This window comes from Sphingobium lactosutens, from assembly GCF_013393185.1.
Taxonomy (GTDB): Bacteria; Pseudomonadota; Alphaproteobacteria; order Sphingomonadales; family Sphingomonadaceae; genus Sphingobium; species Sphingobium lactosutens_A.
In genome coordinates this window covers 1-56,885 of the sequence record NZ_QJQX01000013.1, presented here as the reverse complement: position 1 = coordinate 56,885, position 56,885 = coordinate 1, and the positions used below count along the sequence as shown (strand labels likewise).

The following is a 56,885-nucleotide window of genomic DNA, read 5'->3' as shown; positions in this document are numbered from 1 at the left end:
CGCTGTTGCAGAGCAGGGACACGGCCAGCTTCTGCTTGGGATAGCGGGCCATCCAGGCGCGATAGCCGCCCGTCGAACCGCTATGGCTCACTTCCTGCTGGCCATGATGGTCGAGGTTCACCAGCGCCAGCGCATAGGCGATGGGGGTACCGTCGTTGAGCCTGGTCGGTGTCTGCATCTGCTCGGTGAAACCGGCACCAAAAGTACCGGCGTCCAGCGCCGCCTGCCACTTCACCAGATCGCCCACTGTGGTCAGCAGGCCGCCATTGCCATAGGCATCTTCGATCACCTGATCGTTGCGATAGATGCCTTCCTGCCAGTCATAGGCGCCGGTCCGGCCAGGGACCACATCGCCATGGTCGTCGCGCCAGCTGGTGTGCGTCATGCCCAGCGGCGTGAAGATGCGGTCGCGGGTGAAATCGGCGAGCGACTGGCCGCTGACGCGGGCAACGATGATCGCCGCCAGATTGTAGTTGCTGTTGCTGTAGAGATAATGGGTGCCGGGCGCGAAGTTCAGTTCGCTCTGGCGCGCGGCGATCTCCAGCACATCGTCATTGCTGGCGGTGCGGCTGTTGCGGGGCCAGCCTTCGACCGCAGCGACCGAGCCCCAGTCGCGCAGGCCGCTGGTGTGGTGGAGCATGTGGCGGATGGTGACGGGTGCGCTGTAGGCGGGGATTTCCGGCAGATATTTGCGGATATCGTCGTCCAGCGAAAGCTTGCCCTCGCGCGCCAGCATCAGGATGGCGGCGGCGGTGAACTGCTTGGAATCCGATCCAGCCTCATAGATGCTGTCGGGGGTGGCGGGGACGCGCTTTTCCAGATCGGCCATGCCATAGGCGCGAGTCGCGATCGCCTGGCCGTTGCGGGATACGGCCACGGCACAGCCCGGTGCGTCCTTTCGGTCCCATCGCGCGAACAGCGCGTCCAGTCGCGCGATGGAGCCGGCGTCAGCTGGTGCGGCGTTCTGGGCGATGGCGGCGCCGGACAGCGAAACGCCCATGCACAGCAATGCTCCCACAAACGAGGAACGACCCATCGTCATATTCCAGATTCCCCTTGGAAAATTGCGAAGCGCTTATTTGCGCGTCACTTTTTTGCGACCCGAAGGCTGTGGATCGTGATCCCGCCATTCGTCTTTCCGATTGTCCTAACCGGAGTCGCTGTCATGAACCTGACATACTGGGGCAGGCACGGTCGGGTGTGTAATCAAAGGCAAGATCGGTGCCGGATCGCTTCGCATTTGCAATCCCACGCATGATGCGTATCGCAATTTAATGTCGATCGCCGGGGTGAACCCCGGAAGACGGAAGGTTTGGGTTCATGCGCTTGTTGCTGGTGGAAGATGATGAGCGGCTCGCCCGCGGCATGGTCGCATCGCTGGAGGCGGCGGGCTTTGCCGTCGATATATTGACCACGGGTGAGGACGCGCTGAAGCTGGCCGACCAGGAACCCTATTGCGCGATCATCCTGGACCTGGGCCTGCCCGACATGGACGGGCTGGACGTGCTGAGCCGGCTGCGGGCCCGCGGTGCCGCCACGCCGATCATCATCCTGACCGCGCGGGACATGATGGACGACCGTATCAACGGGCTGGATCGCGGCGCCGACGATTATATGGCCAAGCCCTTCCATCCCCGTGAACTAGAATCGCGCATCCGCGCGCTGGTGCGGCGCAGTCAGGGGCAACTGGACCCGATGCTGCGGATCGGCACGTTGATGTTCGACCGGTCGAGCCGCACCGTCTATCTCGACGACAAGATGCTGGACCTGCGCCGCCGCGAACTGGCGGTGCTGGAAACGCTGATGGGCCGGCCGGGCAAGGTCATCGCCAAGGAAAGGCTGTCGGCCGAAATCTTCAATTTCGACGACGCCGTCACGCCCAATGCGCTGGAAGTCTATGTCGGCCGCCTGCGCCGCAAGCTCCAGCCGTCCGGGCCAGCCATCCGCACCGTGCGCGGGCTTGGCTATATGATAGAGGCTGCCTGACCCGTATAATCTGCTAACAGCGCGCTGATGCGGAACCTGCCCCCCTCGCTGCGCCTGCGCCTGACCGGCGCCGTGATGATGCCGCTGGCTGCGCTCGTCCTGCTGTTCGGGATCATCACCGCCTGGGTGACGCATGATACGGAGGCCGACACGGTCGATCGCGTGCTGGTCGGGTCCGTCCGTACGCTGAGCCTGGTCTACAACAGCCGCTCGCCAGAGCGCGAAAGTCTGCTGCCGCTCGCCGTCCATCTGCTCCAGCGTCGGGCGCGGCCGGTCGTCCATTACAGCGTCTATCGTGGAAACGAATTGCTGGCGGGCGATCCCGCCTTGCCGCCACCGATCGACTATCGCGAACAATGGGACGGAATGGTCGATCCCCATCCGCCAGCCATCTTCGTCAACGCCTATCGCGCCAATCAGTTGGTACGCGGCTATCTGAATGCGGCCGATGCGAAACAGGTGACGCAGGCCGCCTATCTGCGCGACGGCAAGCTGCACGGCAAACCGGCGCGCATCGCGACGGAAATACGCCGCCCTGCCGGCGAAACTGCCCTGATCGTCATCCAGATCGCCGACTATATCGACGATCGCCGGGCCTATGAGCATCAGTTCATGATCCGGGTGCTGCTGGTCGGGCTGGCGGTGCTGGCGGTGACAGGCTTTCTCTTCTGGTGGGCGATCCGCTGGGGGCTGCGTCCGCTGTCCGACCTCACCCGCCAGGTGGAGATGGCACAGCAGGATGCTTCACCCGCCTTCCGCCTGGAAGGGCGCGGCGCCGATCCGGCCGAGATCCGGCCTTTCGTCGCCGCGTTCAACGGCCTGATGACCCGGCTGGAGCGAGCGAGCAATTCGCTGCGGCAATTCACCTCCAACGCCTCGCACCAGATGCGCACACCGCTCGCCGTCGCCCGCGTCCATCTCGATGTGCTCGACCGCTATGGCCCGACCTCGCCGCAGGGGAGGGCCGCGCTGACGGACATTCCCCATGCGATCGACTCGCTCGAATTGCTGCTGCGGCAGATGATCGCGCTGGCGCGCAGCGAGGATCAGGGTGATATGCAGATGCGGCCCTTCGACCTCGCTGATCTGGCCGCCACCGTGACCGCCGATCGCGCGGCCCAGGCCCCCGCCAGCCTCGACATCGGTTATGACAATCGCATGGACGGCCCGGCCATGGCGTTGGGCCAGCCGGCGCTGGCGGCCGAACTGCTGGGCAACCTGCTCGACAATGCCATTCGCTACAACCGCCCCGACGGCATGGTCGCGGTCAGCGTCTGGCTGGAAAAGCAGGGCGCCGTGGTGGAGATCGACGATAACGGCCCGGGGATTCCCGTCGACCAGCGGGACAAGGTGTGGGAGCGTTTCTACCGTATCAATAGTCGGACCTCAGCGCCCGGCACCGGCCTCGGCCTGCCGATCGCCCGCGCGCTGGCGGACCGGCTGGGGGCGCGGATCGAACTGCGAGACGGCCGGACAGGGCAGGGGCTGTGCGTCCTCATCCGCTTCCGCCTCGCCCCGGCCTGATCCGCCACGATATTATGTGACAGGTTCATGTCAGCCGTCTTGGCTAAGCCTCCCGACGTCTGCCGTCGATCGGCATCGCCCAAGGGGACCGCCTTCATGCCTGCCATTCTCCATCGCCGCGCGCTGCGCACTCTGCTGTGCGCAGGCGTCGCCGCCATCTTGTCGACCACCCTTCCGGCTCGTGCCGAGGAAGAGGAAAGCGGGGGCAAGCTGGCGCCCACGTCGGTCCCCAGCACGCCGATAGCCGGCGATTTCAGCTTCGCGGCCGTAGGCGACCTCATCTATCTGCGCCCGATGCTGGCGACGATCGAGAAACAATCGCCCGACATGCTGCGCATCCTTCGCGGCGCGGACATCACATTCGGCAATTTCGAAACCACCGCGCTCGATCTCAAGACCTTCAAGGGATCGCCCCAGGCCGAATCGGGCGGTACTTGGATGCTGGCCGATCCTGCCGTGCCCGGCGACGTGGCGAAGATGGGCATCGACATTGTCGGCCATGCCAACAACCACACCACCGACTGGGGCGTGGAGGGCATGATCGACACGCTCGACCTGTTGGATGCGGCGCATCTGGTCCATGCCGGCACCGGCCGCAGCATGACCGCCGCGCGCGCGCCCGCCTATCATGACGGTCCGGCGGGACGTGTCGGCCTGATTTCGGCGACGACCACCTTCACGCCGATGACGCCCGCTGCCGATCCGCTGGGCAAGGTGCCCGGCCGCGGTGGCGCCAACACCATCCGCAGCACCGAGATCGGTCTGGTGTCGGAGGCGGACCTCGCCACCATCGCCCGCCTTTCCGGCACCAAGCCGGGCGCGCCGGTCAAGATGAAGGGCCGGGAGTTCCGCGCCACGGCCGATCCGGTCGCGCCGATGAAGATCGAATATGATCTCAATGCCAGGGATGTGAACGCCAACCTGCTCGCTGTTCGTCAGGCCAAGCAGAATGGCAATTTCGTCATCTTCTCGCTGCATAATCACGAACCGGGCAATGCCAGCCAGATCACCGCCAATTTCGCGCAGCCGCTCGCGCATCAGGCGATCGACGCGGGCGCGGACGTCTATGTCGGCCACGGCCCGCACCAGTTGCGCGGCATCGAGATCTACAAGGGCAAGCCGATCTTCTATTCGCTCGGCAACTTCGCGATGATGAACAATTCGCTCGATGACGTGCCGCCCGACATGTACGACCAGTTCGGCGTCGAACCGGGCAGCGTCACCACGCCGGAACTGCTCCAGGCCCGCAATGCCAAGGAGTTTTCCGATCCCAACCTGTATGAAACGGTAATTGCCGTCAGCCATTTTCGCGACGGCGTGCTAAGCGAAATCCGCCTCTATCCTGTCGATCTGGGCGTGACCGCGACCGGTGCCGCGCGGGGTGTTCCGCACATGGCCGACATGGCCACCGGCACTCGAATATTGGAACGGCTGCAACTGCTGTCTCAGCCTTATGGCACCCGGATCGTGATCGATCGTGGTACGGGATATATCAAAATCGGCTCAGTCAGGTAACAGTCCTTCCTGATTGAGCGGTGCGGGCGGCCGGACGACGATTTTTCGCTCCAGGCCGCCCCGACCCTATATCATTTGAAAAGGCCAATCTGCGCGCGCAAGAGCGGATGGAAGTGAGCAATGGCACTAATCGCTGACGCCATGGAGTGACTGATTGCAGATCACGCCTATTTATGGTCAGGATTCGCCAGTCCCCGTTCTCCACGATATCCGACTCAACCAATCTTCTTCGAGATGCGCTTTATGCAGAGTGCCTGGAATGGCTGAATGGCAGGATTATGCTCCATCATCGGTATCGCCGGCCCCGCCTTCGCAGGCGCCGCGGCCGGACATGCTGACGGTCAGCTTCGACCATTGGGAAGGCCCGCTTGACCTTTTGCTGACGCTCGCGCGCAACCAGAAGGTCGATCTGCGCGAGATTTCCATCCTGGCGCTGACCGAGCAATATCTCGCCTTCATCGACAGCGCGCGACAGTTGAAGCTGGAACTGGCCGCCGATTATCTGGTGATGGCGGCCTGGCTCGCCTATCTCAAATCCTCGCTCCTGCTGCCCAGGCAGGAACAGCCCGATCCCAGTCCTGAGGAGCTGGCGCTGCGCCTGCAATTGCGGCTGCAAAGGCTGCATGCGATGCGCGATGCCGCCGCGCGGCTGATGGCGCGCGACCGGATCGGCCGCGACGTCTTTCCGCGCCGCAAGCCCGAAGGGTTGCGGCTGGTCAGGAAGGCGCAGTGGAAGGCGAGCCTCTACGGCCTGATCCAGGCCTATGGCCAGATCCGCGCCCGTACCCAGCCAGTGGTGCACACCATCGCCGTGCGGCCGGTGATGACGCTGGACGAGGCGATCCAGCGCGTGGCATCGCTGGTCGGCGCGGCGATCGACTGGACGCGGCTGGAGGCGTTCCTGCCCGCCGACCTCGACCAGCCCAAGGCCAGGTCGGCGCTGGCGAGCAGCTTCGTCGCGGCGCTGGAACTGGCGCGGCAGGGCCGGCTCGATATTCAGCAGGACGGCATTTTCGAACCCATTTACCTACGCGCCGCGGCGCCCGGCGGAACCCAAGGATGATACAGGAACCCGACGATTTCCTCCGCGCGGTCGAGGCAGCGTTGTTCGTGGCCGAAGCGCCGATGACGCCTGTTGCACTGAAACTGCATGTTGGCGATGCGGGCGATCTCGACGCGACGCTGCGCGTGCTGGCCGATCATTATGCCGGGCGCGGCGTCAATCTGGTGGAGCGGGGCGGGCGCTGGCATTTCCAGACCGCGCCGGACCTGGCCCATATCCTGCGCCGCGAAAAGGACGAGCAGCGCAAATTGTCGCGCGCCGCGATGGAGACGCTGGCGATCATCGCCTATCATGAGCCGGTCAGTCGGGCCGAAATAGAAGCGATCCGCGGCGTTCAGGTGGCCAAGGGGACGCTCGACGTGCTGATTGAGGCAGGCTGGGTTCGCCCGGCCGGACGGCGCGAAGTGCCGGGGCGCCCGCTCATTTATGCGACCAGCGTAGAATTCCTGTCACATTTCGGGCTTAGCAGCCGCCGCGACCTGCCGGGATTGGAGGATTTGCGCGCTGCGGGCCTGCTCGATCCGGTCGATCTTGCGCTGGAGGGTCTTACCGGCCAATCCGTTGTGGAAAATGACGAGGAAGAGGCCTAGATAGGCCTTCTACTAGGAGTATTGAAAAATGGGTTCCTTCTCGCTGATGCACTGGGTGATCGTGCTCCTGGTCGTCATGCTGCTGTTCGGTGGCGGCCGGATTTCCGGCCTGATGGGTGACGTGGCCAAGGGCATCAAGAGCTTCAAGAAGGGCATGGCCGAGGACGATGACGATGTCGCGCCGACCAAGCCCGCGACCCGGATCGAGGGCCATCGCGTTCCCGAGCAGGACGGGCCGAGCGCGACCCCGAGCGCGACCGAAGAAAAGACCAAGGCCTGATTCTCTAGCACAGGCTGACAGTCCCGCATGTTTGGTATCGATTCGTCCGAACTTCTGGTGATCGTGATCATTGCGGTGATCGTGATCGGGCCGAAGGATTTGCCGCGCGCGCTCTACAAGGTGGGGCAGATCGTGGGCAAGGCGCAGGGCATGGCCCGCCATTTCCGTACCGGCATCGACGCCATGGTGCGGGAAGTGGAACTGGAAGAGCTGGAAAAGAAATGGGCCGCGCAGAACAAGCGGATCATGGACGAGCATCCGGCCGATCCTGCGCCCGTCGCCGATGCGCTGCCCGCCCCGGCTGCGGAGGACAAGCCGGTCTTCGTCGCCGAATCGGCGCCGGTAGACGACAAGCCGCCCTATGTCGCCGAGGAACCAGTGGAAACGCCGCCCTTCGTGGCCGAATCGGCGCCCGTGCCCGCTCCCTCGTCCACGTCTGCCGTCGATGGCCCGCCCTATGTCGCGGACGCATCCGCCGCGCCGCGCAAGGGTGACGCCGCAGCATGATCAACGATATCGACGACAGCAAGGCGCCCTTGCTCGACCATCTGATCGAGTTGCGCAGCCGCCTGCTCAAATGCGTCTATGCGCTCTTCATCACCGGCGCGATCTGCTTCTATTTTTCCGAGCAGCTCTTCGCGATCCTGGTCCATCCGCTCAAGGAAGCCTTCGGCGACGGCGGCGGCAAGCTGGTCTACACCAAGCTCTACGAGGCTTTTTTCGTGCAGGTGAAGATCGCCGTGTTCGGGGCCTTCTGCCTGTCCTTCCCGATCATCGCGAACCAGCTTTGGGCCTTTGTCGCGCCGGGCCTCTATGCCAAGGAAAAGAAGGCGTTGCTGCCCTTCATCCTGGCGACGCCCTTCCTCTTCGCCATGGGGGCGAGCCTCGCCTATTTCGTGGTGATGCCGACCGCTTTCCATTTCTTCCTAGAGTTTCAGGGGAATAGCAGCGGCTTGTCGGTCGAGGCGCTGCCCAGCGCGGATTCCTATCTCGGCCTCGTCATGCAGTTCATCCTCGCCTTCGGCATCAGTTTCCTGATGCCGGTGCTGCTGATGCTGCTCAACCGGGCTGGCTTCGTGAGCCGTGCGCAACTCATTTCGCTGCGCCGCTACATGATCGTCGCTGCCTTTATCCTGGCCGCGGTGCTGACCCCGCCGGATGTGGTGTCGCAGCTGATGCTCGCGATTCCGTTGCTGCTGCTCTACGAGATCACCATCATCGCCATCTGGTTTACCGATCGCAAGCAGGCGAAGCAGGAAGCGGAAGAAGCGTCAGCCTGATCCGGACCCCGCCTGAAAAAAAAGGCCCGCATATAGAAGCGGGCCATGTCAGGGAGGGGAACTTTGAAACTGCGGTCAGGTCGCGCGATATGCGATTAGTTCGCTGATTTTTCCACCGCTTTGCCGGCGCTCTGCACGTCTTTGCCGGCGCCTTCCACGGTGTTGCACGCAACGACCATCAGCGAACCGGTAAGCAGCAGGGCGGTCAGAATTTTTTTCGCCATCGGACATCTCCTTGAACTTCGTACCGCACGGCCAACGCTATGACGGTTACACCAGATAAAACCCGCGCTGCGAATTTTCGTTCCGTTGGCGAAAACAATAATGATTTCAGGTGGATATGCCCCGTAAAAGTCTGAGCCCGGAACGCGTCGGGGGGAGAAACGTTCCGGGCTCATATTTTGTGGATAGCAAGAGCGGGGGGCAAAAGATTTGCTATCCGATATGCAGAACCCCCGACGACCGGATTGGGTTCCGCGTCGAAGCGAAAAAATGCGATTTTTATTCGGCGGACTTTCCAAGGACTTCCTTGGTCAACACGCTGTTAACCTGAAAAAACTTCGCGATGCCGGAAAAAATCGGTGTCAGGTCAGCGGTCGGCCGCTGTTCCGATATTCGGGGCGGATCGTGGACTCCGGCAGGCCGTCATCGGCCGGGGCGATGCGAGGGGCGGGAGGCGTCCAGCCGAGCGCGGGTGCGGCTGCGGGAACAGAGGGGCCGGCGGGGCTGGGCATGGCCGGAAAATCGGGCGGTGTGGCCGGCTTGTCGGGCCAGACGCGGCGCGCCGGGCCGGAAATCAGTTCCTGTCCGCGATAGAGGGTGGTGAAGGCTGCGGCCGTGCCGTTGAAGCCGGGATTGCGGTAGAAGATGTGCGCGCCGACCACCGCGACCGGCTGGAGCGTGGAGGACCATTCCGGCCGCACCGCCAGCGTATGATAATGGGTGGCGAGGCCAACCGGAGCATAGACCTGTCCGGCCAGCGCATCCTGCGCGATGCGCCGCGACCGCGCCCAGGCGGCGGCGTTGGGCATGCGGGCCATCGATCCGTCGCAACTGAAGGTGAACTGGCATTTATAGTCCAGCCGTTCCGATCCTTCATAGACGACGCCGCACACCGTGTCCGGCCAGAGCCGGCTGCGCACCCGGTTGAGCACAACCTGGGCGACGGCGCGCTGCCCATCCTCCGGCTCGCTGCCGGCTTCATAATAGACGGCGTTGGTCAGGCAATTGAGCGCGCGATAGCTGTCGAGCGCCGTGATGCCGCGGAAGATCGCAGCGGGCGCGGCCGTCACTGCATCCAGCCCCAGCACATGCCGGCTCTGGACCGTTTCTGCGCCGGGCACCGGATCGAAGGCGCCTTCGGCATAGAAGAAAGCGGAACCGGGGAAATTGTCGCCCGCCTGTTCGGACGGATCGATCTGCACCGGTGCGCCGTCCAGCAGGTCGAGCGGCGCGGCGGTGATCAGGCGCGGCGCGATGAGCGCCGCCAGCGCCAGAAAAGCGATGCCGCCCTTGGCCTTCCACCCATCCATCCGCAGCCCTAGCCGCATGTCAACGCCCTGAAAAACTGCGACACCCTGCCGCCTCGCATCGCCCTTACGCGAAAATCCTTTCCACTTCGCTGCTCTTTTGCCGGTTGTGCCGGGGTGGGACGCTGGTCGAGTCAGGTGTTAACGTGTCCGGAAACCCGCCCTTGACCGTCTGCATCAATCCCTTGCTTGGCAAATCCGCGCAGGCTCCGCTATGCGTGACGCCATGCTGCTCCAATCCAACAGTCTTGCGCTGATCGGCAACACGCCGCTCGTGCGCCTCGCCGGTCCGTCCGAAGAAACGGGCTGCGACATTTACGCCAAGTGCGAATTCGCCAATCCCGGCGCGTCCGTGAAGGATCGCGCCGCCCTGTTCATCGTCAACGATGCCGAAGAGAAGGGGCTGCTGAAGCCCGGCGGCACTATCGTGGAAGGGACGGCGGGCAATACCGGCATCGGCCTGGCGCTGGTCGCCAATGCGAAGGGCTACAAGTCGATCATTGTCATGCCCGAAACGCAGAGCCGGGAAAAGATGGACACGCTGCGCGCGCTCGGCGCGGAACTGGTGACGGTGCCGGCGGCGCCCTATTCCAACCCCGGCCATTTCGTCCACACCTCGCGCCGAATCGCGGAAGAGACGGAAAATGCGGTCTGGGCCAACCAGTTCGACAATATCGCCAATCGCAAGGCGCATATCGTCGGCACGGCAGAGGAAATCTGGACGCAGATGGACGGGCGGATCGACGGCTTCACCTGCGCGGCGGGCACCGGCGGCACGATCGCGGGCGTGGGGCTGGGCCTCAAGGCCAAGGACGAGAATATCACTATTGCGCTCAGCGATCCGCATGGCGCGGCGCTGTTCAACTATTATGCCCATGGCGAATTGAAGGCCGAAGGCAATTCGGTCGCCGAAGGCATCGGTCAGGGGCGGATTACCGCCAATCTGGAGGGCGCGCCGATCGACACCCAGTTCCGAATTTCCGATGAAGAAGGGCTGCATTGGGTGCGCCGCCTGCTGGCCGAAGAGGGTCTGTGCCTTGGCCTGTCGTCGGGCATCAATGTCGCGGGCGCGGTGGCGCTGGCGAAGCATCTGGGGCCGGGCAAGCGGATCGCGACGATCCTGTGCGACACCGGATTTCGCTATCTCTCGACCCTCTACAATCGCCAATGGCTCGAATCGAAGGGCTTGACGGTGTTCCCCTGGCTCGCGCAGACTGCATGAACGCCGACACGGGTCGCGGCGAAGAGCATAAGAGCACGAATATGGCCGAGACACCCCGACGTCAGGAAGGGTTGCAGCGCGTCCAGATCGGTCTGACCGGGCTGGCCGGCGTCGTGCTGCTCGTGGGACTTGCCAATATCGTCATCGAAAAAGCGCGGATCGACGATGCCGCACTGCCGCCGCCGACCGTTCCCACGCTTACGACCAACGCCGTCTCGCCCAAGGAGCCGCTGGCGGAACTCGGCGTCCAGCCTGCGCCCGAACAGGCGCCGATCGTCCCCGATCTTCAACCCGATCCCAATCTCAACAAGCCCATGGATCGCGACCCCGCGCAGCAGCAGCCCCGCTGATCCGTGACACAGGGCAGGGGATGGACGCCATGATGGCGGCGCTGAAGCGATTCCTCTGGCTCTGGCTACCGATGCTGGCCGTGTTGCTGGCTGGGTTGGCACGTGCGTGGCGAACCGGGCAGGCCGATCCGTGGGACTGGGGAAGCGCTGCGTTCATGGTGGCGGTGGTGGTCGGCCTGTTGCTCGCGCGGCGTGGCTGGGCCGTGTTCGTCTGGGTGGCGCTGGGAGCGGCCGGGCCGGCGCTGATTTTCTGCGCACTGGTGGCGGGACGGATGCCGGATATGGCGGCGGCGGGATTGCTGGCACTTGCCTTGTCAGGGATTTTCGGGAGCGCATGGCTTCGCTCTCCTCCAATGGCCGTTGGTGTGCGAGGGCGTGTCGCCGGGATTTTCCTGCTCGCAATCGCTGCGTTGCTCTTCTGGTTCGGCCCTGCGCACCCCGTCGCACCCGTCCCCGATCGCCCGAAGCTCGCCATCCTCACCGCTTTACCGCTTTTCTGGGCGGGGCCGGGACAGGCTGGGACCGGTCCGCGCGACGCCCCGATCGTCACGCTGTTGCGCACCCGTTTTACTGTGGAACCGCTGGACGATCCTCGGCGCCTCGCCCGTTCGGGCGTGCGCAGGCTGCTCATCGCGCAGCCGCGCGCAATGGCGCCGGAGCAGTTCGTTGCGCTCGACGACTGGATTAGGGCGGGCGGCACGGCGCTGGTCCTGGCCGATCCGTTGCTACGCTGGCCCTCTGATCTGCCGCTGGGCGATCGTCGCCGCGCGCCATCAGCGAGCCTGCTCGCGCCGTTGCTCGATCATTGGGGCTTTGTTCCCGGCACGTTGGCGCATGGTGAAATCCGCCACGTCCTGCCCAATGGCCGCCTTGTCACCCTGTCGGGGGCGGCGATGGGCAGTGCCGTGCCGGAACGCAGACGGATTGGCCGAGGCGAAGCGATTCTGTTGGGGGATGCCGACCTGATCGACGACCGCCTTTGGCTTGCCGATCCCGCCCGGCCGCTCGACCCGCGCGCATGGGTTGCGGACACGCCCGCCCTTATCGCGCAATGGCTGGGCGCTCCGATCTCCGGCGAGCGTCGCTGGATGCGCGCGCCTGCCGACGTGATTCTGGGTCTGCGCTGGGCGATTCTAGCTGGGACAGGCTGGGCGATGTTGGGAGCGGTGCTCCTCATCAGGCAATTCACCGCAAAAAGGGCGGGAACAAAAAGCGAAAATCAGGACGAAAGGAGCCAGTAAACCGGCCTAACCCATTTTTGACCGGCTTTTCCCATCCTCTCCCGACATTTCCCCTTTCCACGCGGTCCCATGCTTGGTAGAAAAACCAGCATTGGGGTTCGTCAGGCTTTGTGCAGTCCTGTGCGTCGGATGGTCTCTTCGCGATTCCGGCGAAGGGCGGCCTGCGTCCCGGACAAAAGGGGCCTGTTTCCAGCGTGTCGGACGTCATTCTCTATTCGGGCAACGCGTTCAGCGTCGCGGACGGCAAGGGCCGTTTCGTGCTGCCCCTGGAGATGCGCAAGCTGGTCAAGCAGGCCAGCGGCGGCGAAAATCGCCTGTGCCTGTCCGTCCATTTCGACAATGGTTGCGCCACCGGTTTCGGCCTGTCCCACAAACAGTTTCTGTTCGAGGAAGTCGAGAAGCTGGAGCGCCAGGCCTATGAGTCCGGGCGCGACTTCAACGCCGATCTGGAGCGCGAGAATCGCCTCGGCACGATCGAGGACGTGAATTTCGATGATGGCGGCCGTTTCTTCCTGCACCCCGATATCAAGGAAGAAGCCGGCATCACCGATACGGTCTTCTTCTACGGCGTCGGCCGTTACTTCCAGTTGTGGAAGCCCGAAGCGCTGGTCGAAAGCCCTGATCGTCCGGCCCTGATCCGCAACAAGGTCAAGCGCTGGCTCGACGCCCGCGCGGCGGAAGGGGCGACGAAGTGAGCGACGCAGCCACCGCGCCCCACATCCCCGTCCTGATCGACGAAGTGCTCGACGCCCTCGCCATCGACCCCGGCGAGATCCATGTCGACGGCACCTTCGGCGCGGGCGGCTATTCCAGCGCCATGGCCCGCGCCGGCGCGCGCGTCTTCGCCTTCGATCGCGACCCCGATGCGATCCGCGAAGGGCAGGCGGTTGCCGACGCGCATGGCATCACACTCATCCCCGGCGAATTCTCCCGCATGGCGGAGCTGCTGGCGGAGCGCGGCATCGAAAAGGTGTCGGGCATCACGCTCGACATCGGCGTGTCGTCGATGCAGCTCGACCGGGCGGAGCGCGGCTTTTCCTTCCAGTCGGACGGTCCGCTCACCATGACGATGAGCCAGGACGGCATGAGTGCCGCCGATTTCCTCAACTCCGCCCCGGAAGAGGATATCGCCAACGTCATCTATCGCTATGGCGACGAACCCAAGTCGCGCCGTGTCGCCCGCGCCATCGTGGAGGCGCGCCCGCTGGAGCGCACCGGCCAGCTCGCCGCCGTGGTCCGCAAGGCGCTGGGCCACAAGCCGCACGACAAGAAAGACCCCGCGACCCGCACCTTCCAAGCGATCCGCATCCATGTGAACCGCGAGCTGGAAGAGCTGGAGCTGGCGCTCGACGCGGCCGAGGCGCTGCTGGAGGACGGCGGTCGCCTGGCGATCGTGACCTTCCACAGCCTCGAGGACCGCATCGTCAAACAGTTCCTCCGCAAGCGCAGCGGCGGCGAAGGGGCGGGGTCGCGGCATCTGCCCGAGCGCGCCGCCGGCGCTGCGCCGACCTTCGCCAAGCCCGCCAAGGCGATGCGCCCCGGCGAGGCGGAACTGGCGCGCAACCCCCGCGCCCGGTCCGCCACGCTGCGCAGTGCTGTCCGCACATCTGCCCCCGCCCATTCGCCATCTCCCGATTTTTCTGGCCGGAGTGCCCGCTCATGATCGCCGTCAAGAGGTTGCAGAGCCTGATCTGGGTGATCCTCGTCGCGCTGGGCGCGCTCGGCGCCTATATGGTGTCGCTCAAGGTCGCGACCGAGCGCAACGACCTGATGCGCGTGCGCGCGCAGATCGCGGCGGCGAAGGCGGACATTCGCTATCTGGAGACGGAATTCAGCGCGCGCGCGTCGATGCGCCAGCTGGAAAGCTGGAACCAGCATGACTTTCTGTATGCCACGCCCACCGCGCAGCAATATCTGGCGGGCGAACGGGCGCTGGCGCAACTGGACGGCGTACAACCCAATGGTCCCGACTATGTCGCGCCGCCGGTGATGGTGGCGATGGTCGAAAGCCCGGCCGACCTGCCCTCCGCCCCGCAAAAGGCGCCGGAAAGCCCGGCCGCGACTCAGATCCGCAGCGACATCGCGGTTATCCGTGAGGCGCATGCCGCCGACAATGTCGAAAAGCTGCCCAAGCCCACCAAGCCGACCCCGGTGCAGCAGGCCAAGGCCGACGCCGATGTGTCGAAGCCCAATCCGATCGCGCGCAAGGCGGAACGGATGGCGATGCTGGATGCCAAGCTGCTGGACGACAGCACGCTGGGCGACCTGACCGCGAAGGCGGCTCGCGAACGGCGGAAGGGAGCGCGCTGATATGGCCACGATCATCGTCCAGCCGGGCGGGCCACGGGCGAACAAGCAGCGGGTCAACCTGACCGCCATTGCCCATAACCGGTTGATGCTGCTGCTCATCCTGTTTCTGGCAATCACGACCGTATTGATCGGCCGGCTCCTGTGGGTCGGCATTTTTGCGCATGGGGCGGGCGGCGACGGTTCGCTCGGCGCGTTCGTGCCGGCGCGCGCGGATATCGTCGATCGCAACGGCGTGCCGCTGGCGCGGACGATGGACGCCTATTCGATCGCGGTGCGCCCGTCGAAGCTGATCGGCGACCCGACCGAACTGGCGCGCAAGCTCAACGAAATCTTCCCCGACGAAAGCGAAGCGGCCTTCCGCAAGAAGCTGACCGGCCGGGGCTGGGCCTATCTGCGCCGCCGTGCGCTGCCCGAGCAAGTGGCGGCGGTGAACGCGCTGGGCGAGATCGGTATCGAATTTCCGCGTGAGAAGGAGCGCCTCTATCCGCAGCGCACGCTGGCGGCGCATGTGCTGGGCTTCGCCCCTAATGGCGAGGGCGCAGGCGGTATGGGCGTGGAGGCGGCCTTCAACGACCGGCTGACCGATGCGGCGCAGCGCAGCAAGCCCTTCGCCCTGTCGATTGACAGCCGGGTGCAGGGTGCATTGGAAAGCGAACTATACGCTCAGCTGGTGCAGACGCGGGCCAAGGGCGCGGGCGGCATCATTCTGGACGCGAACACTGGCGAGATCATCGCCATGGCGTCCATTCCGGTCTTCGATCCCAACAAATTACAAAATTACGCTGGCAAAAGGTGCAGCGAATCGCCGCTCTGCAACCATATGGTGCAGGCCCGCTATGAGCTTGGCTCCGCCTTCAAGCCGCTGTCGATCGCGGCCGCCATGGATGCGGGCGTCGTGACGTCGATGAGCAAGCGCTATGACGCGACCGCGCCGCTGGCCGTCGCGGGCTTCCGCATCAAGGACGACCACTCGCTCGGCCGCTGGCTCAACGTGCCGGAAATTCTGGTGCATAGCTCCAACATCGGTACTGCGCGCATCGCCGACGAAATGGGGGCGGAGCCGTTGCAGAAGCTGTTTCGCAGCCTCGATTTCGACCAGCGCGCGCCGATCGAATTCAACGAACGCGCCGCCGGCCTGTGGCCGTCCAGCTGGGGGCGAATCACCAGCATGACGACTTCCTACGGCCATGGCATCGCGGTGACGCCGCTGCATCTCGCGGCCGCCTATGCCGCGCTGGTCAATGGCGGCATCTGGCGTCCGACCACCGTCCGCAAGCTTGGCCCCGACGATGTGCCGGAGGGGCGCCGGGTCTTTTCGGCCGCTACGAGCGCGCGGATGCGGCAACTGTTGCGGATGATCGTGTCGGCGGGTACAGGGCGGAGTGCCGACGCCAAGGGATTCCGGGTGGGAGGCAAGACGGGTTCGGCCGAAAAGCCCCAGGAAGGGCGCTACAACAAGACTTCGCTGGTGACGACTTTCGCTTCTGCCTTCCCGATGGACAATCCCCGCTATGTCGTGGTCGCGATCATGGACGAGGCGACGGGCCAATATGGCCTGCGCACCGCCGCATGGACCGCCGCGCCGGTGGTGAAGCGGGTCATCGAACGGACCGGGCCGATGCTGGGCGTGATGCCGGACGAACGGCGGGACGTCGATATTTCGGATTTGATGCCGCTGCTGCACGGCGACAAGGAGAAAGAATGATGCGCCTCGGGTCGCTAATCGAGGAGCTGGACGTCGAGGTCGGTGGCAACACCGGCCTCGACACGTCCGTTACGGGCTTCGCGATCGACAATCGCAAGGTTGCACCGGGTACCGTGTTCGGCGCCTTCCAGGGGCTGCGCGTCAATGGTGAGGATTATATCCCCGAAGCGGTGAAGGCCGGTGCCGTCGCCGTGGTCGCCCGTCCCGAAGCGAAGGTGGAGGGCGCGATCCATATCGCCGATGCCAATCCCCGTCGCCTCTTCGCGCAGATGGCGGCGCGCTATTTCGCGCCTTTCCCTGACGTGACCGTTGCCGTCACCGGCACCAACGGCAAGACCAGCACGGTCGAACTCGCTCGCCAGCTGTGGCGGATGCTGGGCCATAAGTCCGCATCGATCGGCACGCTGGGCGTCACCACCGCGGTCGATCAGGTGTCGACGGGCCTGACCACGCCCGACATTGTCACCTTCCTTGCCAACATGTCGGGCCTCAAGCGCGAGGGCATCACCCATGCCGCGTTCGAAGCCTCCAGCCATGGCCTCGACCAGTATCGCACCGAAGGCCTGCCGGTGCTGGCCGGCGCCTTCACCAACCTGTCGCGCGACCATCTCGACTATCATGGCGACATGGACAGCTATTTCGACGCCAAGATGCGGCTGTTCGACGAGGTCGTCGCGCCGCATGGCAGCGCCGTCATCTGGGCCGATGACTTATGGTCGGACAAGGTTATCCAGCGGGCTACGAAGCGGGGGCTTCGTGTGCTGAGCGTCGGGGTGCAGGGGGAGGCATTGCGCCTTGCCAACCGCACCCCGACCCAGTTGGGCCAGACGCTGGAGGTCGTCGCCGATAGCAAGACATATAAGGTCAATCTGCCGCTGATCGGCGCCTATCAGGCCGCCAATGCGCTGACCGCAGCGGGCCTCGTCATCGCTACCGGCGGGGACACGGCCAAGGTGCTGGAACTGCTCGGACGGGTGCAGCCGGTACGTGGCCGGCTGGAGCGTGCGGTCATCAGCAAGGCGGGCGCGCCCGTCTATGTCGACTATGCCCACACGCCCGACGGTCTGCGCGCGGCGATCGAGGCGCTGCGTCCCCATACCAGGGGCCGTCTCATCACCCTGTTCGGCGCGGGCGGCGATCGTGACGCCGGCAAGCGGCCGCTGATGGGCAAGGTCGCGGCTGAACTGTCCGACCATGTGATCGTCACCGATGACAATCCGCGTTCCGAAGAACCGTCCGCCATTCGCGCCGCCGTGCTGGCGGGCGCGCCGGAAGCGGAAGAGATTGGCGGCCGCCGCGCCGCCATCGCCGCCGCCATCGGCCGCGCGGGCGCGGACGATATCGTGCTGCTCGCGGGCAAGGGTCATGAGCAGGGCCAGATCATCGGCGATCGCGTGCTGCCCTTCGACGACGTCACGGTCGCCCGGGAGTGCGCGGGTTGAATAAGGAAAACTTCCACCAACCTCCATTCGCCCTGAGCTTGTCGAAGGCCGCGCGCGTGCTTCGACAGGCTCGGCACGAACGGATGTTTATGCAGGGGGAACGGTAAATGACCGACCTCTGGACCTCCGAGGAAATCGCCCAGGCCACAGGCGGCGCCGTGTCGGCGCCGTTCGCCGTTTCGGGCGTCGCCTTTGACAGCCGCGAAGTGGGGCAGGGCGACCTGTTCGTCGCGATGAAGGGCGAGACCACCGACGGCCACAAATTTATCGACAAGGCTTTCGGGCAAGGTGCGGCGGGGGCAATCGTCAGCGAAGCCGTCGCCCATCCCCATATATTGGTGCCCGACAGCGCCGCCGCGCTCGAAGCGCTGGGCAAGGCGTCGCGCAAGCGCATGAACGGAAAGGTGATCGGCGTCACCGGATCGGTCGGCAAGACCGGTACCAAGGAAGCGCTTTTCCATGCGCTGGACCGTGCCGCGCCGGGTCAGGTGCATCGTTCGGTCAAGAGCTACAACAACCATGTCGGCGTGCCGCTGAGCCTGTCGCGCATGCCGCGCGACTTGGCCTATGGCGTGTTCGAAATGGGCATGAACCATGCCGGGGAGCTGTCCGCGCTGACGCGGCAGGTCCGTCCCCATGTCGCGATCGTCACCGCCATCGCGCCCGCTCATATCGAATTTTTCGGCACGGAGGCGAAGATCGCCGAGGCCAAGGCGGAGATTTTCGAGGGGCTGGAACCGGGCGGCACCGCCATCATCCCCTATGACAGCCCGCATGTCGCCACGCTCTACAGCAAGGCGGAGCGTCATGCCGACCGCATCCTGACCTTCGGCATGAGTACGGAGGCGGATATTCACGCGCTGGAGACGATCGCAGCGCCCGGCGGCGGCACGCTCGTCACGGCCAAGCTGCCCGAAGCAGAACTCTGCTTCACCGTCGCTGCGCCCGGCGACCATTGGGTGTCCAACGCGCTGGCGGTGCTGGCCGCGGTCGAGGCGGTCGGCGGCGATCTGGCGGCGGCTGGCCTGGCGCTGGCCGAAATGCCGGGCCTGCCCGGACGTGGCGAGCGGCGTATCCTGCCCGTGGTTGGCGGTGAAGCGCTGCTGATCGACGAAAGCTACAATGCGAACCCGCTGTCGATGGCGGCGACGCTCAAACAGCTGGGCCGCGAACATGCCGACCGGCGCATCGCCATCCTTGGCGGGATGCGCGAGCTGGGCGACCGTAGCGCCGAACTCCATTCCGGGCTGGCTGACCCGATGGCGGCCGGGCAGGTCGATTTTGCCATTCTCGTCGGCGCGGAAATGGCGCCGCTGGCCGACGCGCTGGATGGCACGATCCCCTACGCCCATGTCCCCGACACGGCGACGGCCATCCCCCTCATCCAAACCGAAATGCGTGCGGGCGACGCGATCCTGGTCAAGGGCTCCAACGGCGTCGGGTTGTCGCGCCTTGTCGCTGCCCTGGCGCAGGCCGCCCGCGACGGAGACAAGAACTAATGTTGTACTGGCTGGCCGAAACCCTCGATTTCGCAGGGGTCTTCAACCTCATCCGCTACCTGTCCTTCCGCGCCGGCGCGGCGATCGCGACGGCGCTGATCATCGGCCTGCTGATCGGTCCGAAATTCATCGGCTGGCTGCGCATCCGTCAAGGCAAGGGGCAGCCGATCCGCACCGACGGCCCGCAAAGCCATCTGGCGAAGCGCGGCACACCCACCATGGGCGGCCTGATGATCCTCACCTCCATGGTCATTTCGGTGCTGCTGTGGATGGACCTCAGCTCCATCTATGTCTGGGCCTGTCTGTTCGTGACGCTGGGTTTTGGCGCGATCGGCTTCCTCGACGATTATGACAAGGTGACGAAGGCCAGCCACAAGGGGCTGTCGGCCAAGATGCGCCTGGCCTTCGAATTTCTGATCGCGGGCGTCGCGGCGTGGATGATCGTCCACCAGCATGGCAATACCGCGCTCTACGTGCCCTTCTACAATGGTCCGGCGATCGAGCTTGGGCCTTTCTATTTCTGCTTCGCCGCCTTCGTCATCGTCGCGTTCGGCAATGCGGTGAACCTGACCGACGGTCTTGACGGCCTAGCCACCATGCCGGTCATCATCGCCTGCATGGCCTTCATGGCGATCGTCTACCTCGTCGGCCGCGCTGATTTTGCCCAATATCTGGGCATTCCGCATGTGCCGGGCGCGGGCAACCTCACCATATTGTGCGGCGCGATCATCGGCGCGGGTTTGGCCTTCCTCTGGTTCAACGCGCCGCCTGCCGCCGTTTTCATGGGCGACACCGGGTCGCTGGCGCTGGGCGGCACGATTGGCGTCATCGCCGTCACCGCTCATCACGAAATCGTGCTGGGGATCATCGGCGGCCTCTTCGTCGTGGAGGCGATGAGCGTCATCATCCAGGTCTTCTTCTACAAGCGCACCGGCAAGCGCGTGTTCAAGATGGCCCCCATCCATCACCATTTCGAGCAGCTGGGCTGGGCCGAGCCGACCGTGGTGATCCGTTTCTGGATCATCGCCTTCGTGCTGGCGCTCGCCGGTCTCGCTACCCTGAAGCTGAGGTAAGCGCATGATCGTTTCGGAAGCGTTCAAGGGCAATACTTATGCGGTTCTCGGGCTGGCGCGCTCGGGTCTGGCCACGGTCGACACGCTGGTGGCGAGCGGCGCCCGCGTCGTCGCCTGGGACAATCGCGAGGAAGCGCGCGGCCAAGTCGAGGGCAAGGCCGAGATCGGCGACCCGATGGAAATCGACCTTGTCGGTTTCGACGGCATCGTCGTGTCGCCGGGCGTGCCGCTGAACAAGCATCCGATCGCGATGCGCGCCAAGCTGGCCGGCGTACCGATCATCGGCGACATCGAACTGTTCGCGCTCGCCCGTCCGACGCTGCCGCCGCACAAGGTGGTCGGCATCACCGGCACCAACGGCAAGTCGACCACCACGGCGCTGATCCATCATATCATCGAGCAGGCGGGCTATCCCACGGTCATGGGCGGCAATATCGGCCTGCCGATCCTCAGCCAGCCGCCGCTGGAGCCGAACCTGCATGGCGTGGGCGTCTATGTGCTGGAACTGTCCAGCTACCAGATCGACCTGACCCACAGCCTCGACTGCGATGTCGCTGTGCTGCTCAACATTACGCCGGACCATCTCGACCGCTATGATGGGTTTGAGGGATATGTCGCGTCGAAAGCGCGGCTGTTCGCTATGCAATCGGCCGGGCACAAGGCGGTCATTGCAGTGGAAGATGAACCGAGCCGTTCAATATCAGATCAAATTTGCGCTGCGAAAGGTACGCCAGCAGATATCATTGAGGTCGTTGCGGCCGAAGTTGATGCGATCGAGCAGCTTGGATGGCCTGCGCTTCAAGGGCCGCATAATGCGCAAAATGCAGCGGTTGCAATGGTAACGGCTGATGTGCTCGGCATTGATCCAGTCACGACCAAAACCGCCCTCGCCAGCTATGCCTCGCTGCCGCATCGCATGCAGCGCGTGCGCGAACATAATGGCGTTCTCTACGTCAACGACAGTAAGGCGACCAACGCCGCCTCGACCGCGCCCGCGATCGCGGCATGGCCCGCCATCGACGGCAAGCCCCGCATCCACTGGATTTTGGGCGGCGTCGCCAAGTCCGACAATCTGGACGAATGCGTCCCTCATTATGGCAATATCGCGCACGCCTACACTATCGGCGAAGCGGGCCATATGTTCGCCGATCTGCTGCGCCCGCATATGGCGGTGGATGACAGCGAAATGCTATCGGCCGCCGTCCGGCGCGCGGCGCGCATCGCCCAGCCGGGCGATGTCGTGCTGCTGTCGCCGGCCTGCGCCAGTTTCGACCAGTTTCGCGACTTCGAGGCGCGCGGCGATGCCTTCGCTGCGGCCGTGAACGCGTTAGAATAGAAAGGCCTTGGGGCGGCGATGAGCAAGAAGGGGTCAGGCATGTCCAGGGCTGGCGAACTGGTGAAGGGTTTCCGCACCCGCACGGTTCCGCGTGAACGGACGGCGCTCGCCATCTGGTTCTGGGAAATCGACCGCGTCCTGCTGTCGCTGATCGTCGCGTTGATGGCGATCGGGCTGGTCGCCGTCGCCGCCGCGTCGCCCGTCGCCGCGATCGACCGGTCGACCGCGCAGGTCGCGGTCAACCCGCTCATCTATTTCTATCGCCAGCTGATGTGGGTCTTCATCGGCCTGCCGATCATGCTTGTCATCTCCATGCTGCCCCGGCCGCAGGCGCGGCGGCTGGCGATCTTCATGTGCGCCTTCTTCTTCCTGATGCTGCTGTTCGTGCCCTTGCTCGGATCGACGGTGAATGGCGCCAAGCGGTGGATCGACCTGCCGGGCTTCCGTTTCCAGCCGTCCGAGTTCCTGAAGCCCGCCTATGTGGTGACGCTGGCCTGGCTGCTGTCGCTGCGCACCAAGGACCAGAATCTGCCCGTCATGCAGTTGACCGGGGCGATGACGCTGCTGATCGCGGCGATCCTGATGCGCCAGCCGGATTTCGGCCAGACCGTGATCTTCCTCGCCTGCTGGGGTTGCCTGCTGCTGCTGTCGGGGCTGGAGATGCGCTGGATCGCGATGCTGGGCGGTGCCGGCCTCGCTGGGCTGGTCGGCGTATACATGTTTTACGAAAATGGCCGGCAGCGCATCAACGACTTTCTCGGCATCGGCGTGCAGATGGATACCGGGCCGGATCAGACCGACCTCGCCTTCCGCACCATCACTCATGGCGGTTTCACCGGCGTCGGGCCGGGCGGGGGGCAGAACAAGTTCCGCCTGCCCGAAGCGCATACCGACTATATCTTCTCGGTGATCGGGGAGGAGTTCGGCCTGCTCGCCTGCATCGCCATCGCCTGCGTCTACCTCGCCATCGTGGTGCGCGTGCTGCTGCGCCTGCTGGACGAGGAGGATAATTTCACGATCCTCGCCGCCGCCGGCCTCACCACCCAGTTCGGGTTGCAGGCGATCATCAACATGGGCGTCAATGCGCAGATTTTTCCGTCGAAGGGCATGACGCTGCCCTTTATCAGCTACGGTGGCTCCTCTATGCTGGCGCTTTGTATCGGCGTCGGCCTGCTGCTCGCATTCACGCGGCGCAACCCCTTCATGGGTCGGCACACGGTCGTCAAATGGAGTGGTCGATGAGCATTTCCCGTCACTTCGTCCTCGCCGCCGGCGGGACGGGGGGTCATATGATTCCAGCCCATGCGGTTGCCGAGGAACTGATGGCGCGCGGTCATCATGTCGCGCTCGTCACCGATGAGCGGGGTGCGAAGATTCCCGGCATCTTCGACAAGGCGCCGGAAAATCGGGCGCAAGTCCATGTCATGCCCGCTGGCCGCATGACCAAGAATCCAGCAAGCTGGCCGGGTGCTGCGAAGGCGATCCTCGCCGGCCGCGCCATGGCCCGCCGCCTCAATGAGACGTTCCGTCCGACCGCCGTGGTCGGCTTCGGCGGCTATCCCGCCATGCCCGCGCTGCTGGGCGCGCTGGCGGACGGCATCCCGACTGCGATCCATGAGCAGAATGCCGTGCTGGGGCGCGTCAACCGCATCCTTTCCGGCCGCGTCGACGCCATCGCCACGGCCTATCCCGATGTCCAGCGCCTCAAGAGCGCCTATGCGTCCAAGGTGCATCTGGTCGGCAATCCGGTGCGTGAAGAAGTCAAGCAATTGCGTGAGGAGGATTTCCCCGCGCTGACCGATGAAAGCGTCTTCCGCGTGTTGGTGATCGGCGGCAGCCAGGGCGCGACGGTGCTATCCAGCGTCGTTCCCGAAGGGCTGTCTATGCTGCCGATCGCGCTGCGCCGCCGCCTTCAGGTGACGCAGCAGTGCCGCGCCGAAGATATCGAGCGCGTGCGCAAACTTTACGCGGAGATGGAAATCCCCGCCGACCTCGCCACTTACTTCAACGACGTGCCCGAAAAGCTGGGCTGGTCGCATCTGGTGATCGCGCGCGCGGGCGCTTCGACGCTGGCGGAACTCACCTGCGCGGGCCGCCCCGCGATCCTGATCCCGCTGCCCAGCGCGATGGACGACCACCAGACCGCCAATGCCAGGGAAATGACCGAGGCCGGCGGCGCGCGCACCATTCCGCAGGCGCGCTTCACCGCCGTCGAACTCGCCAAGCAGATGCAGAAGATGGCGCTCGAACCCGGCGCGCTCCAGAATGCCGCCAAGCGTGCGCGCAACTGCGGCCGCCCCGACGCCGCGCGCGACATGGCCGACCTGCTCGAAAGCATCGGTAAGGCGCCGATCATGAATGACCCGATCAAGGTCGGCCCGACGCCGACCAGCCTCAATCTCCAGGGAGTTCCCGCATGAAGGGTGTCGGCACCGACATCGGCACGATCCATTTCATCGGCATCGGCGGCATCGGCATGTCCGGTATCGCCGAAGTGATGCATAATCTGGGGTACAGCGTGCAAGGGTCCGACGTGGCCGAAGGCTATGTCGTGGAAGGGCTGCGCAAGAAGGGCATCAAGGTGATGATCGGCCACAAGGCCGAAAATCTGGGCGATGCCGCTGTGGTCGTGACCTCCACCGCGATCAAGCGCGGCAACCCGGAGGTCGAACTGGCGCTGGAAACCCGCATCCCCGTGATCCGCCGCGCCGAAATGCTGGCTGAACTGATGCGCCTCAAATCGACCGTCGCGGTCGCGGGCACCCATGGCAAGACCACAACCACCTCCATGGTTGCGGCGCTGCTCGACGCGGGCGGGGTCGATCCGACCGTCATCAACGGTGGCATCATCAACAGCTACGGTTCCAACGCGCGCCTCGGCAACAGCGACTGGATGGTCGTGGAAGCCGATGAGAGCGACGGCAGCTTCCTGCGCCTCGACGGCACGATCGCGGTCGTCACCAATATCGATCCGGAGCATCTGGACCATTATGGCAGCTTCGACCGGGTGAAGGACGCGTTTGTCGAATTCGTCGGCAATGTGCCCTTCTACGGCGCGGCGATGCTCTGCCTCGATCATCCCGAAGTTCAGGCCATCCTGCCGCGCGTGCAGGACCGCCGCATCGTAACCTATGGCTTCTCGGCGCAGGCCGATATTCGCGGCGAAAATGTCCAGCCGATTCCGGGCGGCAACCGTTTCGACGTGCAGATCCGCGAGCGCGACGGTTCGATCCGCCGGATCGAGGGGATCGAGATGCCGATGCCCGGCCGCCACAATGTGCTGAACGCCATGGCCGCCATCGGCGTCGCGCTCCAGATGGGCATCGAGGACGCGACCATCCAGACCGGCTTTGCCAAGTTCGGCGGCGTGAAGCGCCGCTTCACCAAGGTTGGCGAGATCGCGGTCGCGGGCGGCATTGCCACTGTCATCGACGATTATGGCCACCATCCGGTCGAGATCAAGGCGGTGCTCGCCGCTGCGCGCGAAGGCGCGAAAGGCCGCGTCATCGCCGTGGTCCAGCCGCACCGCTTCACCCGCCTGCGCGACCTGATGGACGAATTCCAACAGGCCTTCAACGACGCCGACATGGTCTATGCCGCCCCGGTCTATACGGCGGGCGAACAGCCGATCGAGGGTGTGGACAGCGCGGCGCTGGTCGCCGGCCTCAAGCGGCGCGGCCATCGCCATGCCTCGACCGTCACCGACGCGGAGGATCTGGCCGCCGTGATCGCCGCCGACATCCAGCCCGACGACATGGTCATCTGCCTCGGCGCGGGCGACATCACCAAATGGGCGGCGGGCCTTGCCGCTGCCGTTACCGACAGGTTGAAGGAAACCGCCTGATGTTCGAGCTGTTTGCCGTCGGCCTGGAAATGCAGAAGCGCATGATCGACGCCCAGATGCAGGGCGTGGAGGTCGCGCGTGACATGGTGGAGGCGGCGCAGCGCCAGGTCGAAACCGGCATGGCGGCAGCGCAGGCCAATGAAGCGGGCCTGAAGGCGGTGAAGAGCTGGATGAACCTCTGGGGCATCCGCTCTTGACCGGTGCGACGACCCTTCCGGCCGTTCGCGGCACGCTCAAGGCCGACGCGCCGCTGGCCCCGCTCGTCTGGTTCAAGGCGGGCGGCGCGGCGCAATGGCTGTTCGAGCCGAAGGATGCGGACGATCTGTCCGCTTTCCTTCGTGATCTCGATCCGTCGGTGCCGGTCATGGCGCTCGGCCTCGGCTCAAACCTCATCGTTCGCGACGGCGGCGTGCCGGGCGTGGTCGTGCGGCTGGGCAAGCCCTTCGCGAGGGTGGAAAGCCTCGACGCCACTACGCTCGTCTGCGGCGGCGGCGCGTCGGGCATCCTCGTGTCCTCGACCGCGCGCGACGCGGGCATATCAGGCCTGGAATTCCTCCGCTCCATCCCCGGCACGGTCGGGGGCTTCGTACGGATGAACGGCGGCGCCTATGGCCGCGAGACGTGCGATATCCTGATCGAATGCGACGTCGTGTTGCGTTCGGGCGAGCGGGTGACGCTGTCCAATTCTGATCTCGGTTACACTTACCGCCACTCGACCCTGCCCGAAGGCGCGGTCGTGGTGTCGGCGACCTTCCGCGGCCATCCCGGCGAACCCGCCGCCATCCAGGCCGAAATGGACCGCATCGCCGCCGCGCGCGAGGAAAGCCAGCCGCTGCGCAGCAAGACCGGCGGCTCCACCTTCAAGAACCCGGACGGCCACAAGGCATGGGCGCTGGTGGACGAAGCAGGCTGTCGCGGGCTGCAACTGGGCGGCGCGCAGGTGAGCGAGAAGCACACCAACTTCCTGCTCAACACCGGCGACGCCACCAGCGCCAACATCGAAGCGCTGGGCGAGGAAGTCCGCCGCCGCGTGAAGGCCAAGAGCGGCGTCGAACTGGAATGGGAAATCCAGCGCGTGGGGGTGCCGAAGTGACGGACCGCTCTCTGACCGATTATGAAATGCGCATTGTTGCAGATGTTCGCGATCATGGATGCCATGTGGTGTCGGTTTTTGATCCGGAGGACGACGCTAAGTCCTTCGCTTATTCAGTGGGATTTTGGGAAAGCATCGATCAACAAGAAGTCATCATTCTTGGTCTTCCTTCGCAAATGGGCGTTTTCGCCGTCAATGAGGTCTACCGGCAGTGTGAAGGCGGACTGATGCTGACCGATGGACAGCGCATTGACGGCTTGTTTGAAGAGTTCGATGTGACCTGCATGGCTCGATCGGTCGACAAGCGGTATCTGCTCCCGGAATATCTAAATTCGGCGCTCTGGTATCACAACTGGCGAACCGGGAAGTCGCTCAACGCAGCCTATCAATTGGTTTGGACCTACGAGGGGCTGTGGCCCTGGGATGAGGGGGCGCCTGCCGAACTCCTCGAAGATCAGCCTTTACTCTATTCGGGGATACTCCATTGACTCTTAAACCGCTTCATGTCGCCGTCCTGATGGGCGGCTGGTCGGCGGAGCGGCCGGTGTCGCTGTCGAGCGGGGAAGGCGTCGCCAAGGCGCTGGAATCGCGCGGGCATCGGGTCACGCGGATCGACATGGATCGCGATGTCGCCGCGCGCCTTGCCGAAACGAAGGCGGACGTTATCTTCAACGCGCTCCACGGCGTCCCCGGCGAAGACGGCACGGTGCAGGGCATGATGGACCTGATGGGTCTCACCTACACCCATAGCGGCCTCGCCACCTCGGTCATCGCGATCGACAAGCAACTGACCAAGCAGGCGCTGGTGCCGCACGGCATCCCCATGCCCGGCGGCCATATCGTGGCGAGCGAAAGCCTCTTCACCGCCGACCCGTTGCCGCGCCCCTATGTGCTGAAACCCGTCAATGAGGGCAGCTCTGTCGGCGTCGCCATCGTCACGGCAGAGGGCAATTATGGCAATCCCATCGCCCGCGACAGCGTCGGTCCCTGGCAGGATTTCCCCGAACTGCTCGCCGAACCCTATATTCGCGGCCGCGAACTGACGACCGCTGTGCTGGGCGACGAGGCTTTGCTCGTCACCGAACTGCGGCCCAAGAGCGGTTTCTACGATTTCGACGCCAAATATACCGACGGCATGACCGAACATGTCTGCCCCGCCGACATTCCGGCCGAAATCAGCGAAGCGTGCAAGGCGATCGCGCTGCGCGCCCATCAGTTGCTGGGATGCAATGGCGCGTCGCGCGCCGATTTCCGCTGGGACGACAATCTGGGCGTGGAAGGGCTGTTTCTGCTGGAGGTCAATACCCAGCCGGGTATGACGCCGCTCAGCCTGGTCCCCGAACAGGCGGCGAAACTCGGCATTGACTATGCGACGCTGGTGGAGACTATTGTCGAGGAGGCGCTGAACCGCGCCGGGGGGCACAAGGATGGCTGAGGCACGGATCAGGCGCGGCGGCACCGCGCGGCTGAGCAGCGCGAAGGGCAGGGCGACGAAAGGCGGCCGTGGCCGCGCGCTCAAGCGCCGTAGCTGGGTCGATCAGCTCATCGAATATCTCCCCGTCAGCGAAGCCACGCTCCAGCGCATGGCCAGCTGGACGATCGTTGCGATCGTCGGCGGCCTCGTCATCGCCATCGCCATCTTCATGGGCCTGCCCGGGATGGCGCGGCAGCAGGCGGCGGATATCGCTGCCCGCGCCGGTTTCGAGGTCGAGAAGGTCGAGGTGCGCGGCGTCGAGCGGATGGACGAACTGCCCGTCTACAATATCGCGCTGGGCCAGGTGGACCGTTCCATGCTCTCGCTCGACCTGCCCAGGGTGCGGGACGAGATGCTGAAGCTCGGCTGGGTCAAGGATGCGCGTATTTCCCGCCGCCTGCCCGACACGCTGGTCGTCGACATTGTCGAGCGTGACCCGGTGGCGGTGTGGCAGCATGAAGGGCAGCTGCACCTGATCGACGTGCAGGGCGTGGTGCTCCAGTCGGTGTCGGCCGGGGCCATGCCCGACCTGCCGCTCGTTGTCGGTCCCAACGCCAATCTCCAGACCGCCGGCCTCAACAAGCTGATGGAGAATGCGCCCGCGCTTAAGCCTATGCTGGCCGGCGCGACCTGGGTCGGGAACCGTCGCTGGGACTTGCGCTTTCAGTCGGGCGAGACGCTCTCCCTGCCGGAGGGCGACAAGGATTCGGCCTCCGCCCTCGTGAATTTCGCGCGGATGGATGGGGTCAACCGCCTGCTGGGCCGGGGGATCGTCAAGTTCGATATGCGCGATCCCGACCGTTTCGTCCTGCGCCTGCCGCAGGGCCGGGTCGAGGAAAAGCCCACCGATGCCGCGGCGGCGGAAACGGCTAAGGCGCCGGCCGCCAATATGCCGGCCGACGGCGAGGAAGGCTAAGGTCCATGGCACAGCCCAAGGTCGAAAAGCTCATTACCGCGATCGACATTGGCTCCTGGAAAGTGTCGGCGCTGATCGCAGGTCGCACCGACACCGGCGAACTCGCGATCCTGGGAACCGGCCAGCGCGAGAGCCGGGGCGTGCGCCGCGGCTTCATCGCCGACATGGAGCGGACCGAACTCGCCGTACGCGAGACGGTGGAGCAGGCCGAGCGCGTCGCCGGCACCAATATCGAGGATGTCTGGGTCAGCTTCTCGGGCGGCAGTCTCGTCAGCGACGTCGTCACGGTCGAGCGCGACATGGGCGGCTATCGCGTCGAGCAGCCCGATATCGACGATCTGCTGACCACCGGCCAGCAGGGTATCGACCCGGACGGCCGCATCGTCCTTCATGCCCAGCCGACCTGCTTCACCATCAACGGCAAGGTGCCGGTGAAGAAGCCGCTCGGCATGCATGCCGACCTGCTCGGCGTCGACATCCACGTCGTGCTGGCGGATGGCGCGCCGCTCGCCAATCTCGACCTGTGCGTGCGCGGCGCCTATCTCAACGTCAATTCGATCGTCGCCGCGCCGATCGCGACCGGCCTTGCCTGTCTGTCGGAGGAGGAACGCGACCTTGGCGTTGCGCTGGTGGAAATAGGCGCGGGTGTCACTAACGTCTCGCTCTATGCAGGCGGCATGCTGGTCGGCCTCCATTCCATCCCGTTCGGCGCATCGGACATTACCGACGATATCGCTTCCGCCTTCGGCATCCGCCGCAGTCAGGCGGAACGGATCAAGTGCTTCTACGGTTCTGCGATGCAGAATCCCCGCGATTTCCGCGAGATGATCGAAATTGCGCCACCCCATGGCGAAGTGGCGGTGCCGGGTCAGGCCGCCGGTCCCAATGCGGAAGGGGGCAAGATCACCCGCGCCGCATTGGTCGGGGTCATCTGCGAACGGCTGAACCAGATCATGACCGAAGTGAACGCCGCGCTGGCCGGCATGGGCTTCAATTCCACCGGTCGTCAGGTCGTGCTGACTGGCGGCGGCGCGGAAATGAAGGGCATTGCCGACTATGCGCAGGGCGCTTTGGGGCGAGCCGTGCGGATCGGGCGGCCAAGGGGCTTGTCCGCCATGCCCGAAGCGCATAGTGGGCCGGCTTTCGCGACATTGGCGGGACTGGCGCTTTATGGCGCTTCCAACCCGGTTGATCTCCGCACGATGGCGCCTGCGCCGCAGACCGTGCATCGTCTCGGCGCGCCCCTATGGTGGCAGCGCATGATGCGCGCCATGCGGACCAACTATTGAGATGAATTACTGCGAAGACGAAAATAGCTGGTGAAATCCTCTATTTTCTGGTGTTAACAAATGATGACGGTGTCGCTTCCTGACGAGGAAGCTGAGGGAGCAATATTTATGAGCATTGAGATCAGCCCGCCTCATGTGGACGAACTGAAGCCGCGCATTGCGGTAATCGGCGTCGGCGGCGCGGGCGGCAATGCCATCGCGAACATGATCGCCGCCTCGGTCGAGGGCGTGGACTTCATCGTGGCCAATACGGACGCGCAGGCGCTGAATAGCTCGCCGGCCGAACGCCGTATCCAGCTTGGCCCGCAGATTACCGAAGGCCTGGGCGCCGGATCGCGCCCCGAAATCGGCAAGGCGGCTGCTGAAGAAACCATCGCATCGGTCGAACAGGCGCTCGACGGCGCGCATATGTGCTTCATCACCGCCGGCATGGGCGGCGGCACCGGCACCGGCGCGGCCCCCGTCATTGCCAAGGCCGCGCGTGATCGCGGCATCCTGACCGTCGGCGTCGTGACCAAGCCCTTCACCTTCGAGGGCAATCGCCGCATGAAGTCGGCCGAAAGCGGCATCGAGGAGCTTCAGAAGCATGTCGATACGCTGATCGTCATCCCGAACCAGAATCTGTTCCTGATCGCTAACCCGAACACGACCTTCAAGGAAGCGTTCCAGATGGCGGACGAGGTGCTGCAGCAGGGCGTGCGGTCGATCACCGACCTCATGATCATGCCGGGCCTCATCAACCTCGACTTTGCCGACGTTCGCTCGGTTATGGGCGAAATGGGCAAGGCGATGATGGGCACCGGCGAAGCCGAAGGCGACGGCCGTGCGCTTCAGGCCGCCGAAAAGGCGATCGCCAACCCGCTGCTCGATGGCGTGTCGATGCGCGGCGCGAAGGGCGTTATCGTCTCGATCGTCGGTGGCGACGACATGCGCCTGATGGAAGTCGACGAAGCCGCCAACCATATTCGCGAACTGGTCGATCCGGACGCGAACATCATCTGGGGTTCGGCCTTCAACGACGGCCTCAACGGCAAGATCCGCGTGTCGGTGGTCGCCACCGGCATCGACAGCGAAATCGGCAATCATGCCGCTCCGCTGACGCAGCCTTTCAGCTTCGCCAGCCGCCCGGCCGTTGCCGTGCCGCAGACGTCCGCCGCGCCGCGCCCGGTGGCCGCCGCGCCGGTACCGCCGCAGCCGACGCCTGCACCGGCTCCGGCCCCAGCGCCCGAACCGGAAACGCTGGAACTGGACGTGCCCGCCGCGCCTGCGCCCGCACCGGTCGAGAAACCTGCGCCCGCCAGCTTTGCTCCGGCCAAGCCGGCCGCCGTCTTCTCGGACGAAGGTCCGGATCAGGACGAGCTGGTGCTGGGCGCCGACAGCGCCGAGGCAACGGCTCCCGCGCCGGCCGCTCCGGCCCAGCCCGCGCCGCGCGTCGCCACCGGCGGCACGCTGTTCGAACGCATGGCGGGCCTGACCCGTGGCAGCGACAAGGGGCAGGCTTCGGACGAGGGCACGCCGGGCGTCGATATTCCGCGCTTCCTCAACCGTCAGAGCAACCAGTAAGCAGCCGCGGCGCGGTCAGGCCGCGCCCCGGCTCATAAAAGCGCGCCACCGACCGCCCGGAGCGGTCCGGCGCGCTTTTTTATTGCGTCAATTTGCCATTCACGCCGGATCGGTTAAGGCGGTCATGTGATAAAATCTCTTTCCTGGATCCTCGCCTCCACCGTCTCCGTCGGAGGCCTGCTTCTCGCTGGTCCAACCCAAGCCCAGACCGATCAGGCCCAGATGAGCCGGCCGCTGGGCGCCGCCGATCTCAACAGCAATTTGTCCCGGCTCGCGACCAATCCCAAGGATGTCTCCGCGCTGATCGGGGCGGGGGAGGCGGCGCTGGCGCTGGACGATCCCCATGGTGCGGCTGGTTTCTTCGCCCGCGCCGACGCGATCGAAAGCGGCAATGGCCGGATCAAGGCTGGTCTCGCGCGGGTGATGCTCAAATTGCAGAACCCGACCGAAGCGGTCCGTCTTTTCGACCAGGCTTCCCGCCTCGGCTATCCCGACACGACGATCCTAGCCGATCGTGGCCTTGCACGCGACATGACTGGCGATCAGGCCGGAGCGCAGCGCGACTATCATACCGCGCTCGCCCGGACGCCCGAGGATGCGGAACTGATCCGTCGCTATGCCGCGTCGCTCGGCATATCGGGCCAGGTTCAGGCGGCCGACAAGATATTGGAGCCGCTACTCTACAAGAGCGACCGCGCCGCATGGCGCTATCGCGCCTTCATCTACGCGATGAACAACCGGCAGGCGGATGCAAAGAAGCTCGCCGACCAGACCATGCCGGCACAACTGGCCACGGCGATCGTGCCCTATATGCAGAAAATGCCCTATCTGACGGCCCCGCAAAAGGCAGCAGCGGTGCATTTCGGACAATTCCCGCAGACGACCGGCACGACCATCGCCGCGATCATCCCGACGCCACCCGCGCCCGGTATCATGGTCACGCCGAAGACTCCCACCGTCGTCGCCGCGGCGCCGCCGACGACCGCTCCGCCGGCCCAGGCCAGGCCACTGAGCCGCGCCGAGCAGCGCCGCCAGCAGCGCGAGGCCGCGCGCATCGCCCGCGCGCAGGGCCTGCCGCCCGCCCGCACGACGCCATCCGCCCAGCGCCCGCCGCTCCCCACTACGCGCCCGCCGCAGGTCGCGCAGGCGACCCAGCCCATGCAGCCGCCAGCATCGCGACCGATCCCCTCCACGCCGGCTGCTGCGACGCCGCAAACCGCGCTGTCGACACCCGCCAACCAGCCTGCCGCGCCCTCCCCATCGGTGCAGGGGCCGCCGGCGCCCGGTTTCGAATCGATCGACAGCCCGCCGCATCGGACCCCGCCGCCTTCCAACGCCGGGTCGCAGCTCAACGCGATCGCGCTGGCCCAGGCGGGAACGCCGGCCGTGCCGCCGGCCCCGCAAACGGCTGCACCGACGCCGGCTCCGCCAGCAACTCAGCCTGCCGCCCCGGACTCCGCGCCACAGTCGGTCCAGCCCGTTACCCCTATCGCGCCGTCGCCTAATCCCGAGGCGACCCGCACGCTGGCCGACATCATCCGCGCGATCGACGTTCCCGAAGCCGAACGCCAGCCGACCGTCGCTGCCGTCGACCTGAACGAGGTCGCCGCGCTTCAGGCCCAGCGTCGCGCCGAACGGCAGGCCGCAGCCAAGGTTGCCGCCGAAAAGGCGAAGGCCGACAAGGCCAAGAAGGATGCCGCTGCCAAGGCCAAGGCGGAAGCCGATGCCAAGGCGAAGGCCGAAGCGGAAGAAAAGAAGCGCCTAGCCGCCAACCCCGCGCGCAACTGGCTCCAGGTCGGCGTCGGCCAGAGCAAGGGCGCACTCGGCTTCACCATGAAGGGGTTGCGCAAGAAATATGCGCTCCTGTCCCATCAGGATGGCTGGAGCGCCAGCTGGGGCCGCACCAACCGCCTGCTCGTCGGCCCCTTCGCCAGCTTCACCCGCGCGAAACAGCTGGAAACCGACCTGAAGAAGGACGGCGCCGACGTATTCGCATGGAAAAGCGACGCGGGAGAGGTGGTCGAGAAGCTGGCGGGGGAGTAAGAGGCGGCGCATGACGACGCTCGCTTCCTATGCCTGCCATCCCGCCGCCAGTCGCGGCCGCCTTCATGCCGAGCCGGGCGGAGAGATGCGCGGGCCGCGCGATGTGTTCCAGCGTGACCGCGACCGCATCATCCATTCGATCGCCTTCCGCCGGCTGCGCCACAAGACTCAGGTGTTCGTGTCGCCCGACGGCGATCATTTCCGCGTCCGCCTGACCCACAGCCTGGAGGTTGCGCAGATCGGCCGCACCACGGCGCGGACGCTGGGCCTCAACGAGGATCTGACCGAGGCGCTCTGCCTCGCCCATGATATCGGCCATCCGCCCTTCGGCCATGCGGGCGAGGATGCGCTGGAGGTCGCGCTCGACGATCATGGCGGCTTCGATCACAATGCCCATACGCTGCGCACGCTGATGCTGCTCGAAAGCCCTTATCCCCGTTTCCGGGGACTGAACCTCAGCTGGGAAATGCTGGAGGGTCTGGCCAAGCATAATGGCCCGATCGCCAATCCCGGCTGGGCAATGCGCGAGCTGGATGCGCTCTACCCGTTCGACCTGACCAGCCATGCCTCGCTGGAGGCGCAGCTGGCGGCGATTTCCGACGATATCGCCTATGACAATCACGACATCGATGATGGCCTGCGCGCGGGGCTGCTGACGCTCGATCAATTGCTGGAGGTGCCGCTGGTGCAGGGCTGCTGGGACCGGGTGCGCGCCCGCTATCCCGACGTGCCGGCCGATCGGCTGCTGCGCGAACTGGTGCGCGAGCAGATCGGCGTCATGGCCAACGACCTGATCGACGCGACCCGGCGCAACATCGCGGAATCTGGCGTCGAGACGGTCGCGGATGTCCGCGCGCTTGGCCGGACGCTGGTCGCCTTCTCGCCGGAACTGGAACAGCAGGAGCGCGACCTCAAGCGCTTCATGTATGCAACCCTCTACCACCATCCCGACCAGCTGGCCGCCGCCGACCGGGCGAGGGTGATCGTCACCGACCTGTTCCGCGCCTATCAGGCCGATCCCGCGCTGATGCCGGAGGAATGGCGTGACGATTGCGCGCTGGAGGAACCGACCCGCAGCCGCCACATTGCGGATTTCATCGCCGGCATGACCGACCGCTATGCGGAGAAGCGCCATGCGGAGATTTACGGGCGGGTGACGGAGGAGGCGTAAGCACACCACCTCCGTTCGTTTCGAATGGACTTCGCCATCAGAAACGATCCGTTCCCCGACCCGTGCTTGCCGCCGTGCAACACTCGGCATAGCCATTGTCCATGGCACTTCATCCCCAGATCGCGGCCTTTGCCGCCCAGCTCGACGATCTTTCCCGTCTGCTCCGCTCGCATGGCGACCGCCTCTGGTCGGACCGGATCGACCTGATCCACCGCATGATCGCGGACTCCAATTTCAACGGGATCGAGCGCTTCCTGGCGCTGTTCGAGGGGGAGGCGAGTTTCGCCGCCTTCACGCTGGGCGACGTGAAAGCGGACAGCGAACTGGACAGTTGCCGCGCCGCTGCCCGCGCCATGGCGCAGCGCCTTGCGAAAGAAGAGCAATCCGATCGAGCATGATGCCGGGCCGCCCGGTGGCATAAGAGCGATTGACGCGCCCTGTCCTTTGACGCAATGCGCAAAGTGTCTCCGGCGGATTCGTCCGCCGGGCACGATGCGGGAGAGCATGGGAAGCCTTTGAGGCCACCCCGTCGCCGAAGGAGCAACCGCCCCGGAATCTCTCAGGCCAAAGGACCGCATCGCGCGCAAGGCACTCTGGAAAGCGGACGTTTTTTCCGTCCCACCGAAGGGGTAAGCCATGTGGCCGCACGGTCGCTGGTCAAAGCTCTCAGGTTCCGTGACAGAGGGGGTGGCAGTTGTAACAGGTCCGACTCCGGGCCTGTTTATGCTGTCGCTACCAACCTCCTGCACGGAAAGGCCGCATCATGTCCGGCATCGACGACGTCACCCATCTCGAAGAAGAACTGCCGTTGCAGGAACTGCCGCTGGATGCCTGGCACCGCGCCCGTGGCGCGCGCATGGTCGGCTTCGCCGGCTATCATATGCCGATCCAGTATGAAGGCATCATGGCCGAACATACATGGACCCGCGAACATGCCGGCCTGTTCGATGTCAGCCATATGGGCCAGATCGCCTTTTCCGACGAGAGCGACGGCAAGGCCGTGGACGAAGCGCTCGAACATCTTCTTCCCAGTGATATCAAGGGGCTGAAGCCGTTCCGCCAGCGTTATTCGATGCTGCTCGATGAAGAAGGCGGCATCCTCGACGACCTGATGGTTTCGCGGCCCGGTGACGGGGCGTTCGACGGCGCGGCCATCTACATGGTCGTCAACGGCGCGACCAAATATGACGATATGGGCTGGATGATCGAGCATCTGCCCGACGAAGTCGTGATGAATCACATGGACGAGCAGGCGTTGCTCGCCTTGCAAGGCCCGGAAGCGGGCGAGGCGCTGGCCGCGCTCATCCCCGAAACCGCCGACCTTGTCTTCATGCAGTCGGGTGCGTTCAACTGGCGCGGCGTTCCGCTGTGGATCAGTCGTTCGGGCTATACCGGCGAGGACGGGTTCGAGATCAGCGTGCCGGCCGCGGACGTCACCCTGCTGGCGGACGCGCTGTGCGACCTGCCGCAGGTGAAGCCGATCGGCCTTGGCGCGCGCGATTCGCTGCGTCTGGAGGCGGGCCTGCCGCTCTACGGCCATGACCTGACGCCCGCCGTCAGCACCATCGGCGCGGACCTGGGCTTCGCCATCCAGAAGCGCCGCCGCGAGGAAGGCGGCTTCATCGGCCATGCCCGCGTGATGAAGGAACTGGCCGATGGTCCCGGCTCCAAGCGTGTCGGCCTCAAGATCGAAGGCCGCCTGCCCGCCCGCGAAGGCGCGCAAATCTATGCCGGCGGCGCGCAGGTGGGCGAAGTCACGTCGGGCGGTTTCGCGCCGTCCGTGGGCGCGCCGATCGCCATGGGCTGGGTCAGCCTGCCGCACAGCGCGGAAGGAACCGCGCTCGAAATCGAGGTGCGTGGGCGTCGGATCGCCGCCACCGTTGCGCCGATGCCGTTCGTTCCGCATCGTTACCGCCGCAAGGCCTGAGTTTTTTCATCCTTTCCGACTTTTTGTCGGTCATGATTTTCAAGCAAATCACAGAGTTTTATTTGAGTCGTGATTTTCAAGCAGATCACTCCGAGGGGAGAATTTAGATGAGCCGTTATTTTACCGACGAACATGAATGGATCGACGTTGCGGGCGACATCGCCACCGTCGGCATCACCGACTATGCGCAGGAACAGCTGGGCGACATCGTGTTCGTGGAACTGCCCGCCGAAGGCACGACCTTCGAAAAGGGCGACGACGCCGCTGTGGTGGAATCGGTCAAGGCCGCGTCCGACGTCTATGCCCCGATTTCGGGCGAAGTCGTCGAGAGCAACAGCGCGCTGGAAGACGAGCCTGCCCTCGTCAACAGCGACGCCGAGGAAGATGGCTGGTTCTTCAAGCTGCGCATCGCCGATGCCAGCGAGCTGGAAGGCCTGATGAACGAAGCCGCCTACAAGAAGTTCGTGGCGAGCCTCTAAGCAAAAACTAGCCCTTCCCTTTCAAGGGAGGGGGGAGATATGTGAAATGCGCTACCTACCCCTTACCGACACCGACCGGCAGGAAATGCTGTCCGTCATCGGCGCTTCGTCGATCGACGACCTGTTCGTGGACGTGCCCGCCGAAGCCCGGCTTTCCGGCCAGATTGAAGGATTGCCCGATCATGCCAGCGAACTGGCGGTCGAGCGCCACATGGCGGCCCTCGCGCGCAAGAATCTGTCGGCAGGGGAGGCGCCTTTCTTCCTCGGCGCCGGCGCGTACAAGCATCATGTCCCCGCCAGCGTCGATCATCTGATCCAGCGCGGCGAGTTCCTGACCGCCTACACGCCCTATCAGCCGGAAATCGCGCAGGGCACGTTGCAGGTGCTGTTCGAATTCCAGACCCAGGTGGCGCGCCTGCTGGGTTGCGACGTCGCCAACGCGTCCATGTATGACGGCTCGACCGCCTGCTGGGAAGCGATCGGCATGGCCCGCCGCATCACCAAGCGTGGCAAGGCGCTGCTGTCGTCGGGCCTGCACCCCCATTATGTCTCGGTCGCCAACACCATGGCGAAGTTCACCGGCGACGTACTGGAGCATGAAAGCCCCACCCTCGACGCCGCGACCGACATCGACGCGCTGATCGCCAGCATCGACAAGGATACGAGCTGCGTCGTCGTGCAATATCCCGACATTCTCGGCCGTATCGCTGACCTGACCCCGCTCGCCGACGCCGCCCACGCGGTGGGCGCGCTGCTGGTCGCGGTGGTGACGGAACCCGTCGCGCTCGGTGCGATCAAGGCGCCGGGCCATATGGGCGCAGATATCGTCGTGGGCGAAGGCCAGTCGATCGGCGTCGGCCTCCAGTTCGGCGGTCCCTATCTCGGCCTCTTCGCCTGCAAGCAGAAATATGTCCGCCAGATGCCGGGCCGGCTTTGCGGTGAAACCCTTGATGCTTCGGGCAAGCGCGGCTTCGTGCTGACGCTCTCGACCCGCGAGCAGCATATTCGTCGCGAGAAGGCGACGTCGAACATCTGCACCAATTCGGGCCTGTGTGCGCTGGCGTTCAGCATCCACATGACGCTGCTCGGCGAAAAGGGGCTGCGCGAACTGGCTGTCCTGAACCATGGCCTGGCCGTGCAGGCCGCCGACCGTCTGGCGCAGGTTCCGGGCGTGACGCTGCTCAACGACAGCTTCTTCAACGAATTCACGCTGATCCTGTCGAAGGATGCGCGCGACGTCGTCCGCGCCCTCGCCGACAAGGGCGTGCTGGCAGGCGTCTCGCTCGGCCGCCTGTTCCCGACCGCGCCGGAGATCGGCAATGGTCTGGTCGTCGCCGTTACCGAGACGGTGACGCCTGAGGATATCGAAACCCTGGCCAAGGCGCTTGAGGAGGAACTGGCATGACCATGCTGAAGGAAGGCCGCCCCACCGCGCCGCAGGCCGTCAACGACGCCGACACCATCCCCGCGACCGCGACCGGCAACCGCGCGCTGATGCTGGAGGAAGCGCTGATCTTCGAGATCGGTTCGACCGACACCACCGGCGTCGATTTCGCTGATGCGCCCAAGGTCGCCAGCCGCCTCGGCAATCTCGCCCGCACCGACGGCATCGGCCTGCCCGGCCTGTCGGAGCAGGAGACGGTGCGCCATTATACCCGGCTGTCGCGCCAGAATTACGCCATCGACCTTGGCCTGTTCCCGCTTGGCAGCTGCACGATGAAGCACAACCCGCGCCTCAACGAGAAGGTCGCGCGGATGCCCGGTTTCGCAGATATCCATCCGCTCCAGCCGCAATCGACGGTGCAGGGCGCGCTGGCGGTGATCCATGAACTGGCCGCCTGGCTGGTGACGCTGACCGGTATGCATTCGGTCGCGATGTCGCCCAAGGCCGGCGCTCATGGCGAACTGTGCGGCCTGCTGGCGATCCGCGCCGCGCTGGAAGCCCGTGGTGACGCGCGCAGCGTCATCCTCGTGCCGGAAAGCGCACATGGCACCAACCCCGCCACCGCCGCCTTCTGCGGCTACAAGGTGGAGGATATCCCGGCGACCCCGGACGGCCGCGTCGACCTTGAAGCACTCAAGGCGCGCCTCGGCCCGGACGTTGCGGCGGTGATGATCACCAACCCCAACACCTGCGGCCTGTTCGAGCGCGACATGAAGACCATCTCCGACGCGGTCCATGCCGCCGGAGCCTTCGTCTATTGCGACGGCGCGAACTTCAACGCCATTGTCGGTCGGGTCCGTCCCGGGGACCTGGGTGTCGACGCGATGCACATCAACCTGCACAAGACCTTCTCGACGCCCCATGGCGGCGGTGGTCCGGGTTCGGGTCCGGTGGTTCTGTCCGAAGCGCTCACGCCCTTCGCGCCGCTGCCCTTCGTCGAAAAGCAGGGCGACGGCTTCGCGCTGGTCGAGGAAGAAACCGCCGATGAGCATCATGCCAGCAGCTTCGGCCGCATGGTCGCCTTCCATGGCCAGATGGGCATGTTTACCCGCGCGCTGACCTATATCCTCAGCCACGGCGCGGACGGTCTGCGTCAGGTGGCGGAGGACGCCGTCCTCAACGCCAACTATGTCCTGCGCAGCCTGGATGATGTGCTCGACGCGCCGTTCGGCGGCAGCGGCCCGTGCATGCATGAGGCGCTGTTCAGCGACAAGGGGCTGGCCGACGGCTTCACCACGCTCGACATCGCCAAGGGGCTGATCGACGAAGGCTTCCACCCGATGACCATGTATTTCCCGCTGGTCGTCCATGGTGCGATGCTGGTCGAACCCACCGAAACGGAAAGCAAGGCTGCGCTCGACCAGTTCATCCTGGCGCTGCGCAGCCTGGCCAACCGCGCCAAGGCTGGGGACGAAGCGCTCAAGGGCGCACCCTATTTCGCCCCGCGCCGCCGCCTCGACGAGACGCTGGCCGCGCGCAAGCCGGTCCTCACCTGGACCGAACCGGCGCTGGCGCAGGCCGCCGAATGACGAACGGGCCGGAGCCGTGGGAACCCGGTTCCGGCCCCGTTTCGGCGGGGCGGCCTGATCTCAGGCGTTATGCCCCCGCGACGATGCGCAACCGCGACGCCATCGCCACGGTGCTGCGCGACGCGCTGCCACCTGCCGGTCTCGTGCTGGAGGTGGCGAGCGGCAGCGGCGAACATGCCGTCCATTTCGCGGACGCCTTTCCCGATCTTGACTGGCAGCCCAGCGACCCCGATCCCGCCGCGCTGGCCTCGATCGCCGCATGGCGCGCCGACGCGCACCGTCCCAACCTCCGCCCGCCAATCCGGCTCGACGCCGCCGCCGACTGGCCGATCGCGCAGGCGGATGCGGTCCTCTGCATCAACATGGTGCATATTAGTCCATGGGACGCGACCCTTGGCTTGCTGAAAGGGGCAGGGGCCATATTGCCGCCCGGCGGCCTGCTCTATCTTTACGGCCCCTATCTGCGAGACGGCGTGGACACCGCGCCCAGCAACCTCGCCTTCGACGCTTCGCTCAGGGCACGCGACCCGCATTGGGGCTTGCGGCGGCTGGAGCATGTGATCGCAGCGGCCGAGGCGCAGGGGCTGGCGTTCGACCGGCTGGTCGAGATGCCGGCAAACAATCTGTCGCTGCTTTTTCACAGACAGGATTGAAGCTAAGCCGTGCTCCTGCGAAAGCAGCCCTGGGCTCCTGCTTTCACAGGGGCACGTCCTATATAGCGATACCATGCCTACCAAACTCCTTTCCCTCGTCACCGCCGAACTCACCGCGCCGGCCGATCCGCGCGCTGCCGCCATGGCCGGCGCGCTCGCGGCGAAATATCCTGATGCCGCCCGCGCCGTGCTGTTCTACGGCTCGTGCCTGCGGGAGAAGAATCTCGACGGGCTGATGCTGGATTTCTACCTGATCGTTTCGGACTATGCTGCCGCCTATGGCAAGAGCTGGCTGGCCCGCGCCAACCGGCTGATCCCGCCCAATGTCTTCCCGTTCGAACATGGCGGCCTGATCGCCAAATATGCGGTCCTGTCCGAAGCCGATTTCGCCCGGCTGAACAGTGTCGCCGCCGACAATGTGTCGGTCTGGGCGCGCTTCGCCCAGCCGTCGCGTCTGCTCTGGGCGTCCGACGACCTCGCCCGTCAGCGCGCCATTGCTGCTGTGGCGCAGGCCGCGCCGACCCTGTTGTCGCTCGCCCGGCCGATGGCGGAGGGGCAGGGCGATGCGCTCACCCTGTGGAAAACCGGCTTCACCCTGACCTATAATGCGGAACTGCGCGCGGAGAAGAAGGGGCGCTCGCTGTCGATCGTCGATGCCGATCCCGATCGCTATCGCCGCTTCGGCGAGGCCGCGCTGGCCGATGGCCTGCCGCCCGCGCCGCAGGATGGACCTGCCCAGTGGCGCCGCCTGCAGCAACGCGGCAAACGGCTGTCGGTGATCCGCCTGGCCAAGGCCAGCTTCACCTATGCCGGCGGGATCGATTATCTCGCGTGGAAGATCAACCGCCACGCCGGCACGCAGATCGAGATCAAGCCCTGGCAGCGGCGCTGGCCGCTGCTCGGCGCGGTCACTCTGCTGCCGCGGCTGTTCCGGGGTGGTGCGATCCGTTGAGCGCGACCGCCAGCGCCTGACCCAAGGCCATCAGGGTGTAAGGCTTGCGCAGTACCGCATGTCCCTCGAAATCGGCGCTGTCATTGGCGTCGCCGGCATAGCCGGTGACGAACAGCACCGGCAGGTGGCGGAAGATCGGCGGCAGGCTCTTGATCATCTCCGGCCCGGTCATGTCGGGCATCAGCACGTCGGTCATGATGAGGCCGATATCGACATTATTCGCCAGCAGCTTGGCCGCCTTGGACGGGTGATCGCAGGCGATCGGCAGATGGCCCAGTTCGCTGAGCGCCGCCATCGTCTGGTTGAGCACGCGCGGGTCATCCTCGACCACCAGGATGCGGGTCGGCGGATGCAGCACCGGCGCGCGGGCAAAGCCGTCCGCATCGGTATCCGCGCCCTCGATCTCCTGGGTCGACCGTGGCAGATAGATATGGACGCTGCTGCCCTTGCCCGGCTCGGACTCGATGCGGACCTCGCCCTCGCTCTGCCGCACGAAACCGAAAATCTGACTGAGGCCAAGGCCCGTACCCTTGCCGACCGGCTTGGTGGTGAAGAAGGGTTCAAACACCCGCGCCAGCACGTCGGGCGTCATGCCGCAACCGTCATCGGCCACGCTCAGCATGACATAATCGCCTGCCGTGCATTCGCCGATCTCGCCGGCCTTCAACGTCGTGCGGCCGGTCGACAGGGTCAGCTTGCCGCGTCCTTCCATCGCGTCGCGGGCATTGACGCACAGGTTCAGGATCGCATTCTCCATCTGGTGCTGGTCGACGAAGATGCGCCAGCCCTGCGCCTGATGGGTGAATCCGACGATGATCTGGTCGCCGATCGTGCGGTCGATCAGGTCGGCCATGCCGCGCAGCAGGCTGTCGGGATCGACTGCGCTGGGCAGCAGCGGTTCCGACCGGGCAAAGGCCAGCAGGCGGCGGGTCAGCGCGGCGGCGCGATTGGCGCCCTCCATCGCATTGTCGAGATGGCGCGCGGCCTCCTCCGGCTTCAGCCGCAGCTTGCGCTTGGCCAGTTCCAGCCCGCCGACGACGACGGCCAGCATATTGTTGAAGTCGTGCGCGATGCCGCCGGTCAGCTGGCCAACCGCGTCCATCTTCTGCATCTGGCGCAGATTGTCCTCAGCCGCCGCGCGCTCGGCGGATTCGCGCTTCAGCTGCTCATAGGCATCGGACAGTTCAGCGGTGCGGGCGCGGACGGCGGCGTCCAGCCGGTCGGCGCGCTCGGTCTCCAGTTCCGCCTGCCGCCGCGCCTTGCGCCGCTCGCCATAGGCGACATTGGCGAACCAGGCGATGAACAGGATGCAGACCAGCATGGCAAGGCCCAGCAGTCGCGACGTCTTGCCGACCCATTCGCTGCGATCCCCGGCAATCGTCACCGCCAGGCTGCGTTCGCGCAGTCGCGCATTTTCCGCGTTGATGACGAGATCCAGCAGCGCGGTGATCCGCCGCAAATCCTGGCTCTTGCCCGCCTGATGGAAGCGGCCCAGCGCGGACATCTTCTGGTCGTAGGTGGTCCGCAGGCCGATCTCGTTCAGCGTCTTGCCGCGCTGAGCGAAGGCATATTGCAGCGCCTCGACATTGCCGCGCTGCCAACCGGAATGGCGCGTCGCATAATAGAGCGCCTTGAGCTGGCTTGCCGCACCGCGCCACTGGTCCTGGAACAGGCGGCCGGTGTCGGGATCAAGGCTGATGACATAGCGGGCCAGCGTCACTTCGGCGCGGGCGGTGCGCGCCTCGAACCCGCGGGCGAGGGCGATGATCTCGAAACTGCGCTGCTGTTCGGCCAGCGCGCGCTGATGATCGCGCGAGGCATTGCTGGCGGTATAGAGCAGCGCGCCGAGCGAGCCGATCAGCAGCGCAACCAGCAGCAGCGGCACGACACGCCGCGCCACCGCGCGCCAACCGCTGGTCCCCACATCCTGAAATTCGCCCTCGGCCATCGACCGTTACACTAGACGAACAAGATTAACGGCGGAATATGATAGATCAAAGGTTCCATCGGCCAGTAACATTCCGTCGTGGTTAAGGCTCGATCGACCGTAATCTGCGCGTAAGGGCGCGATGTCAACCGATCGCGCCGGTCGCCTTGCCTGCTGCCTCGAACATGCCGATGATCTGTGTCACCTGCTCATCGCTATGGTCGGCGCACAGCGAACAGCGCAGCAGGAAGGTGCCGGCCGGGGTTGCCGGCGGGCGCGCCATGTTGACGTAGAGGCCCAGCTCCAGCAGCGTCTGCCACATCGCGACGGCTTGCATCTGGTCGGTCAGGATGACCGCAATGATCGCCGACTGCGGCGTCTCGCTGCCCAGCTTGAAGCCCAGGTCGCTCAGTCCCTTGTGCAGCCGCTGGCTGTTCTTCCACAAGTGCGCGCGCTTTTCGCCCGCATGCATCAGCTTGCGTATGCTGGTCGCGGCGGTGGCGACGACGCTGGGCGGCAGCGACGCGGTGAAGACGTAGGGGCGACACACAAGGCGCAGGATTTCGAACTTGGGATGGTTCGATACGCAGAAGCCGCCGACCGTGCCGACCGACTTGGAGAAGGTGCCGACCACGAAGTCGATCTCGCCCTCGACGCCCTGTTCCTCATAGGCGCCGCGACCGTTGGGACCGAAAAAGCCCATGCCATGGGCTTCGTCGCACAGGATCATGCAGTTGGGATGCTTGCGGATCGCGGCGACCATTTCGGGCAGCGGCGCGACGTCGCCCAGCATCGAATAAACGCCTTCCAGCACCACCAGCTTCAGCGCTTCGGCGGGCAGGCGGCCGAGGCGCTTGTCCAGATCCTCGACGCTGTTGTGGCGGAAGCGGACGATCTCCGCATTGCCGAGGCCACAGCCGTCATAAATGGACGCATGGCTGTCGGCGTCCAGCACGACATAATCGCCCTTGCCCGCGAGAGTGGAGATAATGCCCAGATTCGCCTGATAGCCGGTGGAGAAGACCATGGCGCCCGACGTGCCGTAAAATTCCTTGAGCGCGTCCTCAACTTCCTTGTGGCCCTGATAGGTGCCGTTCAGCACGCGGCTACCGGTGGTGCCCGCGCCGAACTCGTCCAGCGCCTGCTTGCCGGCCGCGACCACGTCGGGATCGAAGGTCATGCCCATATAATTATAGGTGCCGAGCAGGATGGTTTCCTTGCCCTTGATGATCGCGCGCGTGGGCGAGAGCACCTGGTCCATGACGATCGCGTAAGGGTCGCGCACGCCCGTCGCCAGCAGCGCCTCGCGCTCGTTGATGAGCGGATCGAACTTGGAGAAGAGGTCGCGGGTTTCGGTGGCGGCGTCGGTCATGACAAGAATCCCTATGCCGTTCGCCCTGAGTAGGGACTGAGCGAAGTCGAAGGCCCGTATCGAAGGGTCTTCCCGCTCCCGTCCTTCGATACGCCGCTTCGCGGCTACTCAGGACGAACGGAGTTATAAAATCAGGCGGCCTTCAGCTTGGCGACCGCGTCGACCAGCTGGCCGATCGTCTCGATCTCAGCCTGCATGTTCATGGTGATGATGATGTCGAACTCATCCTCGATGGCCGCGACGAAATCCATCACCGTCAGGCTGTCCCACTCCAGGTCGCCGGCGAAGGTGGTGGCTTCGCTCAGCTCGACGCCCTTCTTGTTGAAGGGGGCGATCTGCGCCGCAACGCTGTCGAAAATCTCGGTGCGATCGGTCATTATCGTGAAAATCTTTCCGTCAAAGCGCGGCCTCTGCCGCCTCAAACCGCCCTTTGGCAAGCGATTAAGGCGTCAATCGGGCAGTATCTGGCCCGAATGTGCAACCATAGCGATTTCTAATCAGATGGCACTATCTGTTGATTCGGGGCGGAATGCCAGCGCAGCTAAACCGCAATGCCAGGAGCAGGTAGCGGCCGATCAGCGGAAATTGTCGGCGTAGGCCTGCAATTTCAGTGTCTTGGGCGGGGTGGCGATGACGGTATAGGCGACACCCTTCTTTTCCGCATAGGCGACGGCGGCCTCCTGCGAGGGGAAGGTCAGCTTCAGCTGCTGCTGCGTGTCGCCCGAGCCGGCCCAGCCGGTCAGGGGGTCGGCCTGCTTCGCTTCGGCGGGCGCATATTCCAGCACCCATTTGTGGGTCAGCGCCTTGCCGGACTGGAGGGCGTTCTTCTGGATCTGATAGATGCGCGCGTTCATCGCGAAGGACTCCGTAAATTCGTGATGGTGCGTTGCACCAACGGTCACGCCCAAGTCAAGTATTGCGGGCGCCATGCCCTCTGGCGTCCGCATTTTTGGTCCGCAATGTGGCGCTGGCGCTTGCGGGATCGTCGGGCCAGGGATGGCGCGGGTATCGGCCGCGCATTTCCTTGGCGACGTCGCGCCAGTTGCCCGCCCAGAATCCGGGCAGGTCGCGGGTCGTCTGAATAGGCCGCCCGGCGGGCGAGGTGAGGGACAGGACCAGCGGGATGCGCTGGCTCCCCACGGTCGGATGCTCCGACAGGCCGAACAGCGCCTGCACGCGCAGCTCGACGCGCGGCCCGCCCTCAGCCGCATAGTCGATCGCATGGTTGCTGCCGGCGGGCGACCGGAAATCGGGCGGCGCGAGCCGATCAAGCTGCTGCTTGCCGTCCCAGCCGATCAACCCCTCCAGCACACCCGATAGTTGCGAGCGGTCGATGTCCGACAGCCGTCGCTTGCCCACCAGCAGCGAAGGCAGCCAGTCGTCCAACGTCACGATCAGCGCCGCGTCAGATAGCGCCTCAAGGCCGGCAAACTCCCCGCGCATCCGCAGCGACTGCGCCGCCTCCGACCAGGGCAGCAGCGACAGTCCGCCCTGCCGCACGCCATCCAGCAGCGCCGCCACTACTGCTTCCGGGTCGGGCCTGTCGTCCGATCCGGAGGAGAGCCGCACCGCGCCGATCCGCCGCTCACGCAGGGCTTCGATCCCGCCATTGACAGGGCGGAACTTCACGGTGCGATGCTCCGCGATCCGCGAACCGAACAGGGCGATTACATCGCCCTCGTCGATCGGCGCGGCGGACAATATGCGCGCGCCGGCAGCGCTGCCCTGCACCTCGCCCACCGCCAGCCACTGCTCCCGCGCCAGCGGCGACAGCGGATCAAGCCGAAACCCGCGCCCGCCGACACTCGCCCAGTCCGCGCCATCGGCGGAGCGGCGTTTCGCCACGCGATCGGGAAAGGCGAGGGCGAGGCAGAGGCCGACTTGATGCTCGCCAAAGGCCGCGCTCCGCGCGCCGGGGATCAGCTTCGCCCACCTTTTTACCAGCCCTCGCGCCGCATCCGCGCGCTTGCCGCTTTCGCGCCGCCAGCGCTGCCGCCGCAGGGTGAGATCCGTATCCTGCCCGCCAATGCCGCGCTCGCCCAGCAGCACGGCGACCTCGGCCGCGACCTCCGCCAGCCCCATCTCTCCTGCGCGCACCAGCATGTGCGCGATCCTCGGCGACAGCGGCAGCTTCGCCAGCGTCTTGCCATGCGGGGTGATGCGGCCATCGGCGTCCAACGCCTCCAGCACGGTCAGCCGCCTGCGCGCTTCCTCCACCGCTGCGGCGGGCGGGACGTCCAGCCAGCGCAGCGCGCCCGGATCGCTCACGCCCCAGAGCGCGCAATCGAGCAGCAGGCTCGACAGGTCGCTTTCCAATATCTCCGGCGGGTCGAAGGGCGGCATCCCCGCGCTCGCCGCCGCTTCCCACAGCCTATAGGCGACGCCCGGCCGCTGGCGCGCGGCGCGGCCCGCGCGCTGGGTCGCCGACGCCTGGCTGGCGCGCTCCGTCACCAGCCGGGTTACGCCCGCTGCCCGGTCGTAGCGCGGCCGCCGCGCCAATCCGCTGTCCACCACGATCCGCACCCCGTCGATGGTCAGGCTGGTTTCCGCGATCGAGGTGGCGAGGATCACCTTGCGTCGCCCCTCGCGCGACCGGCGGATCGCCGCCCGCTGCGCACCCGGATCGAGCGAGCCGTGCAGCATATGCACCTCATAGGAGCCGCCCTCGATACGCTCGGCCGTCCGCTCGATCTCGCGCACGCCGGGCAGGAAGGCGAGCAGGTCGCCCTCCGCCTCCTCGGTCAGCGCCCGGCGGATCGTCGCCGCCATCTCGTCCTCGATCCGCTTTTCCGACGCGCGGCCGACATGGCGCAGTTCCAGCGGCTGGATACGCCCCTCGCTCTCGATGACGGGCGCCCCGTCCAGCAGCGTCGCGAACCGCGCCCCGTCCAGGGTCGCCGACATCGGCACGATCCGCAGGTCTGGCCGCAGCGCGCCTTGCGCGTCCAACGCCAGCGCCAGCCCGAAATCACTGTCCAGGCTGCGCTCATGCACTTCGTCGAACAGCACCGCCGACACACCCGCCAGTTCGGGATCATCCTGAATCCGCCGCACGAAAATGCCCTCGGTCAGCACCAGCAGCCGCGTCTTGCCGCTCACCTTACTGTCCATCCGCGTCGCATAACCGACCGTGCCGCCCGGCTGCTCGCCCATCATCTCGGCGATCCGCTCCGCCGCCGCCCGCGCCGCCAGCCGGCGCGGCGACAGCAGCAGCACCTGATCCGTGCACCATGGCTCGTCCAGCAGCGCCGGGGCGACCGCCGTCGTCTTGCCCGCGCCCGGCGGCGCCACCAGCACGGCATTGCTCCCCTTCCGCAACGCGGCCAGCAGGTCGGGCAGGACGGCGTCGATCGGCAGGGGGATCGGGAGGGGGATCGGCGGGGCGCTCATCGCCGATCCTCTCGCGCCAATTTTGTCAAACCGCAAGGCGCGGAAATTTGGAACGTGCAGGGAAACAGTTGGCTGTCCGCACGTTACGCGGGCACAACGGTCGAATATATGTTGGCTTCCGTGCGGGTGGCGCGGCACGGTGAAGGGGGAAAGAGATGGCAAGCCTGACCGGGGATGCGGAACGTTACCGCACTCTGTTCGAGACGATGGACGAAGGCTTCTGCATCATCGAATTCTTCGATGGGCCGCACGGTCCGCTGAGCGATTATATCCATGTCGAGGCGAACGCCGCCTATGAACGCCATGCCGGCATCCCCAATGTCGTGGGGCAGAAGCTGCGCGAAATGGTGCCGGACGAGGCCGATGGCTGGGTCGAACTCTACGGCAGCGTGCTCCATAGCGGCCAGCCGATCCGCTTCCAGCGCGAACTGGAGGCGACCGGCCATTATCTCGAAGTCTCCTCCTTCCGCGTCGGCCCATTCGAGAACCGGCAGGTCGCGGTGCTGTTCAACGACATCACCGATCGTATCGCTGCGGATAAGGCGCAACGGGCGCTGAACGAAACGCTGGAGGCGCGCGTCGCGCAGGCGCTGGCCGAACGCGAGGAGGCCGAAAGCGCCCTGCGACAGGCGCAGAAGATGGAGGCGGTGGGCCAGTTGACCGGCGGCCTTGCCCATGACTTCAACAATCTGCTGGCCGGCATTTCCGGCGCGTTCGAGATGATCGGCGTGCGGCTGGCGCAGGGGCGCACCGCTGATGTCGAGAAATATCTGGCCGCGGGACAGGGCGCGACGCGCCGGGCCGCGGCGCTGACCCATCGGCTGCTCGCTTTTTCCCGTCGCCAGACATTGTCGCCCAAGCCGACGGTCATCAACCGGCTGCTCAATGACGTATCGGAACTGGTGCGCCGGACCGTCGGTCCGCAGATCGAGGTGCAGACCATTGCCGCCAGCGGTCTCTGGCCTGCGCTGGTCGACGCCAACCAGCTCGAAAATGCGCTGCTCAATCTCTGCATCAACGCGCGCGACGCCATGCCAGACGGCGGCAAGATCACGATCGAGACGGCCAATCGCTGGCTCGACGATCGCACCGCACGCGACCATGGGCTGACGCCCGGCCAATATGTCACCGTCTGCACCAGCGACACCGGCACGGGCATCGACAAGTCGATACTCGACCGGGTGTTCGATCCCTTCTTCACCACCAAGCCGATTGGTGAAGGAACGGGCCTTGGCCTTTCGATGGTCTATGGCTTCGCACGCCAGAGCGACGGCCATGTCCGCATCTATTCGGAAACCGGGGAGGGGACGATGGTCTGCATCTATCTGCCCCGCCATCGCGGCGAGGAAGAGGAGGAACTGCCCCTCCCGACCGATGTCGCGATCGACGCCGACGCGGGTGAAACCGTGCTGGTGATCGACGATGAACCCTCGGTGCGGATGCTGGTATGCGATGCGCTTGGCGACCTTGGCTATCATTGCCTGGAGGCGGGCGACGGACCGGCGGGCCTGCGCATCCTTGAATCGGGAGCGAAGGTCGATCTGCTCGTGACGGACGTCGGCCTGCCGGGCGGATTGAACGGCCGCCAGGTCGCCGACGCCGCCCGTGTGCTGCGCCGCGATCTCAAGATATTGTTCGTGACCGGCTATGCGGAAAATGCGGTGCTGAACCACGGCCATATCGAACATGGCATGGAAGTGCTGACCAAGCCCTTCGCGGTGGAAGAACTGCGCCGCAGGGTGGTGACGCTGTTGCAAGTGGAAAGCTAAAGCCCCTCCCCTTCAGGGGAGAGGTGGGGGCGAGCGAAGCGAGCTGCGTTCACCCGAACAGATAGATATGGATCGGGTTCTTCGGGTCCAGCAGCATCTTGGCGGTCAGCGCCAGCGACATCACGATCAGCAGCGGCTTGATCAGGCGCGATCCGAAGCGCATCGCCAGATAGGAACCGATCTGCCCGCCGGTGATGCTGCCCACCGCCATGGCGAGGCCCGCGATCCAGATGACATGACCGCCCGCGATCATGGTCAGCAGGCCCGCGACGTTGCTTGCCAGATTGGCCGCCTTGGTCTGCGCCGTCGCCCGCAGGATGGAAAGGCCGCCCAGCGCGAGGAAGATGGTCGTGTAGAAAGCGCCCGCGCCCGGCCCGAAAAAGCCGTCGTAAAAGCCGACCACGGCGATCAGGCCCGACAGCGCCGCCATGCCGACCCGCGCATGACGATCCGCGTCGCTCAGCTTGGGCGAGAAGGTGAAATAGGCCGCGAGCGCGATCAGCAGCGCGGGCATCAGGCCCGCCAGGATCGACGGATCGACCCGCTGCAACAGCCATGCCCCCGCGACCGACCCGGCAAAGGCCGCCATCACCGGCCATTTATAGGTCTTCAGGTCCATATGCCCCCGCCGCGCATAGGCGACGCAGGCGCCGAAGGTGCCGAGGCTGGATTGCAACTTGTTGGTCGCCACCGCCTGCACCGGCGGCACGCCGGCGGCCAGCAGCGCGGGCAGGGCGATCAGGCCGCCGCCGCCCGCCATCGCATCGATGCACCCGGCCATCAGCGCGGCGGCCATGAGGAAGGCGATGGTTTCGGGGGACAGGATCATGGCCGGAGTCAGGCTCCGCCCTCTCGCCCATTCGGGCTGAGCTAAGTCGAAGCCCTCTACTTTCTTTGTCAGGGGATGGCGTCAGATCGAACGATCAGGCGCCCGAAAGCCTCAATAGGCCCGCGCTATAGCGAACTCCACCGCTTCGGTAAGGGCCGCTTTGGCCTTGCCGGCATCGAACATGCCCAGCGCGTCGATCGCCCGCTGGCCGTAATGGCGTGCGCGCGCCATCGTGTCGGCGATCGCGCCGGTCTTGCGCAGCAGCCCGGTGGCGTGGGCCAGATCTTCGTCGCTGATCTTGTGGCCGGCGATCGCTGCCTTCCAGAAGGCGCGATCTTCCTCCGACCCGCGCGCATAGGCCAGGATCACCGGCAGCGTCACCTTGCCGTCGCGGAAATCGTCGCCCGCATCCTTGCCCATGGTCGCGCCGTCCGATTCATAGTCGATCGCGTCGTCGATCAGCTGGAAGGCGATGCCAAGGTTCCGGCCATAGACGTCCAGCGCCTGCTCCTCGCCCTCGCTGCGATCGGCGACCACGGCGGAAATGCGGCAGGCAGCGGCGAACAGGGCGGCGGTCTTTGCGCCGATGATATCCAGATATTGTTCTTCGCTGGTGTCGATCTTGCGCTGGGCGGTCAGCTGGTTGACCTCGCCCTCGGCGATCACGGCCGATGCGTTGGACAGGATCTTGAGCACCTTGAGCGACTCGGCCTCGACCATCAGCTCGAACGAGCGGGAGAAGAGGAAATCGCCCACCAGTACGCTGGCGCTGTTGCCCCAGATGATGTTCGCGGTCTTGCGGCCCCGGCGCAGGCCCGATCCGTCGACGACATCATCGTGCAGCAGGGTGGCGGTGTGGATGAACTCGACCGCGGCGGCCAGTTTATAGTGGCGGCTGCCCGCATAGCCGACCAGATCGGCGCAGGCGAGCGTCAGCATCGGCCGCAGCCGCTTGCCGCCGCCGGCGATCAGATGGCCCGCCAGTTCGGGGATCAGCGGAATGCGCGACTGCATCCGGTCCAGGATGACGGCGTTGACCTGGTTCATGCCGTCGGCGACCAGGTTCAGGATGGGCGTGAGCGATGGCTCCGCTTTTGCGCGACCAATCGGATGGACGTTACCGGGGGCGGGTGCTGTCATGCCGCGTCATGTGGCGGGGCAAAAAGCTAAACGCAAGCGGGAATAGCTTGCGCCCGCCGCCGGATGCGGCAAAAAGCGCGCCATCTGGAACCGGAGGCCCAAGTGGACGAGACTTTGACACGCTATCGCGAAAGCATCGACAATATCGACGCGGCGCTGGTGTTCATGCTGGCCGAGCGGTTCAAGGTCACGCAGGCCGTCGGCGAGTATAAGGCGACTCACGATCTGCCCCCCGCCGATCCCGGCCGCGAGGAACGCCAGATCGCCCGCCTGCGCCAGCTCGCGCTCGACGCGAATCTGGACCCGGACTTCACCGAGAAATTCCTGCGCTTCATCATCGACGAAGTGATCCGCCACCACGAACGGCTGCGCGAGGGCTGAAAGCGCGATCGAGCTTTCTGAATTAGGGTTAGTCGAGAGTCAGTTCAGGTGGAGCCGAAAAGTGTGATTTTCGAGTACCGGAGCGCAGCGTACTTAAGTACGTGAGCACCGGAACGCAGAAAAGCGCGCTTTGCAGGCCCGCCTGAACTGACTCCCGGCTAACCCTATCCGGCAGGGTAGCCCTCATGCCCGGCATTGGGCCAATGGAATCCGGTATAGGTCAGCATGGTCGAAAAGCTTTCCGATCGCACCTGATGCCACCAGCCGATCGGGATGAAGAGCAGGTCGCCCGGTCCCAGCAGCACCTCGTAGCGCAGAACATCCCGAGCCTGCGGATAAGCCGCCAGCCGCGCCGCGTCGGTCACGTCCCGCACGTCGCTGAACACATGGGTGCGGTGCGCCAGCCGCTTCGTCTGCGACGGCGGGATCAGGATCACGCGCTTGGTCCCTGTCACCTGCGCCAGCAGATTGTTGGTCAGGTCGAAATGCAGCGGCGTGAACGCGCCTTCGCCGCCGATCCACAGCATCCCCGGCGCGCGCGTCAGATAGGCGTCGATTGTCCCCAAGTCGGGCTGTAGCGGCGCCAGCGCCGGGCCATTGGCCGCGCTGTTATAGGCCGTCAGATAGGCGTCATTGCCGCCGTCCCGCACCAGCGCGATGAAGTCGCGAAATGGCGCGCGTCGCCTGTGCCGATCCTTGGCCAGTTCATAATCGCCCGCGGCGCTGCGCCCGCCCTGATATTCGACCATCGCGTCGCCGACCGCTTCGGCCAGATAGTCGGGCGTCCAGCGGTCCAGCGCCGGCCAGCCCGCCATCATCCCCTTGATCAGCACCGGCCGCCCCGCCGCATAGAAGCCGTGGAGAAAATCCTCCCCCGACAGATTGTCCGCCGTCAGCAGGCCGGAGGCATAGGGGGAGAGCGCCCGCTGCCGTTCCTGCACGTCCAGCAGCCAGTCGCGACGCCGAAGCGCAAGCGCGTCTTCGGCCGGCTGCGGTCCGGGCGCGGTGCTGAAATCTATCTGGCGCAACGCCATCTGCAACCGCATGTCGGCGGCCTGGGCGGGGAGGGAGGGCGGACGCTTGCTCATGGCCCATTCTGGCGCAGGATGGTGACGCCAATGTTTCAGCCCGTGACGCGCATATGACGCATCTCCGTTCGCTTCGGGCCTGCCGGGAAGCGGGGGGGGCGATGCTCAGGCGGGTTCGGCTACTTCCGCCTCGGCCTTCTTGCCCCGCGACCGTCCCAGCAGCACGCCGCCCAGCGCCAGCGCAAAGCCGGCCAGCTGGACCGGGCCCAACCGCTCGCCGAACAGCAGCCAGGCCTCGATCGCGGCGAGCGGCGGCACCAGCAGCAACAGCATCGACATGCGCGTCGCGCCCTGATGCCGCACCAGCCATACCAGCAGCGATAGCCCCGCCGCCGACAGGCCCAGCACCGACCAGCCAAGCCCGATCCACAGGATCGGATCATTGTCCCAGCGCCATTCGCCCACGATCAGCGTCGCCATGATCGCCACCAGCGCACCGCCCAGATTCTGCGCCGCACCCGACATCAGGATCGGATCGCCGGCAATCGCGCCGCGCTGGATCAACGTCCCGCCGGTCATGGCGATGATCGCCGCGATGCCAGCCACGGCGGGGATCACCGGCACCGCGCCCGCGCCGCTGCGCTCGATCGCGGGCAGCAGCACGCAGGTCACGCCGGCGATCGCGATGGCTAGGCCGCCCCAGGCCCGTCCCGGCAGTCGTTCGCCCAGCAGCGCGACGCTCGCCACGGCGACCATCAGTGGCTGGGTCGCACCCAGCAGCGACATGATCCCGGCCGGCATGCCATGGCTCACGGCCCACCAGCTGACGGTCAGATAGAGGCCATGCAGCATCGCCCCGGCGGTCAGGTGCAGCCCCAGGCGCCTGCCATGGGGCCAGCCCTGCCGCGCATAGACAGCCGCTGCCGCCAGTAGCAGCGTCGTCGCGCTCAGCCGCACCGCCAGCACCAGTTCCGGCGCGCCATGCGGCACCACGGCGCGCGCGACGATGAAGCCGGTGGACCAGATCAGGACGAAGAGGATGGAGGCGACAAGACCGAACATGCCGCCGCCTTTGGCGGAAGGGCGGGGCGATGTCGAGCCGGAGGAAGGGAGAAAGGCCTCACGCCTCCCTCCGCCTCATCGCCGGGTGTCAGTCCCTTCCTCTTCGGCGGCCTGGGCGGCGCGGCAATGCGACGAAGAAGCCGGTCGCATCCGCCGGTTCGGGGCTATTGGATCGCTACCGCGCTCCGCACGGGGGTACCCAGCGCCATCATGGCCGCTTCGATCATCTGCCTGTGGGCATCGCTGCCGCGGACCACATCCGGCCAGGGCTGGCCGGTGGCGGAGCCATGGCTGTCCTGCCATATCTTGCCGGCCACCAAATCTATCTCTTCTTCGGTAGGCTGATGTTGTTCGGCCAGGCATCGAATTAAAAGCTTATGAAAAAGCTTTCCGGAATTCGGCTGAATTCGGTTCATTGGCATCCTCTCCCTGGCGTCGATGTTTTCTCGACTGCCGTAGCGGAAACTGCATGATTCGCGCTTTTCCGTCAACGGGCCTGAAATTTGTCTAAACTTCTTTTATATCAATTACTTAAATTAAGCTATTGTCCTGTTTTATAAATATTTTGTCTAATGTCACAAAAATACTTCGTGATGTCCGGATTGTACAATCCGAATCCTGATGATTGCTTACATTCAAATGGCGACCCGGAGGTTCTTTTGACGAAGAGACTCCGACTTGGGCCGACTGGACGGGTCGGCCCAGTTTTTATGCGCAGCACCAGCATTATAGCACAGGAGTTCTCCTCCGCAGCGGCGCAAGGCGGCTTGCGGCAGCGCCAAGGTGCCGACCGGGATGGGTGGAAAGGGGAACAGCCGCTTTCGGTGATCCGATGGACAGAGCGAACCACGCACGCTCCCGCCATACTGATTGTAATTTGCTGACCGACTTACCATCTATCCTCCACCGTTCAGCAAATTCAGCATGTGGACGGCTGAGAGATGTGACGCGCTCCCGCTTAAACGCAGAGGAGCAGCATTATGGCCCGGCCGAAAGATAACACTTCTTCACGCGACCTCAGTATAAACTCGTGGGAAGACGATGGCGGATGTGTTCAGCCTGATTGGCAACATCGCGACCTCAATTCCTTGCTCGCGCAAGAGCAAATTTCCATTATGAACGCTGAAATAGCTGTAAGCGGTGCGGCGTATGAATTTCATCGCGACGCCTCTCTACATACCCGGCAGCTAGTCAACGCTACTCCGTATCCTGAGCATGGCCCCCATGTCTTCGCCCAGGAACGTGCAGGGAAAACGGCTGATTATGGCGAAAGCCTCAAGGCCTTAAAGAGAGTTGTGGAAAGGAACGAGCGCTTGTTAGCGCGCGAGTTTGCCGACGGCCAAGTCAGCGGCAAGGCATTCCAGAATCGTAGCCGATTCCTGAGGCAAGATCGGGCAAAGATAGTTGCTATGTCGCATGCTGCTCGCACGGAGAATGCATCGTGACAACGAATGTGGAACTGGGAAATGGACCGGGACTGGGGCTAGCACCACTCTCTGAAGCGGAAGTGACCGAAATGGCGAACCTTGGGATTTTGCGCCGACCGATCGACTCCTTTAGCGTTGGCGCATTCCGATACAGCAAGCTGAAGGAAGCAATCGCGCAGGCCAAGCGGCAGCTTTCTGAGCGGACCCGGAACGGTTCTAAGGTCTGAAACTGGTCGTT

55 protein-coding genes and 1 riboswitch (1 of these 56 running past the window's edge) are annotated in these 56,885 nt (G+C 65.2%); of the genes, 41 read left to right on the top strand and 14 right to left on the bottom strand.

The genetic code is table 11. From position 1 onward, the window contains the following. Positions 1 to 1,036 carry the 5' portion of a serine hydrolase domain-containing protein gene (locus tag DM806_RS00710; protein WP_256869018.1) on the bottom strand. Its footprint begins 596 nt before the window's first position, so the window shows 1,036 of its 1,632 coding nt (coding positions 1-1,036); the start codon lies at positions 1,034 to 1,036; its stop codon lies beyond the left edge, outside the window. A 284-nt stretch (positions 1,037 to 1,320) separates the two neighbouring features. Between DM806_RS00710 and DM806_RS00705 the strand changes: the two genes are divergently transcribed. From DM806_RS00705 to tatC, 8 genes are all read left to right on the top strand, one after another. Beyond that, positions 1,321 to 1,986 (top strand): response regulator, encoded by a 666-nt coding sequence (locus DM806_RS00705; protein WP_179041363.1) that lies wholly within the window; start codon positions 1,321 to 1,323, stop codon positions 1,984 to 1,986. 27 nt (positions 1,987 to 2,013) lie between these two features. After that, complete coding sequence (locus tag DM806_RS00700; protein ID WP_179041362.1) at positions 2,014 to 3,510, top strand: sensor histidine kinase; 1,497 nt, start codon at positions 2,014 to 2,016, stop codon at positions 3,508 to 3,510. Between the two features lie 96 nt (positions 3,511 to 3,606). Continuing rightward, positions 3,607 to 5,025, top strand: coding sequence for a CapA family protein (locus DM806_RS00695; protein ID WP_179041361.1), 1,419 nt, complete (start codon positions 3,607 to 3,609; stop codon positions 5,023 to 5,025). A gap of 331 nt (positions 5,026 to 5,356) precedes the next feature. Continuing rightward, positions 5,357 to 6,088: a segregation and condensation protein A gene (locus tag DM806_RS00690; RefSeq protein ID WP_179041360.1), complete on the top strand. Its 732-nt coding sequence runs from the start codon at positions 5,357 to 5,359 to the stop codon at positions 6,086 to 6,088. After that, positions 6,085 to 6,678 (top strand): SMC-Scp complex subunit ScpB, encoded by a 594-nt coding sequence (gene scpB / locus DM806_RS00685; RefSeq protein WP_179041359.1) that lies wholly within the window; start codon positions 6,085 to 6,087, stop codon positions 6,676 to 6,678. The genes DM806_RS00690 and scpB overlap by 4 nt, the downstream gene beginning before the upstream one ends. 28 nt (positions 6,679 to 6,706) lie before the next feature. After that, positions 6,707 to 6,958: a twin-arginine translocase TatA/TatE family subunit gene (locus DM806_RS00680; RefSeq protein ID WP_179041358.1), complete on the top strand. Its 252-nt coding sequence runs from the start codon at positions 6,707 to 6,709 to the stop codon at positions 6,956 to 6,958. Between the two features lie 27 nt (positions 6,959 to 6,985). After that, positions 6,986 to 7,465 carry a Sec-independent protein translocase protein TatB gene (gene tatB, locus DM806_RS00675; RefSeq protein ID WP_179041357.1) on the top strand — a complete coding sequence of 160 codons (480 nt, stop codon included), beginning with the start codon at positions 6,986 to 6,988 and terminating at the stop codon, positions 7,463 to 7,465. Beyond that, a complete protein-coding gene (tatC, locus tag DM806_RS00670; protein WP_179041356.1) occupies positions 7,462 to 8,238 on the top strand; it encodes a twin-arginine translocase subunit TatC in 777 nt (258 codons plus the stop codon). Before tatB ends, tatC begins: the two co-directional genes overlap by 4 nt. Positions 8,239 to 8,333: 95 nt before the next feature. Here the strand turns inward: tatC and DM806_RS00665 are convergent, their stop codons facing one another. Both DM806_RS00665 and DM806_RS00660 read right to left on the bottom strand, forming a co-directional pair. Further along, positions 8,334 to 8,462 carry an entericidin A/B family lipoprotein gene (locus DM806_RS00665; RefSeq protein ID WP_179041355.1) on the bottom strand — a complete coding sequence of 43 codons (129 nt, stop codon included), beginning with the start codon at positions 8,460 to 8,462 and terminating at the stop codon, positions 8,334 to 8,336. Positions 8,463 to 8,822: 360 nt separating this feature from the next. Further along, positions 8,823 to 9,788, bottom strand: coding sequence for a cell wall hydrolase (locus tag DM806_RS00660; protein WP_179041354.1), 966 nt, complete (start codon positions 9,786 to 9,788; stop codon positions 8,823 to 8,825). Positions 9,789 to 9,993: 205 nt separating this feature from the next. Between DM806_RS00660 and DM806_RS00655 the strand changes: the two genes are divergently transcribed. From DM806_RS00655 to DM806_RS00510, 30 genes are all read left to right on the top strand, one after another. After that, the gene (locus DM806_RS00655) at positions 9,994 to 10,989 is read left to right on the top strand and encodes a cysteine synthase A (RefSeq protein WP_179041404.1); all 996 of its coding nucleotides are present in this window, start codon (positions 9,994 to 9,996) and stop codon (positions 10,987 to 10,989) included. Positions 10,990 to 11,030: 41 nt separating this feature from the next. Further along, on the top strand, positions 11,031 to 11,339 hold the full coding sequence (locus DM806_RS00650; protein WP_179041353.1) for a hypothetical protein: 309 nt from the start codon (positions 11,031 to 11,033) through the stop codon (positions 11,337 to 11,339). A gap of 20 nt (positions 11,340 to 11,359) precedes the next feature. Next, entirely contained in the window at positions 11,360 to 12,580 is a 1,221-nt protein-coding gene (locus DM806_RS00645; RefSeq protein WP_256869017.1) for a GldG family protein, read from the top strand. Positions 12,581 to 12,774: 194 nt separating this feature from the next. Next, positions 12,775 to 13,275 (top strand): division/cell wall cluster transcriptional repressor MraZ, encoded by a 501-nt coding sequence (locus DM806_RS00640; RefSeq protein ID WP_179041352.1) that lies wholly within the window; start codon positions 12,775 to 12,777, stop codon positions 13,273 to 13,275. Then, on the top strand, positions 13,272 to 14,243 hold the full coding sequence (rsmH, locus tag DM806_RS00635; RefSeq protein ID WP_179041351.1) for a 16S rRNA (cytosine(1402)-N(4))-methyltransferase RsmH: 972 nt from the start codon (positions 13,272 to 13,274) through the stop codon (positions 14,241 to 14,243). The genes DM806_RS00640 and rsmH overlap by 4 nt, the downstream gene beginning before the upstream one ends. Next, positions 14,240 to 14,890 carry a colicin transporter gene (locus DM806_RS00630; protein ID WP_179041350.1) on the top strand — a complete coding sequence of 217 codons (651 nt, stop codon included), beginning with the start codon at positions 14,240 to 14,242 and terminating at the stop codon, positions 14,888 to 14,890. The genes rsmH and DM806_RS00630 overlap by 4 nt, the downstream gene beginning before the upstream one ends. Before the next feature lies 1 nt (position 14,891). After that, on the top strand, positions 14,892 to 16,595 hold the full coding sequence (locus tag DM806_RS00625) for a peptidoglycan D,D-transpeptidase FtsI family protein (RefSeq protein WP_179041349.1): 1,704 nt from the start codon (positions 14,892 to 14,894) through the stop codon (positions 16,593 to 16,595). After that, complete coding sequence (locus DM806_RS00620; RefSeq protein ID WP_179041402.1) at positions 16,595 to 18,037, top strand: UDP-N-acetylmuramoyl-L-alanyl-D-glutamate--2,6-diaminopimelate ligase; 1,443 nt, start codon at positions 16,595 to 16,597, stop codon at positions 18,035 to 18,037. The genes DM806_RS00625 and DM806_RS00620 overlap by 1 nt, the downstream gene beginning before the upstream one ends. 107 nt (positions 18,038 to 18,144) lie before the next feature. Then, positions 18,145 to 19,536 (top strand): UDP-N-acetylmuramoyl-tripeptide--D-alanyl-D-alanine ligase, encoded by a 1,392-nt coding sequence (locus DM806_RS00615; RefSeq protein WP_179041348.1) that lies wholly within the window; start codon positions 18,145 to 18,147, stop codon positions 19,534 to 19,536. After that, positions 19,536 to 20,609 (top strand): phospho-N-acetylmuramoyl-pentapeptide-transferase, encoded by a 1,074-nt coding sequence (mraY, locus tag DM806_RS00610; protein WP_179041347.1) that lies wholly within the window; start codon positions 19,536 to 19,538, stop codon positions 20,607 to 20,609. Before DM806_RS00615 ends, mraY begins: the two co-directional genes overlap by 1 nt. A 4-nt stretch (positions 20,610 to 20,613) precedes the next feature. Further along, positions 20,614 to 21,945 carry a UDP-N-acetylmuramoyl-L-alanine--D-glutamate ligase gene (gene murD / locus DM806_RS00605; protein ID WP_179041346.1) on the top strand — a complete coding sequence of 444 codons (1,332 nt, stop codon included), beginning with the start codon at positions 20,614 to 20,616 and terminating at the stop codon, positions 21,943 to 21,945. Between the two features lie 39 nt (positions 21,946 to 21,984). Then, a complete protein-coding gene (locus DM806_RS00600; RefSeq protein ID WP_179041345.1) occupies positions 21,985 to 23,187 on the top strand; it encodes an FtsW/RodA/SpoVE family cell cycle protein in 1,203 nt (400 codons plus the stop codon). Then, positions 23,184 to 24,365, top strand: coding sequence for an undecaprenyldiphospho-muramoylpentapeptide beta-N-acetylglucosaminyltransferase (murG, locus tag DM806_RS00595; RefSeq protein ID WP_179041344.1), 1,182 nt, complete (start codon positions 23,184 to 23,186; stop codon positions 24,363 to 24,365). Before DM806_RS00600 ends, murG begins: the two co-directional genes overlap by 4 nt. Then, positions 24,362 to 25,789, top strand: a complete 1,428-nt coding sequence (gene murC, locus DM806_RS00590) for a UDP-N-acetylmuramate--L-alanine ligase (RefSeq protein WP_179041343.1) — start codon at positions 24,362 to 24,364, stop codon at positions 25,787 to 25,789. The genes murG and murC overlap by 4 nt, the downstream gene beginning before the upstream one ends. Then, positions 25,789 to 25,986 (top strand): hypothetical protein, encoded by a 198-nt coding sequence (locus tag DM806_RS00585; RefSeq protein ID WP_179041342.1) that lies wholly within the window; start codon positions 25,789 to 25,791, stop codon positions 25,984 to 25,986. Before murC ends, DM806_RS00585 begins: the two co-directional genes overlap by 1 nt. Then, positions 25,983 to 26,882, top strand: coding sequence for a UDP-N-acetylmuramate dehydrogenase (gene murB / locus DM806_RS00580; protein WP_179041341.1), 900 nt, complete (start codon positions 25,983 to 25,985; stop codon positions 26,880 to 26,882). Before DM806_RS00585 ends, murB begins: the two co-directional genes overlap by 4 nt. Then, a complete protein-coding gene (locus DM806_RS00575) occupies positions 26,879 to 27,370 on the top strand; it encodes a DUF4262 domain-containing protein (RefSeq protein WP_372859136.1) in 492 nt (163 codons plus the stop codon). Before murB ends, DM806_RS00575 begins: the two co-directional genes overlap by 4 nt. Continuing rightward, complete coding sequence (locus DM806_RS00570; protein WP_179041340.1) at positions 27,367 to 28,317, top strand: D-alanine--D-alanine ligase; 951 nt, start codon at positions 27,367 to 27,369, stop codon at positions 28,315 to 28,317. Before DM806_RS00575 ends, DM806_RS00570 begins: the two co-directional genes overlap by 4 nt. After that, positions 28,310 to 29,272: a cell division protein FtsQ/DivIB gene (locus DM806_RS00565; protein ID WP_179041339.1), complete on the top strand. Its 963-nt coding sequence runs from the start codon at positions 28,310 to 28,312 to the stop codon at positions 29,270 to 29,272. Before DM806_RS00570 ends, DM806_RS00565 begins: the two co-directional genes overlap by 8 nt. Before the next feature lie 5 nt (positions 29,273 to 29,277). Further along, positions 29,278 to 30,561, top strand: a complete 1,284-nt coding sequence (ftsA, locus tag DM806_RS00560) for a cell division protein FtsA (RefSeq protein WP_179041338.1) — start codon at positions 29,278 to 29,280, stop codon at positions 30,559 to 30,561. Between the two features lie 108 nt (positions 30,562 to 30,669). Beyond that, complete coding sequence (ftsZ, locus tag DM806_RS00555; protein ID WP_179041337.1) at positions 30,670 to 32,124, top strand: cell division protein FtsZ; 1,455 nt, start codon at positions 30,670 to 30,672, stop codon at positions 32,122 to 32,124. Positions 32,125 to 32,346: 222 nt separating this feature from the next. Then, a complete protein-coding gene (locus DM806_RS00550) occupies positions 32,347 to 34,167 on the top strand; it encodes a tetratricopeptide repeat protein (protein ID WP_179041336.1) in 1,821 nt (606 codons plus the stop codon). Positions 34,168 to 34,177: 10 nt separating this feature from the next. Continuing rightward, positions 34,178 to 35,338, top strand: coding sequence for a deoxyguanosinetriphosphate triphosphohydrolase (locus tag DM806_RS00545; protein ID WP_179041335.1), 1,161 nt, complete (start codon positions 34,178 to 34,180; stop codon positions 35,336 to 35,338). 101 nt (positions 35,339 to 35,439) lie between these two features. Next, on the top strand, positions 35,440 to 35,736 hold the full coding sequence (locus DM806_RS00540; protein ID WP_179041334.1) for a hypothetical protein: 297 nt from the start codon (positions 35,440 to 35,442) through the stop codon (positions 35,734 to 35,736). Between the two features lie 87 nt (positions 35,737 to 35,823). After that, positions 35,824 to 35,923: riboswitch (glycine riboswitch) on the top strand. A 178-nt stretch (positions 35,924 to 36,101) separates the two neighbouring features. Beyond that, positions 36,102 to 37,265, top strand: coding sequence for a glycine cleavage system aminomethyltransferase GcvT (gcvT, locus tag DM806_RS00535; RefSeq protein WP_179041333.1), 1,164 nt, complete (start codon positions 36,102 to 36,104; stop codon positions 37,263 to 37,265). Between the two features lie 107 nt (positions 37,266 to 37,372). Next, positions 37,373 to 37,744, top strand: coding sequence for a glycine cleavage system protein GcvH (gene gcvH / locus DM806_RS00530; protein ID WP_179041332.1), 372 nt, complete (start codon positions 37,373 to 37,375; stop codon positions 37,742 to 37,744). Between the two features lie 46 nt (positions 37,745 to 37,790). Continuing rightward, complete coding sequence (gcvPA, locus tag DM806_RS00525; RefSeq protein WP_179041331.1) at positions 37,791 to 39,149, top strand: aminomethyl-transferring glycine dehydrogenase subunit GcvPA; 1,359 nt, start codon at positions 37,791 to 37,793, stop codon at positions 39,147 to 39,149. Continuing rightward, complete coding sequence (gene gcvPB, locus DM806_RS00520; RefSeq protein WP_179041330.1) at positions 39,146 to 40,717, top strand: aminomethyl-transferring glycine dehydrogenase subunit GcvPB; 1,572 nt, start codon at positions 39,146 to 39,148, stop codon at positions 40,715 to 40,717. Before gcvPA ends, gcvPB begins: the two co-directional genes overlap by 4 nt. After that, complete coding sequence (locus tag DM806_RS00515) at positions 40,714 to 41,370, top strand: DUF938 domain-containing protein (RefSeq protein WP_179041329.1); 657 nt, start codon at positions 40,714 to 40,716, stop codon at positions 41,368 to 41,370. Before gcvPB ends, DM806_RS00515 begins: the two co-directional genes overlap by 4 nt. 73 nt (positions 41,371 to 41,443) lie before the next feature. After that, entirely contained in the window at positions 41,444 to 42,322 is an 879-nt protein-coding gene (locus tag DM806_RS00510; protein ID WP_179041328.1) for a hypothetical protein, read from the top strand. Here the strand turns inward: DM806_RS00510 and DM806_RS00505 are convergent. The 5 genes from DM806_RS00505 to hrpB form a co-directional block, all read right to left on the bottom strand. Further along, entirely contained in the window at positions 42,279 to 44,270 is a 1,992-nt protein-coding gene (locus tag DM806_RS00505) for an ATP-binding protein (protein ID WP_179041327.1), read from the bottom strand. The two genes, DM806_RS00510 and DM806_RS00505, sit on opposite strands and share 44 nt — an antisense overlap. Before the next feature lie 124 nt (positions 44,271 to 44,394). Next, positions 44,395 to 45,621 carry a serine palmitoyltransferase gene (gene spt, locus DM806_RS00500; protein ID WP_179041326.1) on the bottom strand — a complete coding sequence of 409 codons (1,227 nt, stop codon included), beginning with the start codon at positions 45,619 to 45,621 and terminating at the stop codon, positions 44,395 to 44,397. A 131-nt stretch (positions 45,622 to 45,752) separates the two neighbouring features. After that, positions 45,753 to 45,998: an acyl carrier protein gene (locus DM806_RS00495; protein WP_179041325.1), complete on the bottom strand. Its 246-nt coding sequence runs from the start codon at positions 45,996 to 45,998 to the stop codon at positions 45,753 to 45,755. A gap of 198 nt (positions 45,999 to 46,196) precedes the next feature. Continuing rightward, positions 46,197 to 46,475, bottom strand: a complete 279-nt coding sequence (locus tag DM806_RS00490) for an ETC complex I subunit (RefSeq protein WP_179041324.1) — start codon at positions 46,473 to 46,475, stop codon at positions 46,197 to 46,199. A gap of 55 nt (positions 46,476 to 46,530) precedes the next feature. Beyond that, on the bottom strand, positions 46,531 to 49,011 hold the full coding sequence (gene hrpB / locus DM806_RS00485; RefSeq protein ID WP_179041323.1) for an ATP-dependent helicase HrpB: 2,481 nt from the start codon (positions 49,009 to 49,011) through the stop codon (positions 46,531 to 46,533). Between the two features lie 155 nt (positions 49,012 to 49,166). Here hrpB and DM806_RS00480 point away from each other — a divergent pair, with 155 nt between their 5' ends. Continuing rightward, positions 49,167 to 50,780 (top strand): ATP-binding protein, encoded by a 1,614-nt coding sequence (locus DM806_RS00480; RefSeq protein WP_179041322.1) that lies wholly within the window; start codon positions 49,167 to 49,169, stop codon positions 50,778 to 50,780. A 49-nt stretch (positions 50,781 to 50,829) separates the two neighbouring features. Here the strand turns inward: DM806_RS00480 and DM806_RS00475 are convergent, their stop codons facing one another. Continuing rightward, positions 50,830 to 51,609, bottom strand: a complete 780-nt coding sequence (locus DM806_RS00475; RefSeq protein ID WP_179041321.1) for a TSUP family transporter — start codon at positions 51,607 to 51,609, stop codon at positions 50,830 to 50,832. Between the two features lie 111 nt (positions 51,610 to 51,720). Next, positions 51,721 to 52,749, bottom strand: coding sequence for a polyprenyl synthetase family protein (locus tag DM806_RS00470; protein WP_179041320.1), 1,029 nt, complete (start codon positions 52,747 to 52,749; stop codon positions 51,721 to 51,723). Positions 52,750 to 52,851: 102 nt separating this feature from the next. On the opposite strand from DM806_RS00470, the gene DM806_RS00465 reads away from it, so the two are divergent. After that, positions 52,852 to 53,130, top strand: a complete 279-nt coding sequence (locus DM806_RS00465) for a chorismate mutase (RefSeq protein ID WP_179041319.1) — start codon at positions 52,852 to 52,854, stop codon at positions 53,128 to 53,130. A gap of 164 nt (positions 53,131 to 53,294) precedes the next feature. On the opposite strand, the gene DM806_RS00460 is transcribed toward DM806_RS00465, so the two are convergent. From DM806_RS00460 to DM806_RS00450, 3 genes are all read right to left on the bottom strand, one after another. Beyond that, positions 53,295 to 54,218, bottom strand: coding sequence for a cupin-like domain-containing protein (locus DM806_RS00460; RefSeq protein ID WP_179041318.1), 924 nt, complete (start codon positions 54,216 to 54,218; stop codon positions 53,295 to 53,297). 105 nt (positions 54,219 to 54,323) lie between these two features. Beyond that, positions 54,324 to 55,220 carry a DMT family transporter gene (locus DM806_RS00455; RefSeq protein WP_179041317.1) on the bottom strand — a complete coding sequence of 299 codons (897 nt, stop codon included), beginning with the start codon at positions 55,218 to 55,220 and terminating at the stop codon, positions 54,324 to 54,326. Positions 55,221 to 55,384: 164 nt separating this feature from the next. Then, positions 55,385 to 55,636 (bottom strand): hypothetical protein, encoded by a 252-nt coding sequence (locus DM806_RS00450; RefSeq protein WP_179041316.1) that lies wholly within the window; start codon positions 55,634 to 55,636, stop codon positions 55,385 to 55,387. 564 nt (positions 55,637 to 56,200) lie between these two features. On the opposite strand from DM806_RS00450, the gene DM806_RS00445 reads away from it, so the two are divergent. Continuing rightward, on the top strand, positions 56,201 to 56,665 hold the full coding sequence (locus DM806_RS00445; RefSeq protein ID WP_179041249.1) for a hypothetical protein: 465 nt from the start codon (positions 56,201 to 56,203) through the stop codon (positions 56,663 to 56,665). Positions 56,666 to 56,703: 38 nt separating this feature from the next. Here the strand turns inward: DM806_RS00445 and DM806_RS26905 are convergent. Next, the coding region (locus DM806_RS26905) for a hypothetical protein (protein WP_218647264.1) at positions 56,704 to 56,885 on the bottom strand (182 nt) is incomplete at its 5' end.

Coding starts and splice junctions, on each gene's coding strand:
- DM806_RS00565 (WP_179041339.1), top strand. CDS start 28,310: ATGGCTGAGGCACGGATCAGGCGCGGCGGCACCGCGCGGCTGAGCAGC.
- DM806_RS00620 (WP_179041402.1), top strand. CDS start 16,595: ATGCGCCTCGGGTCGCTAATCGAGGAGCTGGACGTCGAGGTCGGTGGC.
- DM806_RS00705 (WP_179041363.1), top strand. CDS start 1,321: ATGCGCTTGTTGCTGGTGGAAGATGATGAGCGGCTCGCCCGCGGCATG.
- gcvPA (WP_179041331.1), top strand. CDS start 37,791: ATGCGCTACCTACCCCTTACCGACACCGACCGGCAGGAAATGCTGTCC.
- DM806_RS00510 (WP_179041328.1), top strand. CDS start 41,444: ATGCCTACCAAACTCCTTTCCCTCGTCACCGCCGAACTCACCGCGCCG.
- spt (WP_179041326.1), bottom strand. CDS start 45,621: ATGACCGACGCCGCCACCGAAACCCGCGACCTCTTCTCCAAGTTCGAT.
- gcvH (WP_179041332.1), top strand. CDS start 37,373: ATGAGCCGTTATTTTACCGACGAACATGAATGGATCGACGTTGCGGGC.
- DM806_RS00490 (WP_179041324.1), bottom strand. CDS start 46,475: ATGAACGCGCGCATCTATCAGATCCAGAAGAACGCCCTCCAGTCCGGC.
- hrpB (WP_179041323.1), bottom strand. CDS start 49,011: ATGAGCGCCCCGCCGATCCCCCTCCCGATCCCCCTGCCGATCGACGCC.
- murD (WP_179041346.1), top strand. CDS start 20,614: ATGATCGTTTCGGAAGCGTTCAAGGGCAATACTTATGCGGTTCTCGGG.
- DM806_RS00470 (WP_179041320.1), bottom strand. CDS start 52,749: ATGACAGCACCCGCCCCCGGTAACGTCCATCCGATTGGTCGCGCAAAA.
- DM806_RS00660 (WP_179041354.1), bottom strand. CDS start 9,788: ATGCGGCTAGGGCTGCGGATGGATGGGTGGAAGGCCAAGGGCGGCATC.
- DM806_RS00700 (WP_179041362.1), top strand. CDS start 2,014: ATGCGGAACCTGCCCCCCTCGCTGCGCCTGCGCCTGACCGGCGCCGTG.
- DM806_RS00475 (WP_179041321.1), bottom strand. CDS start 51,609: ATGATCCTGTCCCCCGAAACCATCGCCTTCCTCATGGCCGCCGCGCTG.
- murC (WP_179041343.1), top strand. CDS start 24,362: ATGAAGGGTGTCGGCACCGACATCGGCACGATCCATTTCATCGGCATC.
- DM806_RS00600 (WP_179041345.1), top strand. CDS start 21,985: ATGTCCAGGGCTGGCGAACTGGTGAAGGGTTTCCGCACCCGCACGGTT.
- gcvT (WP_179041333.1), top strand. CDS start 36,102: ATGTCCGGCATCGACGACGTCACCCATCTCGAAGAAGAACTGCCGTTG.
- DM806_RS00455 (WP_179041317.1), bottom strand. CDS start 55,220: ATGTTCGGTCTTGTCGCCTCCATCCTCTTCGTCCTGATCTGGTCCACC.
- ftsZ (WP_179041337.1), top strand. CDS start 30,670: ATGAGCATTGAGATCAGCCCGCCTCATGTGGACGAACTGAAGCCGCGC.
- DM806_RS00645 (WP_256869017.1), top strand. CDS start 11,360: ATGGACGCCATGATGGCGGCGCTGAAGCGATTCCTCTGGCTCTGGCTA.
- mraY (WP_179041347.1), top strand. CDS start 19,536: ATGTTGTACTGGCTGGCCGAAACCCTCGATTTCGCAGGGGTCTTCAAC.
- DM806_RS00615 (WP_179041348.1), top strand. CDS start 18,145: ATGACCGACCTCTGGACCTCCGAGGAAATCGCCCAGGCCACAGGCGGC.
- DM806_RS00505 (WP_179041327.1), bottom strand. CDS start 44,270: ATGGCCGAGGGCGAATTTCAGGATGTGGGGACCAGCGGTTGGCGCGCG.
- murG (WP_179041344.1), top strand. CDS start 23,184: ATGAGCATTTCCCGTCACTTCGTCCTCGCCGCCGGCGGGACGGGGGGT.
- DM806_RS00630 (WP_179041350.1), top strand. CDS start 14,240: ATGATCGCCGTCAAGAGGTTGCAGAGCCTGATCTGGGTGATCCTCGTC.
- DM806_RS00695 (WP_179041361.1), top strand. CDS start 3,607: ATGCCTGCCATTCTCCATCGCCGCGCGCTGCGCACTCTGCTGTGCGCA.
- DM806_RS00545 (WP_179041335.1), top strand. CDS start 34,178: ATGACGACGCTCGCTTCCTATGCCTGCCATCCCGCCGCCAGTCGCGGC.
- DM806_RS00540 (WP_179041334.1), top strand. CDS start 35,440: ATGGCACTTCATCCCCAGATCGCGGCCTTTGCCGCCCAGCTCGACGAT.
- DM806_RS00480 (WP_179041322.1), top strand. CDS start 49,167: ATGGCAAGCCTGACCGGGGATGCGGAACGTTACCGCACTCTGTTCGAG.
- ftsA (WP_179041338.1), top strand. CDS start 29,278: ATGGCACAGCCCAAGGTCGAAAAGCTCATTACCGCGATCGACATTGGC.
- DM806_RS00625 (WP_179041349.1), top strand. CDS start 14,892: ATGGCCACGATCATCGTCCAGCCGGGCGGGCCACGGGCGAACAAGCAG.
- DM806_RS00680 (WP_179041358.1), top strand. CDS start 6,707: ATGGGTTCCTTCTCGCTGATGCACTGGGTGATCGTGCTCCTGGTCGTC.
- tatC (WP_179041356.1), top strand. CDS start 7,462: ATGATCAACGATATCGACGACAGCAAGGCGCCCTTGCTCGACCATCTG.
- scpB (WP_179041359.1), top strand. CDS start 6,085: ATGATACAGGAACCCGACGATTTCCTCCGCGCGGTCGAGGCAGCGTTG.
- DM806_RS00450 (WP_179041316.1), bottom strand. CDS start 55,636: ATGAACCGAATTCAGCCGAATTCCGGAAAGCTTTTTCATAAGCTTTTA.
- DM806_RS00665 (WP_179041355.1), bottom strand. CDS start 8,462: ATGGCGAAAAAAATTCTGACCGCCCTGCTGCTTACCGGTTCGCTGATG.
- DM806_RS00495 (WP_179041325.1), bottom strand. CDS start 45,998: ATGACCGATCGCACCGAGATTTTCGACAGCGTTGCGGCGCAGATCGCC.
- DM806_RS00515 (WP_179041329.1), top strand. CDS start 40,714: ATGACGAACGGGCCGGAGCCGTGGGAACCCGGTTCCGGCCCCGTTTCG.
- DM806_RS00585 (WP_179041342.1), top strand. CDS start 25,789: ATGTTCGAGCTGTTTGCCGTCGGCCTGGAAATGCAGAAGCGCATGATC.
- gcvPB (WP_179041330.1), top strand. CDS start 39,146: ATGACCATGCTGAAGGAAGGCCGCCCCACCGCGCCGCAGGCCGTCAAC.
- DM806_RS00460 (WP_179041318.1), bottom strand. CDS start 54,218: ATGAGCAAGCGTCCGCCCTCCCTCCCCGCCCAGGCCGCCGACATGCGG.
- DM806_RS00650 (WP_179041353.1), top strand. CDS start 11,031: ATGGCCGAGACACCCCGACGTCAGGAAGGGTTGCAGCGCGTCCAGATC.
- DM806_RS00445 (WP_179041249.1), top strand. CDS start 56,201: ATGGCCCGGCCGAAAGATAACACTTCTTCACGCGACCTCAGTATAAAC.
- tatB (WP_179041357.1), top strand. CDS start 6,986: ATGTTTGGTATCGATTCGTCCGAACTTCTGGTGATCGTGATCATTGCG.
- DM806_RS00690 (WP_179041360.1), top strand. CDS start 5,357: ATGCTGACGGTCAGCTTCGACCATTGGGAAGGCCCGCTTGACCTTTTG.
- DM806_RS00550 (WP_179041336.1), top strand. CDS start 32,347: ATGAGCCGGCCGCTGGGCGCCGCCGATCTCAACAGCAATTTGTCCCGG.
- DM806_RS00655 (WP_179041404.1), top strand. CDS start 9,994: ATGCTGCTCCAATCCAACAGTCTTGCGCTGATCGGCAACACGCCGCTC.